This window comes from Microbacterium sp. NPDC058021 (genome assembly GCF_042885955.1).
Lineage (GTDB): Bacteria > Actinomycetota > Actinomycetes > Actinomycetales > Microbacteriaceae > Microbacterium.
Genome location: NZ_JBHVRF010000004.1, coordinates 402,154 through 459,263 on the forward strand (window position 1 = coordinate 402,154; position 57,110 = coordinate 459,263).

The following is a 57,110-nucleotide window of genomic DNA, read 5'->3' on the forward strand; positions in this document are numbered from 1 at the left end:
CTGCAGTGGCTGCCGCAGGCGCAGTTCGCGGGCTACTACGTCGCGCTCGATCAGGGGTACTTCGAGGAGGAGGGCTTCGACGAGGTCGAGATCATCCCCTCCGGCGGCGACATCGTGCCGCAGGATGCCCTCGTCGCCGGCGACGTCGACTTCGCCGTGGCGTGGGTGCCGAAGGTGCTCGGCACGCTCGAGGCCACCGGCGTGGAGCTCACCGACATCGCGCAGGTGTTCCAGAAATCCGGCACGATGCAGGTGTCGTGGGCGGGCGACGGCATCGAATCGGTCGCCGACTTCGAAGGCAAGCGCATCGGCTCATGGGGGTTCGGCAACGAGTGGGAGATCTTCGCAGCCATGGCCGCGGAGGGCCTGGACGCCACGACGGTGTCGGTGACGACGCAGGACTTCAGCATGAACGCGCTGCTGGACCGCGATGTGGATGCCGCCCAGGCGATGACCTACAACGAGTGGGCGCAGATCCTCGAGGTCGTGAACCCCGAGACCGGCGAGCTGTACCAGCCGGAGGACTTCGATGTCATCAGCTACGAGGACACCGAGGGCGCCATGCTGCAGGACGCGCTGTGGGCCGACACGCAGCGTCTCGCCGACGACCCGGCATACGCCGACGCCGCCGTGCGGTTCCTCAAGGCCGTGACGAAGGGCTGGATCTTCGCGCGGGACAACCCCGAGGAGGCGGCGGAGATCACCTACGACGCCGCCATCAACGCCGAAGCCGCCTTCCCGGTCGGACCGGTGCACCAGCTCTGGCAGATGAACGAGGTCAACAAGCTCATCTGGGGCGGCGGCGACTTCGGCGTCGTCGACGAGGCGGCGTGGGACCGCACCGTCGCCGGGGCACTCGCGGCGACCAACCAGGACGGGCTCAACCTCATCACCACCGAACCCGCCGACACGGCCTACTCCAACGACTACATCCAGGACGCCCTGGACCAGCTCGTGGAGGATGGGGTCGTCGTCGGTGGGCAGTACTCCCCGATCGAGGTCACCCTCACCGAGGGCGGCCAGTAGCACCACCTGCTGCCGGCCGGGCGACCGGCCGGCAGCACCCCTGAAGAAAGGCTGACGATGACCGACAGCACAGACGCCCGCGCGCTGGAGCTGGACCGCACGCACGTGTTCCACTCCTGGTCGGCGCAGCGCTCCCTCTCCCCCATCGTCGTGGCCGGGGGCCTCGGCTCGCGGGTGTGGGACCACTCCGGGCAGAGCTACCTCGACTTCTCCAGTCAGATGGTGAACGTCAACATCGGCCACCAGCATCCGGCCGTCGTCGCCGCGATCCAGGAACAGGCCGCGACGCTGGCCACGATCGCCCCCTCCACGGCGAACCTCGCGCGTGGCGAAGCGGCCGCCCGCATCGTGGCGAAGGCACCGGACGGCTTCACCAAGGTGTTCTTCACCAACGGCGGCGCCGACGCCATCGAGAACGCCATCCGCATGGCGCGGCTGCACACCGGCCGCGACAAGGTGCTCTCGCGCTACCGCTCGTACCACGGCAACACGGGAGCGGCGATCGTGGCCACCGGTGACTGGCGGCGCATCCCGAACGAGTTCGCCCGGGGCCACGTGCACTTCTTCGGGCCGTACCTGTACCGGTCGGAGTTCTGGGCGACGACGCCCGAGCAGGAGTCCGAGCGGGCGCTGCGCCACCTCGAGCGGGTCGTGCAGGCCGAGGGCCCCGACGGCATCGCCGCGATCCTGCTGGAATCCCTCCCCGGCACCGCCGGCATCCTCGTGCAGCCTCCCGGCTACCTCGCCGGAGTGCGGGAGATCTGCGACCGCTACGGCATCATGCTCATCCTCGACGAGGTGATGTCCGGGTTCGGCCGCACCGGCAAGTGGTTCGCGTTCGAGGGCCACGACACCCGCCCCGACCTCATCGCCTTCGCGAAGGGCGTCAACTCCGGCTACGTCCCGGTGGGCGGGGTCATCATCTCCGACGAGATCGCCGCGACGTTCGACGACCGGGTGTTCCCGGGCGGGCTCACCTACTCGGGGCATCCGCTGGCGGCGGCCTCGATCGTCGCGGCGCTGGACGCGATGGAGTCCGAGGGGATCGTGGAGAACGCCCGGCGCATCGGCGACGACGTGCTGGGCCCCGCCCTGGCAGGCCTCGCCGAGCGGCACGAGGCCATCGGCGAAGTGCGCGGCGAAGGCGTCTTCTGGGCGCTCGAGCTCGTCGCCGACCGCGACACGCGCGAGCCGCTGCCGGCGGGGACGATCGGGGCGCTGAAGCAGGGACTGATCGCCGCGGGCCTGCTGCCGTTCACGGCGGAGAACCGCATCCACGTCGTCCCGCCCTGCGTCGTCACCGACGCCGAGGTCGCCGAGGCGATCGACATCTACGACACCGTCTTCGGCTCCCTGCTCTGACGGTGACACGACGCGGATGCCGCAGCCGCGGCATCCGCAGGAAAGGACGATCAACGTGAACGACATCCTCGACCACTGGGTCTCGGGACGTCCGTGGGCGGGCGCATCGACGCGCACCGCCCCGGTGTACAACCCCGCGCTGGGCACCGTGCAGAAGGAGGTGCGCCTGGCGACCGAAGCCGACGTGGGCGCGGTCGTCGCCGCGGCATCCGACGCCTGGCAGGACTGGCGCGACGCCTCCATCGCCAAGCGCACCGCGGTGATGTTCGCCTTCCGCGAGCTGCTGCACGCCCGCAAGGACGAACTGGCCCACATCCTCACCTCCGAGCACGGCAAGGTGCTCTCCGACGCCCTCGGCGAGATCGCCCGCGGCATGGAGGTGGTGGAGTTCGCGTGCGGGCTCGGGCACCTCACCAAGGGCGCCTACTCCGAGAACGCCTCCAGCGGGGTGGACGTCTACACGCTCCGCCAGCCCCTCGGGGTCGTCGGCATCATCAGCCCGTTCAACTTCCCGGCGATGGTGCCGCTGTGGTTCTTCTCCATCGCCCTGGCCGCCGGCAACGCCGTGGTGCTCAAGCCGAGTGAGAAGGATCCGACGGCGGCGAACTGGCTCGCCGGGCTGCTGCGCGAGGCGGGCCTGCCCGACGGCGTCTTCAACGTCGTGCACGGCGACAAGGAAGCCGTCGACGCACTGCTGTCGCACCCCGACGTGCGGGCGATCTCGTTCGTGGGATCGACCCCCATCGCCCGCTACGTCTACGAGACGGCGACGGGTCACGGCAAGCGGGTGCAGGCGCTGGGCGGGGCGAAGAACCACATGCTGGTCCTCCCCGACGCCGACCTCGACCTCGCCGCCGACGCGGCCGTCAACGCCGGCTTCGGCTCCGCCGGGGAGCGCTGCATGGCGATCTCGGTGGTGCTGGCCGTCGACGCGGTCGCCGACGTGCTGGTCGACCGCATCCGCGAGCGGATGGCGACGCTGCGCACCGGCGACGGGCTGCGCGGCAGCGACATGGGGCCGCTCATCACCGGCGCCCACCGCGACAAGGTCGCCTCCTACATCGACATCGCCGCGGGCGACGGGGCCGCGGTCATCGTCGACGGGCGCAACGTGGAGCCCGATGGGGCGGCGGACGGCTTCTGGCTGGGACCGACCCTGCTCGACCGGGTGCCGACCGCCTCCGCGGCGTATCGTGACGAGATCTTCGGTCCGGTGCTGTCGGTCGTGCGCGTCGACGGCTACGAGGAGGGCCTGGAGATCATCAACGGCAGCCCGTACGGCAACGGCACCGCCATCTTCACCAACGACGGGGGCGCCGCGCGCCGTTTCCAGCGCGAGGCGCAGGTCGGCATGATCGGCATCAACGTGCCGATCCCGGTGCCGGTGGCCTACCACTCGTTCGGCGGCTGGAAGGCGTCGCTGTTCGGCGATGCGAAGGCGTACGGTCCGCACGGGTTCGACTTCTTCACCGCGGAGAAGGCCGTCACCAGCCGCTGGCTCGACCCGTCGCACGGCGGGCTGAACCTCGGGTTCCCGCAGCACGACTGAGGCACGGGCGGCGGGTCTGGGACTCAGGGCGCGTAGACCCGCAGACCCGCCGGCACCGCCCTCACCTCGAGGGTGAAGCCGGCGGCCGGCGCCTGCTCGAGCTCGCCGTCGTGCACGTAGACGGCGGGACCCTCGCCCGGGTCCACGCGGACCTGCCATTCATCGGTGACCCGCCGCTCGAACTCCGACGCGGGCGGCAGCATCCGCAACGCCCGCAGCACGCGCAGCGTGCGCCGCCCGAACGCCAGCGACGCCATCGCGCGCACCCGGGACCCCCGCGCGTGGTGCAGCCGCACGTCGAGCACGGGATCCTCCAGCGACGCCCGCTGCATCATCGCGTGACGCCGGGGGTCGCCGGCGCCCACCCCCACGAACACCGACCACACCGTCGCGCTGCGGCCCTCGCGGCTGATGCGCACCGGCTGCGCCTGGGCGAGGGCACTGCGGATCGCCCCCACCCCGCCCAGCCACTTGCCCAGACTCGCCCGCTCGGTGCGCTCGGCGAGGAACTGCGGGTAGGTGCCCAGCGACACGGCGTTGAGCACCGTGATCGGCTCGCCGCCGTCGACCGCCACCTCGGCCACCGTGACGTCGCGAAGCATGCCCGAGGCGAACGCCGCCAGCGCGGCATCCACGTCGGGCATGCCGGCGGCGCGGGCGAAGTGGTTGAACGTGCCGCCGGGGGCCACCCACAGCGGCACGTCGTGGTGCCGGGCGAGATGCGCCATGCGCGAGACCGAGCCGTCGCCGCCGAGCACCCCCAGGGCGCGTGGCCGGTCGCCCGCGGCCATCGCGGCATCCACCACCTCGCCGAGGTCCTCCTCGGGGCCCAGCACGACCACGCGCGCCCGCGGCAGGCGCGCGCGGATCTCCGGCAGCGGGTCGGCGCGCACCACCGCCTCACCGGCACGGCTGTTCGCGAGAATCAGCAACCCCTCACCGTCGGGGCGGGCGGGGGCGTTGTCATCGGGCATTCCGCGACGCTATCCCGCGCGGCCCGACGCACGGCATCACTTGACAGCGCCCGGCTAGGCTGGCCCCTACCTGACAGCCGTCGGCGCATCGCTGCGCCGGCCGACCCCGAAGATCGGAGGTTCCCATGTCCATCAAGGCCGCCACCATCCGTGAGCGCAAGGCCGTCGTCGGCGAACCCGAGGTCGTCGAGGACGCCGGCACCGTCGAGTCGTCGGCGCACTGGCTGTCACTGAAGGATGCCGCCACCGCGTTGCAGGGCATGCAGGCCGCCGACGGGTCGGTGCCCGAGGTCGACGACCACGGCGACGCCCGCGCGTGCGTCGAGGCGATCGTGGCGGCCATCCGCGCGCTCGCGCCGGCGTTTCCGCACGATGCCGACTACCTCGCAGCATCCGTCCACGACTTCCACCGCTGGGCCGACGGCGGGTTCGGGGTGCCGGACTTCCTCGATTCGCTCGTGGCGTTCCAGCCGCAGCGGCAGCGCGTGGACGGCATCCGTCACCTCATCGTGTTCCCGATGTACACGCAGAACGGCTCGCGCAGCCGCTTCGTCGAAGCCGTGCTGGTGGAGGTGATCTGGCCGGATTTCATCGCCGAGCTGGAGACCCGCTACACCAATGGCCTGTTCGTGTCGCTCCGCCTGGTGGATTTCACGCCCGGCTACGACACGAACTCGGCGGTGCTCTTCCCCGAGACGGTCGCCATGCGCGAGATCCCGGCGTTCACGTGGGGCGCGATCTTCCAGGACCGCGAGGCGGCGCGCTACCGGCGCGTCGTGCGCGCGGCATCCGAGATCACGAAGCTCGAGCTGCCGGCCGAGGCTGCGCGGCTGCTGGAGGATCAGCAGCTGGCGGAGAAGACGTTCGTGATGTGGGACATCATCCACGACCGCACGCACATGCGCGGCGACCTGCCGTTCGATCCGTTCATGATCAAGCAGCGCATGCCGTATTTCCTCTATTCGCTCGAGGAACTGCGGTGCGACCTGACGGCGTTCCGCGAGTGCGTGCACATCCAGCGCGACCTGCAGGCACGGGTGGATGCCGGTGAGCAGCTGTCGGCGGCGGAGACCGAGATGCTCGAGCACGCGCGCCTGGTGCAGTACGCGGTGATCTTCGACCGGATCTTCCGGTTCGCGATCACCGGCACGCGGGTGCGCAACTACGACGGGCTGGGCGGGCAGCTGCTGTTCGCGTGGCTGCACCAGCGCGGCGTGCTGCACTGGACCGACACGGCGCTCGCGTTCGACTGGGACGACGTTCCGGCGGCGGTGGTGGAGCTGGGCGACGCGATCGACGAGCTGTACTGGCAGTCGATCGACCGGCCGAAGCTCGCGCACTGGCTCGCCGCCTACGGCCTCGTGAGCGACGTGCTCACCCCGCACCCGGCATCGGTGTGGGCCCGGGGCCTGCCGCAGGAGGTGCTCGCGGGTCCCCCGAAGGGGTACACCGACGCGGTGCTGGATGACGAGTTCCCGCTGTCGATGTTCTACGAGGCGCTCGAGAAGAAGATGCGCGACGTGATCGCCTCGACCGCCGGCATCCGCGGCACGGACTGACGCCCGCCGCGCTGCCCGCCGCGCTGCCCGTCGCGCCGCCCGCGTGCGCGGCGCGCGCGTGAGAAACCACTTTCCGGCTGAGACACCACGCAGCGCGGTGTTCCTCAGCCGGAAAGTGGTTTCTCGGCGGGCGGGGCGGCCGCCGAGCCGGGCGCCGGCGCGACCGGCGCGGCGGCGGATGCCGCCGGGTCGGCGGGGTCGGCGGCGGATGCCGGCGCGTCGGCGGATGCCGGTGCGTCCGCGGGGTCGCCTGCGTAGAAGGCCGACAGCCGCCGATAGGAGCGGGTCGTGAGGGCGAGCAGGGCGGCCACCACCATGACGAGGCCCGCGATGAGGAAGACCAGCGCGATGCCGCGCGCCTCGCCTTCGCCCAGGACCCAGCCCCAGGAGTCCGCCCCGGCATCCGATGCCATGTACGGGATGATCCAGAACTGCGCGATCGGCGCGATGAGGAAGGCCGTGACGGGCGCGGCTGCCGACTCCAACGCCTGCGCGAAGCCGAACACGCGGCCCTGCCGGCGGAAGGGCACGACCTTCTGGATGACCGTCTGCTCCGACGCCTCGACGGCGGGGATCAGCGCCATGTAGAGCCAGATGCCGACGGCGTACAGCCACCACCACTCGCGGATGGTGAACGCCGCGCCCAGCAGCCCCATCACGACCACCGCCAGCAGCAGCGTGCGCACCGGGTTGCGCCCGAGGCCCTTCGCGGCGATGACGATGCCGCCGACGATGAAGCCCGTCGAGGCGAGGCCGAAGACGAGGCCCCAGACCTCGACGGAGAAGAGGGTCAGCCCGTACGGATCCATGAGGGCGATGTAGACGCCGCCGATGAGGTTGTTGAACGTGGCGAAGATGATGAGGGCGAACAGCCCGGGCACGGCGGCGATCGCAGCGATGCTGCCGCGGATGTCGACCTTCGCGACGTGACCCTCGAGATGGGCGGGCTCGGTCTCGGGCACACGCAGGAACATCAGGTGCACGAGTGCGGCGGCCGTCAGCACGACGGCGATGAGGATGGTCCACCCCATGCCGAGCAGTCCGAGCGCGAGCCCCGAGAACACGCTCGTGACGATGAACGCCAGCCCCTGCACGGTACCGACGAGGCCATTGGCGTTGGCGTGCCGCTCGGTCGGCACGAGCAGGGTCACGGTCGTGGACAGCGCGATGTTGCGCATGTTCTCCACCACCGCGCCGAGCAGCACGATGGCGGCGAACACCCAGAACCACGGCTGACCGAGGTCGACCAGCGTCGATTCCGGGAACAGCAGATACAGGATGCCGGCCACGAGGAACGCCGCGAGGGTCGCGAGGCTCGACACCACCATGACGCGGTGCTTGCGGTGGCGGTCGACGAGGGTGCCGAACGGGATCGCGAAGAGGGCGACGAACAGCATGTACGCGCCGCCGATGATGCCGGTCGCCAGCACCGACCGGGTCTCGAGGTAAGCCCAGAACGTCAAGGCGAACCAGAGCGAGCTCGTGGTGAGGTTCGCCACGGCGGTGTTGATCAGCACCTGCACGAACACGCGCATGCCACCGGGCGGCGCGAGGTTCTCGGATGCCGTTGTGTCGGGGGACCCCGTGTCGGCTGCGGTGCCGTCGGTCATGCAGGCGAGGGTAATCACCGCCGCCGACACGGGCCACCCCCTCCGCTGCAGGCGGCGGTCGGCCGCGAGCGCGCCACAGCTAGGCTGAGTCACCGTGACGACCCTCCACGACACCGCGGTGCGCGGCTTTGCCAGTGACAACTACTCCGGTGTGCACCCCGAGGTGCTCGCTGCCATCGCGGCCGCAGGCGGCGGGCACCAGATCGCCTACGGCGAGGATGCCTACACGGTGCGGCTGCAGGAGGTGTTCGCGCAGCACTTCGGCGAGGGCGTCGAGGCGTTCCCGGTGTTCAACGGCACGGGCGCGAACGTCACCGGCCTGCAGTCGATGCTCCCCCGCTGGGGCGCGGTGATCGCGGCATCCACCGCCCACATCAACGTCGACGAGGGTGGCGCGCCCGAGCGCGTCGCCGGCATCAAGCTGCTCACCGTCCCGACCGCCGACGGCAAGCTCACCCCGGAACTGGTCGACCGCGAGGCCTGGGGCTGGGGCGATGAGCACCGCGCCCAGCCGCTCGTCGTGTCGATCACGCAGTCCACCGAGCTCGGCACCCTGTACACGCCGGACGAGATCCGGGCGCTCGCCGACCACGCGCACGGCCACGGCATGCGCCTGCACCTCGACGGCGCGCGCATCGCGAACGCCGCCGCTGCCCTCGACCTCCCGGTGCGGGCATTCACCCGCGACGCGGGCGTCGACGTGCTGAGCTTCGGCGGCACCAAGAACGGCGCGATGCTGGGCGAGGCCATCGTGGTGCTCGACCCCGCGGCATCCGAGGGTCTGCGCTACCTCCGCAAACTCAACATGCAGCTCGCCTCGAAGATGCGGTTCGTCTCGGCGCAGCTGATCGCGCTGCTCGAGGGCGACCTGTGGCTGCGCAACGCCCGCCACGCCAACGCGATGGCCCGGCGCCTGCGCGCCGAGGTGGAGGCGGGCATCGCCGCGGGGTCGATCCGCGGAGTGGAGTTCACCCAGCCCACCGAGGTCAACGGCGTCTTCGCGACGCTCCCCGAGGGTGTCGCCGACGCGCTGCGCGAGAGCTTCCGGTTCTACGACTGGGATGCCGCCGCGCGCGAGGTGCGCTGGATGTGCTCGTTCGACACCCAGCCCGAAGACGTCGACGCCTTCGTGGCCGAGCTGTCCCGCCTCACCCGCGGCTGACCCCGGCGCCGGAGCCCCGGCGACGCCGCCCTCGTCAGGCGGGACGGGGGCGGTATCGCACGGCGACCGCCCCCGAGCGGAACTCGCGGCGATCGACGGGCTCGAGCACGATGCGCTCGCGCAGCCCGGACAGCAGCGTCGGCCCGTGTCCGGCGAGGACCGGCTGCACGAGGAACTCGTACTCGTCGATCAGTCCCAGCTCCGCCAACGCGAGCGGGAGCGTCACGCCACCGACCCACAGTCCTTCGCCCGACTCCTGCTTGAGCCGCTGCACCGCCGCCGCCAGGTCGCCTCCCAGCAGCTCGGCGTTCCAGTCGACCTCGCCCAGCGTGCTCGACACGACGTACTTCTTCGCGCTGTCGATGGTCTCGGCGAACGGGACCTCCCACTCCTCCATCCAGTCCGGCCACGTGCCCGTGGCGGGCTTGCGCCACGCGGACTGCATCATCTCGTAGGTGACCCGACCGAAGAGCAGGGCATCGGCCCGCTCCATTTCAGCGCTCCAGTAGCGCATCGACTCCTCATCAGGGGGGAGCCCGGCCTCGTGATGACAGCAGCCGTCGAGCGTGACGTTGATCGAGTAGCGCAGTGGTCTCATCCGTGGCTCCTTCGTGAGATGCGCAGCGTTGCGCAGACCGCGGTCACCACTGTGGCGGCTATCCCCCCGTGGCGCCAGAGCCCGGCGCGCACTCCGGCGTCGCGGGCCGGGTCATCGGGATGTGGGGAATGTCGTCTTCGACGAAGACCTCCCCGGAGCGGGTGAAACCGAAGCCCTCGTACCAGCGCTCGAGCTGCAGCTGGCCGTCCAGGACGATCTGCGCTCCGGCGCACGCGGCGACCGCGCGCCGCATGAGTTCTGCGGCGAGCCCCGCACCACGGGCCGCCGCGGCAGTCGCGACGCGTCCGATGCGCCGTCCATCCGCCTCCCTGAGGACCCGCAGCGTGGCGAGGACGTCACCGTCCTCCTCCGCCCAGTACAGGCGGGCGCCCGCCTCGATGTCCCTGCCGTCGAGCTCCTCGTATGCCGCCCGCTGCTCGACGACGAACACATCGACGCGGAGCTTCAGGATCGAATACAACACCACGGGATCCATCTCCGCAGGGGCTGCGTCATGGAAGCTCACGGGCACGTCGAACACTCCTTCTTCAGCGGGCCCGACAATTATCTCAAGTCCGCCGTGCCCGCCCTCGCGCCGGCCCCTGCGGGCGGAGCGTCAGCGACCGAGGGCCGCGACCACGTCCACGAGGGTCGAGGGCTCGCCGACGTTGCCGGGGACCACGACGTAGAGACGGTCCTCGCCCTCGGCCGAGACGAGGTCCCACACCGAGACGCCGGGCAGCACCTGCCCGCGCACGCGAGCGCGCGTCGCGCCCACGCCGGTGCGGGCGAGCTCCGCCGAGGTGATGCCGCCCTTGGCGACGACGGCGGCCACATCGGGCACGAGCGCGCGCACGGCCACCGTCAGCGCCCGCATCACGAGCTCGCCGTGCTCGAGGGTGTTGTGCTCGGCGCGGCGGTGCCGCTCGGTCGCGAGGATCGCGATTCCGCCCGCGGCCAACTGCGCGCGCGCCTCGCCGGCGGCGGCGAGGCCGGCGGCGACGGGGTCGGCGAAGGCGTCGTCGGTGGCGATGACGACGGCCGCTCCGTGGCGGGCCTCGAGGGCGTCCAGCTGCGCCGTCGCCCCGGCGGTGTGCGATCCGCACGCGACGAGCGTCGGCACCGGCGAGGGCACGAGCGGGTGGGGCAGCAGGCCCTCGCTGACGACGCCCGCGAGCGCCGCCGCGAGCGGCGCGGCGCTGCGCACGACCACCGAGCGGCCGGTGCGGCGCGCCGCGACGATGCCCTCGGCGACGGCGGCGATGTCGGCATCCGTCTCGGCGTCGGGGACGACCACGGCCCCGGCGGGAGCCGTCTCGATGGCGGCGGCGACGCGTCCCGCGCGCACGTCCGCGAGCGGAACGCCCACGTGCGCGCGACCGGACTTCTCGGCGACGTACTCGGACAGCACACCGGAGGCGAAGGGGAACACCGGGTCGTCGGCGTACTCGGTCTCGTGGGCGGGATGCCGTTCGTCGCCGATGCGCACGAGGTGCACGCCGTCGACGGTCGTGCGTCCGCCGGCGGGGAAGGCCGGGCAGAAGACGATGACCGAGTCGTCCTCGACGAACTGGTCGGTCTCGGCGAAGACGTGGCCACGGAGGGTGGAATCGCCCCGCAGCACGAACTGCAGGTCCTCACCGAGATCGGCGGCCGCCGCCTGCGCGGCGTCGCGCACCTCCCGCACGAGCGCCACCGCAGCGGCCTCGTCGATCGCGCGCGAGTTGGTCTGCACGTACACGCTGTCGGCGGCGGCGAGCGCGTCGCGGATGCCGGCGGCATCCACCTGCAGCAGCACATCCACGCCCGATGCGGACTGCGTGCCGGTGGGGTCGTCGTCCAGCACCACGGTCTTCATCGGTCCCCCTCGGAGCCGGCGCCGCGGCGGTAGGTCTCGATCACGCTCGAGTCGTCACGGGCGGTGAGGCCGGCCTCGGCCGCGGCCAGGAACCGGTCGCGGGCCGCCTGCAGCACCGGCAACTCGATGCCCGCGGCCTCGGCGGCATCGGCGACGAGCCCGGTGTCCTTGACGAAGATGCCGACCTGGCTCAGCACCGGGGCGTCCCCGTCGAGCATGCGCGGCCCACGGTCGCCGAGCATGAAGGATGCCGCCGCTCCCCCGCCCACGACGTCGAGCACGAAGGCGGGGTCGAGGTCGAGTCGCTCGGCGAGCGCCAGCGCCTCGGCGGCGGCGGCGATGTGCACGGCGCACAGGTGCTGGTTGACCACCTTCACCGACTGCCCGTCGCCGGGCTGCGCGCCCACGACCCGCGCGGTGCCCATCGCGTCGAGCACGGGGCGGACGGCGGCGATCGCGGCATCCGCACCGGAGACGAAGAGGACGAGGTCGCCGCGGGAGGCGCGGGCGATGCCGCCGCTCACGGGCGCGTCGACCACGGTGCCGCCGGCGGCCTCGATGCGCGCGGCGCTCTCGCGCACGGCGTCGGGGCCGACGGTGGACGAGACGATCCAGGTGCGGGCGGCGACGACGTGGGCGGCGAGGGCCGCGTCGACGACCGCCGACAGCTGGGCGGGGGTGGCCACCATCACCACGACCACTGCGGCCTCGCCGATCCCTGAGACGTCGGAGACGGTGTCGAGTCCGGCCTCGGCGGCCCGCTCGCGACCTGCGGGGGCGGGCTCGACACCGAGGACCGGGATGCCGGCCCCTGCGATGGCGCCGGCCATCGGGAGCCCGATGGCCCCGAGCCCGACGAAGGCGACCTGCGGGGATGTGCTCATCATCGTTCCCTTCCGGAGAAGCACCGCGGGGTGCGCACGAGCGAGCCGTGCGCACCCCGCGGGCCTTGTCAGTGTCCCGGGACGGCAGCCGGAACGTCGTCGTCGAGCAGCTCGTCGCCCTTCGAGCGGAAGAAGCGCGTGCACGCCATCATCACCGCCGCGAGGAAGGCGAACACACCCAGCGAGACGACACCCCAGGCGCCGCTGTCGGTGGGGACGGCCTCGTTGATGCCGGTGCGCATGATGGGTGCGACGAACCCGCCGAGGTTTCCGAGCGAGTTGATGAGGCCGATGCCCGCAGCCGCGGCGGCGCCGGTGAGGAACGCCGTCGGGAACGACCACGTGATGGGGCCGGCGGACAGGAACGACGCCACGGCGACCGTGATCGCGGCGATGCCCAGCAGCGGCTGCCCGTTGGCCCCGGCCCACGCCGAGACGAGGATCGCGACACCGGTGAGGAGGAAGAAGATCGTGCCCCAGTTGCGGCGGCGGCGGATGGTGTTGGCGTGCTTGCCGAAGTGGTAGCAGGCGAACAGCCCCACGGCCCACGGGATGGCGGTGACCAGACCCACCTCCCAGCCGACGGCCTTGCCGATGAGGCCCGACACCTGCTGCGGCAGGTAGAACGTGGTGCCGTAGACGGCGATCTGCAGGCAGAAGTAGATGATGGTGAAGTACCACACCTTCCAGCTGACCATCGCGGCGCCGATGCCCTTGGGTCCGTCCTCGTGTTTGACGGAGTTCTCGTGGTCCATCACCGCCTTGAGCGCGCCCTTCTCGTCGTCGCTCAGGAACTTCGCCTTCTGCGGCGAGTCGACGAGGAAGAACAGGGCGGCGATACCGGCGACGACGGCCATCATGCCCTCGACGAAGAACATGACCTGCCAGCCGGCCCACGGCGTGAACTGCTCACCGAAGCTGATGAGGCCACCCGACAGCGGAGCGCCGAGCATCTGCGAGAAGGGCTGGGCGAGGTAGAACAGCGCGAACATCTGCACGCGGCGCTTGTTGGGGAACCACTGCGCCAGGAACATGATGACGCCGGGGAACAGCCCCGCCTCGGTGACACCGAGCAGGAACCGCAGCACGATGAACATCGTGTCGTTGGTGACGAAGGCGAACGCCGAGGCCACGATGCCCCACGTGATGGCGATGCGGGCCAGCCAGAAGCGGGCGCCGAACTTGTCCAGCAGCAGGTTCGAGGGGATCTCGAAGATCGCGTAGCCGATGAAGAAGATGCCGGCGCCGAGAGCGTAGGCACCGGCGGTGATGCCACGGTCGACCGAGAGGGCTTCTTCGGCGAAGCCCACATTGGTGCGGTCGAGGAACGCGACGAAGTACAGGATGATCAGCATCGGCATGAGGCGATAGGTCGCCTTCTTGATGCCGGACTCCAAGTGTGGATTCGCCAGCAGGGTGCGCGCTGTGGCGGTATGCGTCGGAACGGACACGGAACTCTCCTTCGAGTGGTGGAACTGCCCAGGGGCGGGGACTGCGCTCGACTCAGGCGCCGAGAGCGGGGACGATCAGGATGAAGCCGATCACGACGCACACCACGCCGATGGCGAGGTAGGCGATGCGGCCTTTGGACCAGGTGGAGGGCATGAGCAACCTCAGTGCATGTAGAGACCACCGTCGACGTTCAGGGTCTGGCCCGTCACGAATCCGGCGTCTTCGCTGATGAGATACGCCACCGCGGCTGCGATGTCGCGGGGGGTGCCGATGCGGGGCAGCACGCCGTCGGCGGCCATGGCCTGCTTCCGCTCCTCGGAGAGGGTGCCGCCCATGATGTCGGTGTCGATCGGCCCGGGCGAGATCACGTTGGCCGTGATGCCGAGGGGGCCCAGCTCGCGGGCGATGGAGCGCATGAGACCGATGACCCCGGCCTTGGATGCCGAGTACGGGGTCTTCGAGAACGTGCCGCCGCCGCGCTGGGCGGACACCGAGGAGATGCCGACGATGCGGCCGACACCGGCGTCGACGAGGGATGCCGCGACGCGCTGGGTGACCCAGTGCACGCCTTCGAGGTTGACGCCCAGCACACGGTGCCATTCCTCGGGGGTGACCTCCAGGTAGGGCACGGGTGAGGAGACGCCGGCGAAGTTCACCAGCGCGACGACCTGCGGCAGCTCGGCCTCCAGCAGGTCGACGGCGGCGATCGCCTGTTCGCGGTCGGCGAGGTTCGCCCCGACGCCGACGGCCTTCACGCCGTGGGTGCGGGCGACATCGGCGGCGGTCTCCGCGGCGGCTTCACCGTCGACGTCGATGATGCCGACGTTCCAGCCGAGCTCGGCCAGGTGGTAGGCGGTGACCCGTCCGATGCCGCGGGGGCTCGCGGCGCCGGTGAGGATGACGGTGCGCTCGGTGGGGAATGCGGTGGCCATGGGGTCCCTTCAGCTGTTGTCGGCGGCGGCCGGGTGGATGGGGGCGGGTCCGAGCTCGTCGATGAGCTTCTGCATCGCCACGTACGCCTTGTTGCGGTACGCGATGAGCTCGGGCGTGCGCTCGGCGGGGACGTCGAGGAACCCGGCGCCGGACTTCGTGCCGAGCTTGCCGGCGGCGACGAGGTCCTCGAGGATCGGCGGCGTCGCGAAGCGCTCGGGGAACTCGGTCTGCAGCGACGCATAGCAGAACGCGTAGACGTCGAGGCCCGCCATGTCGGCGATCGCGAAGGGCCCGAAGAACGGCAGGCGGAACCCGAACGTCGTGCGCACGATCGTGTCGATGTCCTCGGGAGTCGCCACGCCCTCCTCCACGAGCTGGGTCGCCTCGTGGAACAGCGCGTACTGCAGGCGGTTGAGCACGAACCCGGTGGCGTCCTTGACGCGAGCGGTCTGCTTGCCGGTCGCGGCGACGATCTGCTCGACGACCGGGAGGATCGTGGCATCCGTCGTGGCGTGCGGGATGAGCTCGACACCCGGGATGAACGGTGCCGGGTTGGAGAAGTGCACGCCGAGGAAGCGCTCGGGGTGCAGGACCGCCTCCGCGAGGCGGCCGATGAGGATCGTCGAGGTGTTGCTGCCGATGATCGCGTCGGGAGCTGCGGCCTCGCTGATGCGGCGGAGCGTGGCGTGCTTGATCTCGATCTTCTCGGGGACGGCCTCCTCGATGAAGCTCGCGCCGGCGACGGCGTCCTCGATCGTGGCGGCGGTGATGCGGGCGGCGATGGTCTCGGCCGCGTCGGCGGGGAAGAGCCCGTCTGCGGCGAACTGCGCGGCCTCGGTGATGAGGCGCTCGCGGTTGCCCTCGGCGATGGCGAGTTCGACGTCGGCGATGCGCACATCGGCACCCGAGAGGGCCAGCACCTGGGCGATGCCGCCGCCCATGTAGCCGCTGCCGATGACGGCGTAGACGGGACGGGTGTTGTCGGTCATGTTCGTCTCCTTCTGGCTCGACGCGTCAGCGCGTCGAATCGGTGGGGTCGCTCAGGCCCCGGCGGGCTCGGGAAGCAGGGACTGCAGGTAGCGGCGGTTGGTGGCGCACACGCCCAGGCTGTCGCCGCCGTACTGCTCCATGAGGAAGGGCCCGGAGAACCCGAGCTCGATCGCACGGGCGACCATGGCGCGGTAGTTGATGAGGCCCAGCTCCATGCTGGTGGGGGTGGAGGTGTACCAGCTGCCGTCGACGGCTTCGTCGCGGGTGTAGTTCTTCACGTGCCAGTAATTGGCGTACGGCAGGGTCTTCTCGTGCATCTCACGCCAGTCCTCGATCGGGCGGTGCAGGCGGACGAGATTGCCGATGTCGGGGTTGAGGCCGACATTGGAAAGGCCGATCTCCTCGATGAGGCGCACGGCACTGTCGGCGGTGCCGAGGTAGGTGTCCTCGTACATCTCCAGCGACATCGGCAGCCCCACGGATGCCGCGTGCTCGCCGAGTTCGCGCAGCCGCTTCACCGCGAGCGCGCGGGTCTCGGCGTCGTCGGGGTCGACCGAGCCGGGCGCGGTCCAGAACCACAGCGCGCGGCGCTGGGCGTCGGTGAACGGCTGGTGCAGACCGGTGGAGAAGACCTGCAGACCCAGCTCCGCGGCGGCGTCGATCGTGCGGTGGGCGTAGGCGAGGTTCTGCTCGCCGCGGCCGGGCTCGATGACGCTCTGCCGCTGGACGTGCACCGAGATGGGGGTGACGCCATGCGCGCGGGCGATGCTCAGCAGCTCCTCGCGGCGGGAGGCGCCCAGATCGGCGGGACGGATGTGACTGTCGGCGAGTTCGATCGCGGTGAAGCCGAGTCGCGCCACCTGCCCGAAGACGTCGTCCCACACCTCGGGAGCGGCGTCGTGCAGGGCCGTGCCGTCGCGGCCGACGGGCGGGAACCCGTGCATGCAGACGGCGATGGGCCAGGTCTGGCTGTCGAGGGGTGCGGCAAGCGACGTGTCTGTCATGACGGCTCCATTGGCGTGTGATGCGTTTCGTCGATCCTACAGGATCCACGATGAGGAGGGAAGACCCGCCCGCACCCGGGAGCCGGACGTCGTCAGTCGGTGCGTTCGATGTCGAGCGACCGCGACCGGACGAGCTCGATGTGGCGGCGCATCGCCTGCTCGGGCGCCCGTGCGTCCTCGCCCGCGAAAGCCGCGACGATGGCCTCGTGTTCGGCCATGGCCTCGCGCACATCGGTGATGCCGTGCAGCGCCGCCTGGCGCATTCGGTGCAGCTGCGCGCCGAGATTCTCCGACATGTCGGTGAGGTAGTGGTTGCCGCAGTGGTCGAAGACGACCCGGTGGAAGGCGGCATCCGCCGCGAAGTACGCCGTCGTGAGCGCGACGTCCGGCGCCCCCTCGGAGAGGGTCGCGATGACGCGCTCGCCGGCGATCCGGTGGTGGTCCTGTGCGGCGCGCAGCTCCCGCAGCAGCGACGGGGTGGCGGGGGTCGCCAGGCGCGCCGCGGTGGATTCGAGCATGAGACGCGCGTCGAACAGCTCGGCCAGCTGCGAGGGACGCAAGGGCGGCGCGACGCGGTAGCCCTTCAGCGCCTCGCGGGTGACGAGCCCGGTGCGCTCCAGCTGCACCATCGCCTCGCGCACCGGGGTGGGTGAGACCTGCAGCTGGCGGGCGATCGTGTCGATCGACAGCCGTGCCCCGGGTGCCACCTCGCCGCTGAGCAGCAGCTGCAGGATGCGGTCGTAGACGTGGTCGCGCAGGCCCCGGCGCTCGATCGATCCCTGCAGGGCGCCGAGGCCCCGGGTGTCGCTGTCCATCGTCATCGTGACTCCTTCTGGCGTGCGGCGAGGATCCCGGCCGCTTCGTCGAGCACGGCGCCGAAGGCGCGCGGGTCGTGGGCGAACCTGCCGAGGAAGATGCCGTCGACGGCGTCGGCGATCTCGGTGAGCAGCCCCGGGCCGGCGCTGCCGCCGTAGATCAGCCTGGCATGCTCCGGCGCCTGCTCCAGGTGCGCGCGGAGTGCCCGGCAGACGGCGTCGATGTACGGGGCGCCGGCGGGTTCGGGCGCACCGATGGCCCAGAGCGGTTCGTAGGCGATGACGATCTCGCCGTGAAGGCCCGCAGCCCGCGCCGCCGACAGTGCCGACTCGATCTGCCGCACGCATTCGACGACTGCCGCATCGGGTTCGCCGCGCTCCGCCTCGCCCACGCACACCAGCGGCACGAGCCCGTTGCGCTGGGCGGCGAACACCTTCGCCGCCACGACGTCGTCACTCTCGCCGTACAGCCGACGCCGCTCGGCGTGCCCGACCTCGACGAAGCGGCATCCGAGTTCGGCCAGCACGGCGCCGCTGACCTCGCCCGTGTAGGGCCCCGCATCGTGGGTCGCGAGGTCCTGGGCGCCGACGGCGAGGCCGGCCGGGGCCCCGATCTCGACGCACGCAGGGATCGAGGGGTACTGCGGGATCACGAACGGGGTGACCCCCGCCGCCGCAGCGGGATGGACCTCCACGATGCGCGCCACCTCCTCCGCCCACGCGACGGTGCGCGCGTGGGTGAAGTACATCTTCAGGCTCGAGCCGATGAGCATCGGGCCCCTTCCGTCTCGGGGTGGCTCAGGATCCTTCGTAGGCGCAGATCTCCTGCACCTTGTCGGCCGAGGCGCTCTCGGGGTCGAACGTGTAGGTCAGCCATTCGCGGGCGAGGCGGCGGGCGAGTTCGAGGCCCACGACCCGCTGCCCCATGCACAGCACCTGGGCGTCGTTGGAGAGCACCGAGCGCTCGACGCTGTAGGAGTCGTGCGCGGTGACGGCGCGGATGCCGCTGACCTTGTTCGCCGCGATGGCGACGCCCAGGCCCGTGCCGCAGATGAGGATCGCCCGGTCGGCGGAGCCTGCGGCCACCCGCTCGGCGGCGGCGATCGCGATCGTCGGGTAGTTCGTGTGCCCGTCGGCATCCACGCCGACATCGACGACGTCGGCGACGAGGTCGTTCGCGAGCAGGTCGGCCTTGATGCGCTCCTTGTATTCGAAGCCCGCTTCGTCAGAGCCGATCACCAGTCGAAGTGCCATGTCAGTCTTCCTCCTTCAGAACGTCCAGAACAGTATGTGCGACCAGGGCGAACGAGACCGCGCCCGGGTCGGGGGTGCCGAGGCTCTTGTCGCCGTGCGACCGGGCGCGGCCCAGTCGCGCGGTGAGCTCGGACGTCGCCTCCGCGGCGGCGGTGGCGACGTCGGCGGCGTGCGACCACGCGTCGATCAGGGTGTCGCCGGCGGCGAGTCGCGCGGTGAGGTCGTCGGAGAACGGCACGATCGCGTCGATCATCGTCTTGTCGCCCGGCTTGGCCTTGCCGAACGACATGACGGCGTCCTTCATGGCTGCGACCCCCGCGCCCACGGCATCCGCGGTCACCGCGTCGTCGTCGCCCACGGCCGCGCCGAGCGCGACGAGCATCTCGCCCCAGATGGCGCCCGAGGTGCCGCCGCCCTTGTCCGCCCAGGCGTCGCCCGCGTGCTGCAGCGTCGTGCGGGCACCGGCGGCCGCCTCGGCGGCACCGGCGGCGGCCTCGGCTGCCGCGCGGCTGCCGCGCTGCATGCCGATGCCGTGGTCGCCGTCGCCGGCGATGCGGTCGATGCGGCCGAGTTCGTCGGCGTGCGCGTCGAGCATGGCGGCGACCGAGGCGAACGCCCGGGAGATCACCGCGGCGGCCGCGCGCGAGGCGTCGGAGGCGGCCCCGATCTCCTGCGCGTCGTCCAGGGCGGTGAGTTCGGCATCCTCGACGGCCCTGCGGCCGGCGACCTCACCGCGGCGGAAGGCCGGGGTGTCGCAGGGAGCGAGCCACAGCCGCTCGAGTTCGTCGTCGAGCCACAGCAGGGTCAGCGAGGCGCCCGCCATGTCGAAGCTCGTGCAGAACTCGCCCACCTCGGGGGAGACGATCTCGACGCCGGCATCGGTGAGGAGGGTGTGGATCGTGCGGTAGACGACGAACAGCTCCTCGTACTTGACGCTGCCGAGGCCGTTGAGGATGGGCACGACCCGCGCGCCGGCCGGGTCCACGCCCTCGGGCAGCTCGCCGAGCAGCTTCGTCACGAACATCTCCGCGAGGCCGGCGGCGGTGGGGACGTCGACCTCGTCGATGCCCGGCTCGCCGTGGATGCCGAGTCCCACGGCCATGCGACCGGCGGGCACGTCGAACAGCGGCTCGTCGGCGCCGGGCAGCGTGCAGCCGCCGAACGCGACGCCGAACGAGCGGGTGCGGGCGTTGGCGAGGCGGGCGAGTCGCTCGACGTCGTCGAGGTCGTGGCCGGCTTCCGCAGCGGCACCGGCGATCTTGAAGACGACGAGGTCGCCGGCGATGCCGCGGCGCCGGTCGAGCTCGTCCTTCGGAGCGCTCCAGACGTCGTCGGTCACCAGCACCGTGCGGCAGTCGATGCCGGCGGCGCGCATGCGCTCCTGCGCCTGACCGAAGTGCAGCACGTCGCCGGCGTAGTTGCCGAAGCTGAGCAGCACGCCGCGCCCCTCGTGCGCGGCGGTGGCCACCGCGTGCACCTGGTGCGCCGAGGGCGAGGCGAAGAGGTTGCCCATCGCGGCGCCGTGGGCCAGGCCCGGCCCCACGAGTCCGCCGAAGGCGGGGTAGTGGCCGCTGCCGCCGCCGATGACGACGGCCACGGTGGGCTCCGCCCCGCGCGTGGAGCGCACGACGCCGCCGGTGACCGGTCGCACCCAGCGGGCCGACGCCGCCGCGAAGCCTTCGATCATCTCCTCGGCGAAATCATCCGGGTCGTTGAACAGCCGCGTCATCGCGTTCTCCTCTGGAGGGAAGGAAGGGGTACCCACACGATCCTATTGGAAATTGGATCTTGTGGGTACCCCTTCCTCCCCGGCCGAGGGTCAGCGCAGGGCGCCGACGGATGCCAGGGCGAGCCGCACGAGCGTGCCGCGGCCCCCCTCCATCTCGGCCGACAGCGCGTCGGTCGCGGCCTCCTCCGGCGTCATCCACGTCACTTCGAGCGCGTCCTGACGCGGCTCGCACGTGCCGGTGACCGGCACCACGAATGCGAGCGACACGGCGTGCTGCCGGTCGTCGTGGAAGGCGCTCACGCCCGGGATCGGGAAGTACTCCGCGACCGTGAACGGCACCGGCTGCGGCGGCAGCAGCGGAAAGGCCATGGGGCCGAGGTCGTTCTCGACGTGGCGGAACAGCGCGTCGCGCACCGTCTCGCCGTAGCGCACCCGGCCCGACACGATCGTGCGGGTCATCTCCCCGAGCGGCGTCGCCCGCAGCAGGATGCCGACTTCGGTCACCGCACCCACGCCGTCGGTGCGCACCGGGAGCGCCTCGACGTACAGCATCGGCAGCCGCCGGCGCGCCTCCGCGAGCTCGATCTCGGTGAGCCAGCCCGGGTTCTGCGACGACCTCGCCGAGGGTGAGCCGAAGCCCAGTGGATCGCGCGGCGTACCGTCGTCGTTGCGGTCTGCGGGGTCGGGATCGGGGGTGCGGACGGCCATGCTCCTATGTATACCAACCCGGTGTCCCCGCGTCCTGCCAGGATGGAGCCATGACCGTCATTCCCGTCCTCGATCCGGTCGTGGTGCGCTGGTCGGCACCCCCGGCCGAACGGGGCGGCCGGCCGCTGCTGGTGCTGCTGCACGGTTACGGGTCGGATGAGAACGACCTCTTCGCCCTCGCGCCGCTGCTGCCGCCCGAGTACGTGGTCGCCGCCGTCCGCGCCCCGCTGTCGCCGCCGTGGCCGACGCCCGGCTACTCCTGGTATCCGATCGAAGGACTCGACGAGCGCCGCCCCGACGACGTCACCGCCGCCGCGGCGCGGCTGGTGCAGTGGGTGGATGCCGCGAGCGATGCGGCATCCGTCGGTCTCCTCGGCTTCTCGCAGGGCGCTGCCGTGGCGCTGCAGGCACTGCGCCTGCGCCCCGACGCGTTCGCGTTCGCGGTGAACCTCAGCGGCTACGCCACTCCTGGCGCCCTGCCCGGCGACGAGCGTCTGGCCGAGCGGCGCCCGCCGGTGTTCTGGGGCCGCGGCACGCACGACGACGTCATCCCCGCCGAGCTCGTCGACCACACGGTGCAGTGGCTGCCCGACCACGTCGACCTCAGTGGCCGGGTCTACACCGGCCTCACCCACAGCGTCTCGCAGCCCGAGCTGGACGACGTCGTGGTGTTCCTGCGCAAGCGGCTCGACGACGCGGCGCCCACCGCGCCGACTCCCTAGTCAGGGCGCAGCGGCGTCGGGTATGGTGGCCTGCGTTGTGTCCCCCAGGTGAGGAATGAAATGACGAAGATCGTCGCGGCCGCGCAGTAAGCGCGCTGACCGTCGATCCTTCGACGTGGAAGCGCATCCCCTGCGCTGACCCGTCGATCCCGTCGCCTCCCGGCCCGGACGTCCTCACGTCGGCCGATGCCGCGACCCTTCGTGTCAGCGCACCCCTGAGCATCTCGGGGCTGACACCGAAGGAATCGCATGCCCACCACCTCCCTCTCCCCCGCCGTCGTGCTCGACCGCGTGTCGTTCGCCTGGCCCGACGGCACGCCCGCTCTCACCGAGGTCACCGGCGCGTTCGGCACCGCCCGCACCGGCCTCGTCGGCCGCAACGGGTCGGGCAAGTCCACCCTGCTGCGCCTCATCGCGGGGCGCCTCGCCCCGGCGTCCGGACACCTCTCGGTCACCGGCGACGTGGCACTGCTGCCGCAGACGCTGACCCTCGGGGTGACCCGGCCCGTCGCCGACCTCCTCGGGGTCGGCGAGACGCTCCGGGCGCTGCGCGCCATCGAATCCGGTGACGTCGACCCCGCCCACTTCGATGCCATCGGCGACGACTGGGACGTCGAGGCGCGGGCCACCGCGGCCCTCGCCGACGCGGGCCTCCCGCCGGACGCCCTCGACCGCCGGGTCGGCGAGCTGTCGGGCGGCGAAGCCGTGCTGGCCGCCGTCGCCGGCATCCGGGCGCGCCGCGCGGAGATCACGTTGCTCGACGAACCCACCAACAACCTCGACCGCGATGCCCGCGCGCGGCTGGGGCACCTCGTGCGCGACTGGCCGGGGGCGCTGATCGTGGTCAGCCATGATGTCTCGCTCCTGGAGCTCATGGACGAGACCGCCGAGCTGTACGGCAGCGCGCTGTCGACGTTCGGCGGACCGTACTCGCAGTGGCGGGAGGCGATGGCGCGCGAGCAGGATGCCGCGCGCCAGGCCGAGCGAGCCGCCGCGCAGGTCGTGCGCCGCGAGAAGCGCGATCGCATCGAGGCGGAGTCCACGCTCGCCGGCCGTGCGGCGATGGGCCGCAAGGCCGAGCATGAGAAACGCGTGCCCGGCATCGTCTCCGGCGCCCGCAAGCGCGCGGCGCAGGTCTCGGCGGGAAAGCTGCGCGGCATGGTCGCCGACCGCGAGGCCGCGGCGCGGGCCGCCTGGGATGCCGCCGAACGCCGCGTGCGCGATGACGCCCGGCTGCACATCGACCTGCCCGACCCGGGTGTGCCGGCGGGACGGCGCATCGCGACGATCGGCGACGGCGAGCGCGCGTGGATCGTGCAGGGCCCCGAGCGGGTCGCGATCACGGGCCCGAACGGTGCGGGCAAGACCACCCTGCTCGAGCGGCTGGTCACGTCGGCCGGCGGTGAACGCACCGAGGCCCACACCGACCGCATCGGCTACCTGCCGCAGCGCATCGACGGCCTCGACGACGCCGCGTCGGTGCTCGACAACGTGCGGGCGGCGGCACCCGGCATCCCACCCGTCGAGCTGCGCAACCGGCTCGCGCGCTTCCTCATCCGCGGCGCGACGGTGGACCGGCCGGTGGCGAGCCTGTCAGGCGGCGAGCGCTTCCGCGTCGCCCTGGCCCGACTGCTGCTGGCGGATCCGCCGCCGCAGCTGCTGATCCTCGACGAGCCGACGAACAGTCTGGACCTGGGCACAGTCGACGAACTGGTCGATGCGATCGCCGCCTACCGCGGCGCCGTGCTCGTGGTCAGCCACGACGATGTCTTCCTCGAGCGTCTCGGGCCGGACCTCGTCCTCGAGCTGTCGGCAACGGGCACGCTGGCCGAGCGCGAGCTCAGCCGAACGGCACCGCCGCGACCACGGTGACCTCGATCGTCGCGCCGCCCGGCGCCTGGTAGGTCACGGTGTCGCCCACGGAGCGACCCGTGATCGCCACGCCCAGCGGCGACGACGGCGAGTAGACGTCAAGTTCGATCTCGCTGCCCGGACGCACGAGCTCGCGGCTGCCGAGCAGGAACGTCTCCTCGGAGCCGTCGCGGGTGAAGCGCACCGTCACGGTCATGCCCGGCTCCACCAGGCCGTCGTCGGGCTTGGTGCCGACCTCGGCCCGCCGGATGAGACTGCGCAGCTCCACCTGGCGCGCCTGGTCGGCGTCGCCCTCGGCGCGGCTGGTCAGCTCATCGAGTTCCGTCTGCAGCGACGCGAGCGCGCCCGCGGTCATCCACACGGTGTCCTGCTGGTTCGACATGATTCCCCCACTTGGCAAAGATCCTCCAGACTAGCCCTCCGGCGCGCAGAAGGCCAGCGTTCCCCCTCGCCCCAATGGCCGCTGGCTGCGGCACGGTCCGGTAACGATCCCGGAGAGCCGGGGGCTTGTGGCCCCAGGATGAACGCATGCCCGCCCGCAGCCGACCCGCCCGGGCGCTCGGCCTGCTCGCTCTGGCCGCCGCGGCACTGGCAGGCTGCAGCGCGCAAAGCCCCGGACTCGGCATCGCCTGCCCCGCCATCGCCTACGGCAGCACCCTGCGCGTGGCGGTCGAGGGTGACGCGGCCCACGTGAACCTCTGCGTCGGCGACGACTGCACGCCGGCGTCGAAAGAAGCACTCGCCATGGTTGACGGCACGTCGGACGGCGACACCTGGACCTTCAGCGGGCAGTTCCCGGAGGAGTTCACCATCCGCGCGCTGGATGCCGACCGCCAGGTGCTCGCCGACATCCCGGTCGAGGTGGAGTGGGTGCGCACCGGCGGCAGCGAGGAGTGCGGCGGGCCGCTCGAGGCATCCATCACGATCCGGCTCTGACACCGCCGGCGCCTCCCGAAACAGGAGGACTCCCCGCAACAGGACACTCTCCGCCGGAACCGTCCTGTTCCGGTGAGATCTCCTGCGCTGGGGAGATCCGCGGCCCGGCGGCGGATGCCGCGACGTCAAGACCCACCCGATTGTCGGCGGCGGGGACGAAGATGAGGGGATGGTCGACGTCCTCGAACGCTTCGGTCCTGCCACGCAGGACTGGTTCCGCGGCGCCTTCCCCGCCCCCACGACCGCGCAGGTCGGCGCCTGGGACGCCATCTCCCACGGCAAGCACGCCCTCGTCGTCGCCCCGACCGGCTCCGGCAAGACGCTCTCGGCGTTCCTGTGGGCCATCGACCGCATCTTCCACGAGAAGCGCCCGGCGGATGCCGTGCCGCCCCCGGCCCGCGGTCGCCGCCGCCGCGAACCGAACCCCGGCACCAGCGTGCTCTACGTGTCACCGCTGAAGGCGCTGGGCGTCGATGTGGAGCGCAACCTCCGCTCGCCGCTGGTCGGCATCGGGCAGTCCGCGCGGCGCCTGGGCCTCACCGTGCCCGATGTCACGGTGGGCGTGCGCTCGGGCGACACTCCCTCAGCCGACCGCCGCAAACTCGTCGCCGACCCTCCCGACATCCTGATCACCACCCCCGAGTCGCTGTACCTCATGCTCACGAGCCAGGCGGGCCTCACCCTGCGCAACGTCCACACCGTCATCGTCGACGAGGTGCACGCGGTCGCGGCGACCAAGCGCGGCGCCCACCTGGCGGTGAGTCTGGAGCGACTCGAGGCGCTGCGGCAGGAGCACGCCGAGGATGCCGCGACGCTCCCGCCCGCGCAGCGCATCGGCCTGTCGGCCACCGTCCGCCCCATCGATGAGGTGGCGCGCTTCCTCGGCGGATCGGCTCCTGTGGAGATCGTCGCGCCGCGGGCGACGAAGGCGTTCGACCTGTCGGTCGTGGTCCCCGTCGACGACATGCTCAACCCACCCCCGCCTCCCGGCACCCCCGACGCGGATCCCGACGAGGCCGACGAGGCCAGCGGCGACGGCGACTGGTTCGCCCCGTCCGGCGGCGGCCGCGGCGGCGGCACCGCCCCCGAGGCCACCGGGTCGGTGTGGCCGCACGTGGAGGAGGCGATCGTCGACCGCATCCTCGCTCACCGCTCCACGATCGTCTTCTCCAACTCCCGGCGCCTCGCCGAGCGTCTCACCGGTCGGCTCAACGAGATCTATGCGGAACGGCTCGGGCTCGACCTGCCCGAACCCGCGATCCCCGCCGCGATGATGGCGCAGGCCGGTGCGACCGCGGGCGCGGAGCCCGTGCTCGCGAAGGCGCACCACGGGTCGGTGTCGAAGGAGCAGCGCGCGCAGGTGGAGGACGAGCTGAAGTCGGGCGCGCTGCGCTGCGTCGTGGCGACCAGCTCGCTCGAACTCGGCATCGACATGGGCGCGGTCGACCTCGTCATCCAGGTCGAGGCGCCGCCGTCGGCGGCCTCCGGCCTGCAGCGCGTGGGACGCGCCGGCCACCAGGTGGGCGAGGTGAGCCGCGCGGCCCTGTTCCCCAAGCACCGCGGCGACGTGCTGCACACCGCGGTCGTGACCGAGCGCATGCTGGCCGGCCAGATCGAGGCGATCGCGGTGCCGCAGAATCCGCTCGACATCCTCGCGCAGCAGACCGTCGCCGCCTGCGCCACGGGGCCCATCGACGTCGAGGGATGGTTCGAGACCCTGCGCCGCAGCGCGCCGTTTCGCACCCTGCCCCGCTCGGCGTACGAGGCGACCCTCGACCTGCTGGCCGGACGCTTCCCCTCCGACGAGTTCGCGGAGCTGCGCCCCCGCATCGTGTGGGATCGCGATCACGGCACCCTCACCGGGCGTCCCGGCGCCCAGCGCATCGCCGTCACGAGCGGCGGCACCATCCCCGACCGCGGCCTGTTCGGCGTCTTCGTGGCGGGCGAGACCCGCAACGCCCGCGTCGGCGAGCTCGACGAGGAGATGGTCTACGAATCGAGGGTGGGCGACGTCTTCACCCTCGGCACCACCAGCTGGCGCATCGTGGAGATCACCCACGACCGCGTCAATGTGCTCCCCGCGTTCGGTCAGCCGGGCAAGCTCCCCTTCTGGCACGGCGACGGTCTCGGGCGCCCGGCCGAGCTCGGCGAGGCACTGGGCAGGTTCTCGCGCGAGATCTCGACGGCGCCGCACGAGAAGGCCGTTGCGCGCCTCGCCGAGTCCGGCCTCGACGACAACGCCATCGGCAATCTGCTGGGCTACCTCGCCGAACAGCGGGAGGCGACGGGGAGCCTTCCCACCGACCGCACCCTCACCGTCGAGCGCGGCCGTGACGAGGTCGGCGACTGGCGCATCATCCTGCATTCCCCTTACGGCATGCACGTGCACGCGCCCTGGGCGCTGGCGGTCAACGCCCGCATCCGGGAGCGCCTCGGTGTCGAGGGCGCGGCCGTCGCGAGCGACGACGGCATCATCGCGCGCGTGCCGGATGCCGCGGCGGAGCCGCCAGGGGCGGACCTGTTCGTCTTCGACCCCGACGAACTCGAGCAGATCGTCACCGACGAGGTCGGCGGGTCGGCGCTGTTCGCCTCCCGCTTCCGCGAATGCGCGGCGCGCGCGCTGCTGCTGCCGCGCCTGAACCCCAACAAACGCGCCCCGCTGTGGCAGCAGCGCCAGCGCTCGGCGCAGCTGCTGGAGGTCGCCCGACGGCATCCGACCTTCCCGATCATCCTCGAGACGCTGCGCGAAGTGCTGCAGGACGTCTACGACCTGCCCGCGCTGCTGCGCATCGCCCGCTCCATCGCCGACCGACGCATCCGCCTCGTCGAGACCGACACCGCCCAGCCGTCGCCGTTCGCACGGGACCTGCTCTTCGGATATGTCGGCGCGTTCATGTACGAGGGCGATTCGCCGCTGGCCGAGCGCCGCGCCGCCGCCCTGTCGGTCGACCCGGCCCTGCTGGCGGAACTGCTCGGCAAGGTCGAGATGCGGGAGCTGCTCGACCCGGACGTCATCGCGCAGTTCGAACGCGAGGTGCAGCGACTGGACCCGGAGCGTCGCGCCCGCGGCATGGAGGGCGTCGCCGACCTGCTGCGCCTGCTCGGTCCGCTCTCGGCCGGAGAGGTGGCCGAGCGCCTGGTGGCCGACACCGACCCGCTCGCCGAGGCGACGGTGCACCTGGACGCCCTCGTCCTCACCCGGCGCGCGATCCGCGTGAGCATCGGCGGGGTGGAAAGGCTGGCGGCGATCGAGGATGCCGCGCGGCTGCGCGACGCCCTCGGCACGGCACTGCCGGTGGGCCTGCCGACGGCCTTCCTCGAGCCCGTCGCCGATCCCCTCGCCGACCTCGTCGCCCGCCACGCCCGCACGCACGGGCCGTTCCGCGCCGCCGACGTCGCCACCCGGCTGGGACTCGGCCTCGCCGTCGCCCGCCAGGCCCTGCAGCGCCTCGAGTCGCAGGGCCGGGTGACGAGCGGGTTCTTCCTGCCCGACCCCGGCTCGCGCGGGGCGACCGGCGGGGAGCCGGGCGTCGTCGACGAGGGCGACTGGTGCGACACCGAGGTGCTGCGCCGACTGCGCATGCGCTCGCTCGCCGCGATCCGCGGCAGCGTGGAGCCGGTCTCCCCCGAGGCGTACGCCCGGTTCCTGCCGATGTGGCAGCACGTGACGCGGCCGCTCGAGGGCATCGACGGTGTGGTCGCCGTCGTCGAACAGCTCGCCGGCGTCCCCATCCCGGCGAGCGCGTGGGAATCGCTCATCCTCCCCTCCCGCGTCCGCGACTACACCTCCGGCATGCTCGATGAGCTGACCGCGACCGGCGAGGTGCTCTGGTCGGGGCACGGGTCGCTCCCCGGTCGGGACGGCTGGATCGCCCTGCACGTCGCCGACGCCGCACCCCTCACCCTCCAGCCGCCCGACGACGACCTCGCCGAGGCACGCGAGACCGATCCCGACAGCGGCGCCGACAGCATCGCCGCCCGGATCATCGCGGCCCTCGCGGGGGGAGGCGCCTACTTCGCGGCGCAGCTGCGTCAACTGACGGATGTCGAGAACGAGCAGTCCGTCATCGACGCGCTGTGGGACCTCACCTGGCAGGGCCGCGTCACCAACGACACGTTCGCGCCCATCCGCACCCTCCTCGGCGGCGGGTCGCAGGCCCACCGCACCACCCGGCGCACACCACGCGCGCGGCTGTACCGCGGCACGGCGCTGCCCCGGCCCGGTGTCGCCCCGCCCCGGCCGCCCGCACTCGGCGGGCGCTGGTCGCTGCTGCCGACGCCCGAACCCGACGCCGCCGCCCGCGCCACCGCGACGGCGAGTCTGCTGCTGGACCGCTACGGCGTCGTCACGCGCGGCAGCGTGCAGGCCGAGGGCGTCCCCGGCGGGTTCGCGCAGACCTACCGCATCCTGGCGGGCTTCGAGGAGGCGGGCCACTGCCGCCGCGGGTACGTCATCGAGAAGCTCGGCGCGGCGCAGTTCGCCGCCGCCGTGACGGTCGACCGGCTGCGGGAGTTCGCGGGCCTGCCCGACCCCGCGCCGCTGCGGGCGGTGACCCTCGCCGCCACCGACCCCGCCAACCCGTACGGCGCGGCGCTGGGCTGGCCGGCCCTCGACGGCGTCTCCCACCGGCCGGGGCGCAAGGCCGGTGGGCTCGTCGTGATCGTCGACGGTGCGCTGACCCTGTACCTCGAACGCGGCGGCCGGTCGGCGCTGGCGTTCACCGACGACGAGCCGCGCCTGGCCGCCGCCGCCGCCGACCTCGCCGCGACCGCCCGCACCCGGCGGCTGGACACCCTCACGATCGAGCAGGTCAACGGGGAGTTCGTCTACGGCACCGCGGTCGGGCGTGCCCTGCGCGCTGCCGGATTCGTCGAGGCCACCCGCGGACTCACGCTGCGCAAGGTCACGGCTGCGGCCGGCTACCGACAGGCGGCGGCGACGGATGCCTGAGGGCGACACCGTCTTCCGCACCGCGGCCAGCCTGCACGACGCCCTCGCCGGCCGCGTCATCACGCGGTTCGACATCCGGGTACCCGGCAGCGCCACCGCCGACCTCCGCGGCGAGACGGTGACCGAGGTCGTCCCCCGTGGCAAGCATCTGCTGCTGCGTGCGGGCGCGGCGACGCTGCACTCCCACCTCAAGATGGAGGGCGAGTGGCACGTGTATCCCGCGGGCGGCCGCTGGCGGCGCCCCGGACACACCGCCCGGGCGATCGTCGGCAACGACCGGTCGGATGCCGTGGGCTTCGACCTCGCGATGGTCGAGGTGCTCCCCACCGCCGACGAGGGCCGCATCGTCGGACACCTCGGCCCTGATCCGCTCGGCCCGGATTGGGACCCGGCGGAGGCCGCCCGGCGGGTGGCGGCCGATGACCGCCCCGTCCACGTCGCGCTGCTGGACCAGCGAAACATCGCGGGGCTCGGCAACGTCTACGCCAACGAGGTGCTGTTCGTCCGCGGCATCCGCCCCGACGCCCTCGCGACCGCCGTGGATGTCGTGGGTCTCGTCGAGACCGCCGCGCGCATGATCCGCACCAATCGCGACCGGCCCCGGCGCGTGTTCACCGGCGATGCCCGCCCGGGACGGGGCATGTGGGTCTACGGCCGGGAGGGCAAGGCGTGCCGGCGCTGCGGCACGCTGGTGCGGGCGGGGGCGTTGGGGGCGAATCCCCTGGCCGAACGCCACGTGTTCTGGTGTCCCGTCTGCCAGCGCTGACGGTGCGACTCAGCGCCCGATGTACCGGCCCGGCCGGTGGTTGAGGGCGAGGACGAGGTTCAGCAGCACGGCGCCGAGCGCGCTCAGCAGGACGTTGGGCAGCGGCACGACCAGCAGTGCCGCCAGCACGACCGCCAGGTCGAAGATCATCAGCGTCCATCCGGCGCGGAAGCCCGTGGCATCCTGCACGATCAGCGCGATCACGTTGAACCCGCCCAGGCTTCCCCCGTGACGGAACACGATGAGCAGGCCGATGCCGGCCATGAGGTTGCCGGCGAGTGCGCCGTAGACGGGGTTGAGCGACGCGATCTGGAACAGGTTCTCGTGCACGACCGAGAACCCCGACACCAGCCCGATGGCGATGATGGTGCGGATAGTGAACTCCCACCCGCGCTTGTACACCGCCAGCACCGCGAACGGCACGTTGATGACGGCGAACAGCGCCCAGAACGGCCACCCCGTGGCAAAGCCCAGCAGCAGCGACAGCCCGGCGGTGCCACCGGTGACGGCCTCGGACGCGTTGAGCAGATACAGCCCGAACGACGCGGCGAACGTGCCCGTCAGCATCCCGAGCACGTCCTCGGCAACGCTGTGCTCGGTGGCCTTCTTGTCGAAGACGAGCGAAGGTCCGGTCTCGGTCACCCCACCATCCTCCCAGGCCCACGCCCCGGGGAATGAATGCCGCGACCTCGACGTTGTCCCTACTTCGGCGCCGCACAGCGTCGCAGGAGGAGATTTTGGGTAAGAACTACGTCGACATCGAGAACGACCGTGGCGAGACGCTGCGTTACCGCAAGCACGTCAACGGGCGCGGACTGATCGCGCACGGGGCCAAGGTGCACTCCAGCGCCCTGGTCGAAGCGGGAGCGTATGTCGAACCCGGGGCGGAAGTTGCCGCGGGTGTGCGCATCCGCCGTGGCGCCTGGATCGAACCCGATGCCGTGATCGGCCCCAACGTCGAGATCGCCGAGCTCGCCCACGTGGGCTCGGGAGCCGCGATCGGCGCCGGAGCCAAGATCGGCATCCGCACCACGGTCGGGGCGAACGCGCGCGTGGCCGGTGGGGCCCTCATCGGCGACAACGAGAGCGTCGCCGACGGCGAACGCGTCGCGACCGACCGCCGCGGGCTGCGCCTGGCGGCGTAGCCGCACGCGCCGCGTTCTCAGGCGAAGAGCAACAGCACGACGCCCACGAGGGGCAGCGTGCCCTGGACGAGCGCGGGCCGGACGTACCGCCGGCCGGAGGTCACCAGCACGAGTGCGGCGGCGAGCATCGAGCCGAGCCCGAAGAGCACGAGGGTGCGCCCGGCGACGTCGGCTGCGGTGCCGGCATCGCCGACCCAGAACAGCACGAGGCCCAGCGCCACCCCGATCGCGAGGAACAGGTTGTAGAAGCCCTGGTTGTACGCCATCGGCTTCGTCGTGTCGGCGGCGGCCTGGTCGGCCACTCCGAATCGGCGCCAGACCCGCGGCTGCGTCCACTGCACGCTCTCCATGACGAAGATGTACACGTGCAGCGCCGCGGCCAGCGCCGCGAACACCGTCGCCAGGGCGGGGATCATGCTGGGACCATACCGCGCGGGTACGCTCGGGGATATGGCGAAAAGCGGCGCACCCCGACCCGGTCCCCGTCGCCAGGGCAAACGGCCCGCCAAGGCGACGGCCCCGAAGAAGCCCCAGCGCCCCGCCCGCGCCGCCGATCCGGCCGCCCCGGCGCCTCCCCCGCCCCCACCGGCGGGACCCTTCCGGCTCGGCGCCATCCCCGGCGCGACGCCCGGCAAGTGGATCGACCTGTGGCAGCAGCGCATGCCGCACACCCCCCTCGAGCTCGTCCCGCTGCAGGTCGCCGAGCAGCGCGCGGCACTGGATGCGGCATCCGTCGACGCCGCACTCGTGCGACGGCCCATCGACGTCGAGGGCCTGCACGTCATCCCGCTCTACGACGAGGTGCCGGTCGTGGTGTGCGCCGCCGAGTCGCACCTCACCGCCGCCGACGAGCTCACCCTCGCCGACCTGGCGGGCGAGATCGTCATCTCCCCCCTCGACGATGTGCTGCACGTCGACGTGCCGGGCGCCGTCGCCCCGGCCTTCGCGCGCCCTGACGACACGGCCCAGGCCATCGAGACGGTCGCGGCGGGAGTGGGCATCGTGATCGTGCCGATGTCCCTCGCACGCCTGCACCAGCGCCGCGACGTCACCCAGCGCCCGCTGCGGGACGGCCCCGTCTCGTCCGTCGCCCTGGCATGGCCGGTGGAGGCCACCACCGAGCTCGTCGAGACGTTCGTCGGCATCGTGCGCGGCCGCACCGCCCGCTCCTCCCGCGGCTGACCCGCACGCGGGCAGCCGGAACCGGCGGAGCCCCCCGGTCCGCCGGTTCCGGGGACCGAACGCCCCCAGGCCAGTCAGTCCCTCGTGAAACGACGGGTCATCGGCGCCCCAGCATCCGCTGACGATCGCGATGACCCGGTGGGATCCCTGATGTTCACCGCTGATGTCGTTCCATTGATGAAGAGCCGCTCCCACCGGTCCTGATACATCGCAGATGAAGGTTCTTTCAGAAACCCGATCCGTGGCATTGGAAGGGCGCCCGGATGCCGGTGCGCTCGGATGCCGCGGCGAGCGCATCCGACGCCGGCAGCCCCGCCGCGAGCCCTTCGTGCATCGCCGAGAGCAGCTCGCCCGCCTCGTCGTCGGCGACGACCACCGGTGCCGCCACGACGCACCGTGCGCCCGCGTGCAGCCACGCCCGGGTCATGCCCACCGCCTCCTCACCCCAGCGCACCGACGAGCGACCCACTTCGCACGCCGACAGCACGACGACGTGCGGCACGCGCGGCATACGGTCGATGTCGTAGCCGAACAGGGCACCGTCGGCGAGTTCGAGGCCGGAGAAGAGCGGGTTGTCCACGGCGTGCCGGCCGTGCGCGGCGACGTGCAGCAGATCGACGCCGCCCGCAAGATCCGCGACGGCGTCGACACTCGCCTCCGGGGCCGGCAGCACCCGCGCGTCCGCCCAGTGCGCCGCGGCCCGACGAACCTCCTCCTCGGCACGCGCGACCCGGGGGCCCACCGCGAACCCGCACACGGCCACCGTCCCCGAGCCGCCGCGTTCACGCACCCAGCGGGATGCCGACGACGCGAGGGTCGAGGAGCGCCCCCGCATGCCGGGCAGCATGCTCCACGGCACCCCGGTGAGCACCCCCGGCACCGTGATGACGACGCGTCGCGCCGCGATGCCCCGCAGCGACGGGTCGACGAGCGCCCGGGAGAGCGCCTCGAGCCGGGTCGCGAGCGAACGCGCGACCACGCCGGCGAGGGGGCCGGTGCGCACCGCGGCCGCCATCTCGAGATCGGCGCGCAGGCCCGGCAGCTCGTCGCGCGCCGCGGCCCACCCCGGCAGCTCGACGATGCGGGCGCTCCCCCGGGTGACGACCAGGCACGCCAACCCGTGCGGTCCGAACACGTACGACAGCAGCGCCGTGTCGGCATCCAGGGCCGCGTGGACGGCCCCGAGGTCGTGGCGTCGCTCGTGTCCGGCGGCTCCGGTCGCGGACCACTGCCGCTGCCGCACGCGCGAGGCCAAGGCTGCCGCCCGGGGATCGGACATCCACTGTCCCGCCGGGAGGTCCAGGCGCAGCAGCCGCAGCTCTGCCAGGTCCGCCGCCTGCTCGGGGTCGGGCGGCGGACGCAGCGGCACGACCTGTTGGCTGAGGTGCCGCGCACGCTCGGACCACTCGAACACGGCGTCGGGGCGGCCCGAGCGCACCGCAGCCCCGATGCCGGCGAGCACCAGCCCGCTGCCGTGCATCGCCGCCGATGCCTGCAGGTCGATGCTGCCGAACGATCCGCGCCACGCGAGGAGCTCGTCCAGTCCCCGCCCCGCGTGGCGTCGCGCCTCGGCCTGCCGCCCCGCCACCGCGGCACGTGCGGCGCGCACCTCGTGGGCCAGCAGACGCACCTCCAGCGGCGCATCCGCCGCCGCCCGCACCCGGTCGGTGGGTGCACCACGGCGCGCCCGCCACAGCTGGTGCGCCAGCCGCACCGCGTCGGCGTCCCCCGTCATGCGGTGGCGACGCAGCGCCGTGGCGGCGGCGGCGACATCGGACGGCGACGGCGCGCGGCCGACCCCGGTGACCGGCAGCCCGTGGCGGTCGATCGTACCCGCGGCCAGGTGAGCGCGCAGACGCACTCCGTCGGCGCGCGCCGCCCAGCTCTCGGCGCCGAGCGCGCGGAAGCGACGGGCGGCGGAGGCCGCGGTGCGCGCGGCGCGGCGCGGGTCGTGCATGAGCTGCGAGCGTGCCAGCTGGAACTCGGCCTCGGCGCGGGGCTGCGGCATGCGATGCGCGCCGAAGACGCGTGCGGCGGCGGCCAGCAGCCGCTCGCCCTGCGTCACCAGGCCCGCCTCACGCAGCACCTCGGCCATGTCGATGTCGCTGACGGCCGCGTTGACCGGTGACGCCGCGGCGATCGGACCGCGGGCGGCGGACATCTCCGCCATCGCCTCGACGAGGTCGCCGCGCAGCAGCGCGACGTAGCCGAGGTTGTGCCGCGCCTGGGCGACGTCCAGGCCCGTGCCGACACGGCGGTATCGCTCGGCCGCATCGCGCAGGTCGTCATCGGCGCCGTCGAGCAGGCCGAGGTACATACGGGCGAGCGCCCGGTTCATCCGCATGTTCGCCAGCGCCGTGTCGTCGAGGGTGTCGCCGATCGCGGCGGTGAGGAGCGCCTCGGCCTCGGCGAAGCGACCGGCGTACATCGCCAGCATGCCGAGCTGGCCGGTGAGCACGGCGGTCGTGGCGACGCTGATGCCGTCGATGCGCAGGGCGGCGCGGCAGGTGCGCTCCGCCTCGACCGGGTCGCCCGCGCGGTCGAGGATGTGCGCGCGGGTCCCCTCGATGCGCGCACGCAGGTCGGGATCGTCGGTGAGGGCCTCGGCGCGCTGCAGCGCGCGGCGGGCTTCGGGGTAGCGCCCGTGGGCGCACAGGTCCACCGCACGCGCGTGCAGCTGTGCCGCCGGGATGCCCATTCCCACATTCTGTCGAGCCGCCCCCGGCGGCGCGACCGCGGGATCAGGCGAGCAGCGTCGCGGTGAGGGTCTCCTGCTGCTGGGCGAGGGCCTTCGCCAGCACACCGGACCTGGCCGCGACGTCGCCGGCGAGACCACCGTCGGCCAACCCCGCCACGAGCGACCGTGCGAGGAGGCCTGCGACGTAGGGCGCCGCGAAGGAGGTGCCGCTCCACAGCGCGAAGCCGCCGCGCAGGTCGTCGGGATCGAGCGACTCGCGTCTGAGACCGAGCCGATCGTCGCGCGTCCCCGCCTGCACGCCGCCCTCGTACGCCGGGGTGCAGCTGAGCACGCTCACCCCCGGCGCATACAGATGCACCCAGGGGCCGATGTTGCTGAACAGCGCGACCGAATGGTGCGACGGGTTGGCCGCGCCCACCGCGACGTGCGGCGCGGCGTCACCGGGGTCGTCCACGGTGAAGTCCGCTCCCGGCCATTGCCACAGCGCCGCGGGGAACGCGGGCCGGTCGGTGGCGTCGTTGCCCGCGGAGCACACCACGGCGCAGCCGTGACGACGGGCGGCCGCCAGATAGACGTTCAGCGTCTGGTCGAAGTACCCGTCCTCCGGGGTCTCGTGGTAATAGCCGAGCGAGAAGTTCAGCACGTCCACGGCGCGCCCTCCCCCGCCGGTCGCGTGCAGCACGATCTCCTCGACCAGTCGGCGCACCGCCTCGAGCATCTCGCTCTCCCAGACGATGCCCGCCCCGTCCGAGACGCGCACCGCGATGACGTCGGCGTCGGGGCAGGTCTGGCGGACGACCCCCGCGATGAAGGTGCCGTGGCCCGCCGCGTCGTCGATGAAGCCGTCGTACGGACCCTCGAGGTCGCCGTGCGCCTCAGGGTCGGTCGCGGGATCGAAGAAGCCGATGTGGCCGGCGGGACACTGCGGCTCACGGTCGACGACATCCGCCGGCAGCCACGGATGCCGCCCGCACCCGGTGTCGAAGATCGCCACCACCGGGCGTCGTCCGCTGTCCGCGGGGTCGGCCCCGCGCACCGGCGCGGGGCCGACGTAGGTCGCCACCTGACGTCCGCCGCTGCCGGGTTCCGCGTAGCCGCCGATGCCGGGCACGTTGGTGCGCCCGAACGGGTTCGTCCGGCCGAACGGATTGGTGCGACCGAACGGGTTGGTGCGACCGAACGGATTGAGGTCGATGTCGTCCACCTCGATGACGTGGTCCAGCCCCACGCCCTCCAGCGACGAGCCGGTGCGCTGGCGGGTGCGGCGCAGCAGCAGCCAGGCGTCCACCTCGGGCACGGGTTCCGCCGCGGCGCTGCGCTCGGCGGGTTCGATGTCGACGCGGTACACCCGCGGCAGCACGAGGTCCTTCGGCAGCGGCGATGCCTCGTCCGCCTTCGGCCGCTGCACCCGCCAGCCGAACTCGGATGCCGCGTCGGCGAGCGCGCCCAGCACCCGCTCCAGCGGTCCGGCGAGCGTCGAGACGAGGAGATGGTCGGGCACGTAGCGCGTCGGGTACGGGCGCACCGGGTCGGCGGTGGACGCCTCGAACTGGAGCGGCACGCCCTGACGGTGCGTGCGGTTCCAGCGGTCGCGCCAGTCCTGCCTGCGCGGCCGCTCGGCCGGGATCTCGTTGCTCATGGCTCTCCTTCGTCAGGCAGGTCGGGCTCGGAACGCGCTAGATCTCGAAGCGGGGGGTCGTGAGCGCGGCCGCGCCGTCGGGCGCCTCGCCCTCGAGCACGACGCGCAGCCGCAGCACTCCTGCGGGCACGTCGTCGAATGCGAAGCGGCCCGACTCCACCGGCACGGCGCGCTCGCCGTCGGCGTCGTCGTCGCGCAGCAGCACGACCTCCGTCGCGGCCGCGTCGACCCAGCCGTCGATGCGGCGCCCCCCGGACTCCGTCTCGGTCGTGTGCACGAGCACGCTGGTCGTGCCGTCGCTGAACTGCAGTGTCAGCATCTCGGCGTCGCCGCGCATCGCAGCCAGCGCCTCCCCCTCGACGAGGGCCAGCAGCGCGTACTCACGCGACAGATCGGCGGCGGCGACGACGGCGACCATGCGATCGACCAGGTCGGCCGGCACCGGGTCGACCTGCTCCCACGTCCGGCGCAGCGCCCGGAACAGGGCGGCATCACGTGCGGACTCGTCAGCGGCCACGGTCGTCTCCCACCCATCCGGATGCCTGCAGCGACGCGCGCAGCTTGCTCAGGCAGCGTCGCCGGGTCGGCCCGATGGAGCCGACCGGCATGTGCAGTTCCCCGGCGAGCCGGGAGTAGTCGGGGCGCTCCTCGAAGGCGACGGTGCGCAGCAGCCGCCGGCAGCGTTCGTCGAGGTCGCCGACGGCCGCCCACAGGACGCGATCGCGCGCGCCGAGTTCGGCCGTGTGCTCCGCCGCGTCCTGCGCCGGCAGGTGCGGTTCGAGGTCGACGGTGTCGGTGGGCGTGGCTCGCCGATGCTCCTTGCCCACCCGCCAGGCCTCCCGGCGGGCGCACGTGATGAGCCAGCCCGAGACGGCGCGCTCGTCGGAGATGGACGGATGGCTGCGCACGAGGGTGAGCCAGGTGGTCTGCACGACGTCCTCCGCCAGCGTCCGCTCGAGGCCGTACGCGCGCACGACGTGCCACAGCACGGGTGTCATCAGTCGCACCAGGTCGTCCATCGCTGCGGTGTCGCCCCGTCGCCACCGGGCGAAGTCGGCAGCGGCCTGCTGCCAGCGGGAGGGTGGCGTGCCGGGCTCGACGCCCGGGTCCTCCGGTCCGTCACGGAGGCCGGGGTCGGGTTCGGTCATGACGCCCATTGTGGTCACACCGGTGAAGAGTCGGCTAGAGCGGATCTGATACCCCCACAGCGCAACATCTCGGCCGTTCGCCTGCCCCGCCCCGTACAATCGCGCCATGCCTCCCCTCGTGTACGTGTGCGTGCGACCGCAGGCGGGTGCCGCCGCCGGCGAGTACGAGTCCTTCCGCGCCGCGATGCGCCGAGACGACCTGGCGCAGCTGGATCTCGTGCGCGAACCGCTCCCCGACGACGTGTTCGACCGCTATGCGGGCTTCGTCGTGGGCGGGAGCCCGTTCAACGTGACCGATCCCGAATCGACCAAGAACGACGTGCAGCGCCGCGTCGAGGCCGACCTCGAACGCATCGCCGCGCGCGCGGCCGCCGGCACGACGGCCGGTATGTTCACCTGTTACGGCATCGGCATCGTCACGCGCATGCTCGGCGGCGAGGTGACGCGGGCCTACCCCGAAGACACCGGCCCCACCACCGTCACCCTCACCGCCGAAGCCGGCTCCGACCCCGTCTTCGGCGGCCTCGCGAACAGCTTCACGGCGCTGACCGCCCACAAGGAGGGCGCCGGCGCGGTACCCGAGGGAGCGACCCTGCTCGCCACGAACGAGGACTGTCCGGTGCAGGCGTACCGCGTGGGCGACCGGCTGTACGCGACGCAGTTCCATCCCGAGCCGACGGGCCGCGCGTTCACGCAGCGCATGGCGATCTACCGCGACGACGGCTACTTCGACGCGCGCGACTACGACCTCATCGCCGGTCGCGTGCTGGCGGCATCCGTCACCGAGCCCGCGCGGCTGCTGCACGCCTTCGCGCGCCACGTCGACCGCTGAGGACGGCCGGCGCCCTCAGGCGCGGTTGCGGGCGAAGCGGGTCGCGGTGACGATGATCGGGACCAGCACGACGACCGCCGCGGCGATCCACGCCGCGGTCGCGATGGGCATGCTCTCCGGCTCGTCGAATGCCCGGCCCACGCCGATCCACACGAGCCCCCACCCCATCGCCAGGCCCGGCGCGACGCGCCCCCCGCTGGCGATGGCGATGCCCACGCCCACGAGGGCGACGACGACGAGCACCGCGATGCCCACGGCATCCGCCGCCTGACCCCACTCCGCAGGCACGATCTGGGTCAGCCACGCCGAGCTGTTGGCCACGGTGGCCAGCGCCACCCAGCCCAGGTGCAGCCCCACCGTGATGTCGGTGAACAGCGCCTGACGCACGCCGCGCGGGGGGTTCTGCACCGCAAGGTGGAACGTCCATCCCAGCGTGACCAGCAGCAGCACGATCACCAGCACCGTCAGCGGCAGCGTCGTGAACTGCGCCGCGACCAGCCACAGCCCGTTGAGCACCGCGGTCGCCGCGATCCACCAGCCCAGCACCCGCTGCCGCGCATCCGCGCGCTGCGAGGGCAGCGCCTGCCACACCGCGTAGGCGACCATGAGCACGTAGATGACGCTCCAGATGGAGAACGCCTGGCTCGCGGGGGCGAGGTAGGACCCGGTGGCCGACAGCGCGTCGTCCTGCACGTCCTGCACGCGCGTGCCGCCGAAGGCCCCGACGCCGATGACGGCGGCGATCAGCATGAAGGTGACGGCGCTGATCACCCCGACCTGGCGCACGATGTCGGCGGATGTGGCGGTCGTGGTCTGGGCGGTCGCGGTGTGGGCGCTCATGCCCTCACCGTAAATGTCCGCTCCCGCAGGGTCACGGGGTTGACAGCGGGGCGAGCTTCAGTGGAGCGGCGGGCCGATGACCATCGCGGTGTCGGGCGCGACGGCCACGACGCCCGCCGCCGCAGGGCGCGTGCCGGCGGCGGTGTCCGTGGACAGCAGCACCGTGTCATCGAGCCCTGCCGAGGCGTGCCATTCGTGCTCGGAGATGTTCACCAGCACCGTCAGCGCACCGCGCCCGAGCCGGAAGCGCCGGCCGCCGTCGACCTCCACGGCGTCGGCGGAGAGCGAGCCGAATGCGGGATCGGTCAGTTCCGGCCGGTCCCGGCGCAGCCGCGCGAGGTCGCGGTACAGCTGCAGCAGACGCCGGTGCGGCGCGGCCGCCCCGGCATCCGCGTCGATCTCGGACCAGTCCAGCTTGGAGCGCTCGAAGGTGGCGGGATCGTTGGGATGGGGGACGAGGGATTCGTCCCAGCCCATGCGCGCGAACTCCTCCGTGCGGCCCTTCGCGGTCGCCTCGGCGAGCCAGTCCTCGGGGTGCGAGGTGAAGAACTGCCAGGGCGTCGTCGCGCCCCACTCCTCGCCCATGAACAGCATCGGGGTACCGGGGGCGGTGAGGGTGAGCACGGCGGCGATGGCGAGGCGCTCGGGTGAGAGGGTCGCCGTGAGCCTGTCACCGGTGGCACGGTTGCCGATCTGGTCGTGGTCCTGCGCGAACGTCACCAGACGCCACGCCGGGACCTCGGCGGGGATCGGATGCCCGTGGTCGCGGCCCCGGAACGACGAGTGGGTGCCGTCGTGGAAGAAGCCGCGCGTCCACACCTTCGGCAGCGCCTCGAGCGCGGCGAAGTCGGCGTAGTACCCGCTCGTCTCCCCCGTGAGGGCGACGTGCACGGCGTGATGCCAGTCGTCGCTCCACTGGGCGGCGAGGCCGTATCCGGCCGCCTCCCGCGGCAGGATGAGCTTCGGGTCGTTGAGGTCGGACTCCGCGATGAGGCTCAGCGGCCGCCCGAGATGCGCCGAGAGTGCGTCGGCGGCTTCGGCGAGTTCGCGGAGGATGTGCACGGGGCCTTCGTCGTGCAGCGCGTGCACGGCATCCAGTCGCAGTCCGTCGACGTGGTAGTCCCGCAGCCACATCAGCGCGTTCTGCACGATGTACTCCCGCACCTCGGGCTGGTCGAGGTCGACGCTGAGTCCCCATGTGTTGCGGCTCGCATCGCGCAGGTACGGCCCGAACTCGGGCAGGTAGTTGCCGCTGGGCCCGAGGTGGTTGTAGACGACGTCCTGGATGACGGCGAGGCCGGCCGCGTGCGCGGCGTCGACGAACCGCTGGTAGCCGGCCGGACCTCCGTACGCCTCGTGCACGGTGTACCAGAGCACGCCGTCGTAACCCCAGTTGTGCACGCCGTTGAAGCCGTTGACCGGCAGCAGCTCGATGTGGGTGACGCCGAGCTGCACGAGATGGTCGAGCCTCGCCGCTGCCGCGTCGAGGGTGCCCTCCGGCGTGAAGGTGCCCACGTGCAGCTCGTAGACGAGGCCGCCCGCCAGCTGCCGGCCGGTCCACGCGGCATCGGTCCAGACGGCGGGGTCGAGCTCGACGTGCGCGGATGCCGCGTGCACGCCGTCGGGCTGGCGCCGCGAGCGCGGGTCGGGGCGCAGCGCCTCGCTGTCGCCCAGGACGAAGCCGTAGCGGTCGCCGTCGGCGAGGTCGACGTCGGCCGTCCACCAGCCCCCGTCACGCACCGCCAGCTCGACGTCGTCGGTGTCGGGGCGGCGCAGCCGCACCCGCTGCGCGCGCGGCGCCCACACTTCCACGCTCATCCCCAGTCCCCTTTCACCCGTCCGCTCGCACGCCGCCGACTCGTCGATCCGCTCTCACGGCGCGACGGGGGTCAGCACGGCGACGGGGTAGGTCGCCAGCAGCGCGCGCAACGGCACGATCCCGCCTTCGACGGTACGCCCCGTCACCACATCCCGCCACGCGCCCTCGGGCACGATCACGGCGGTGTCGCCCCACCCACCCCGCCGCGCGAGGCCGACCGGCAGGCGGGTGGCCACCGTGATCGCCGCGCCGCGGTCGAACGCCACGACGTGGTGCGAGGCTTCGCCGACCGCCTCCACGGGGCGGTAGCGCGTGAAAGCGGCGGCGCGGTCGCGGCGCAGCCGCAGGGCGCGGGAGACGATCAGCAGCTTCGCGGCACCGTCGGCGTCGACCGGCGGCAGCCAGCCGTCGTCGATCCGCCGCAGCAGCTCGCGACGCACAGTGAAATCGACAGGTCGGCGGTTGTCGGGGTCGACGAGCGACGTCTCCCACAGTTCCGACCCCTGGTAGACGTCGGGGACGCCGGGCCCGGTCAGCTGCAGCGCCTTCGCGGCGAGCGCGTTGGACCAGCCGGGCTGGGCGATCTCGGCGACGAACTCCTCCACCAGCGGGCGGGCGGCGCCGAAGGCGGCATCGACCACGGCATGCATGCGCTCTTCGAACGCGGCGTCCGGGTCCCACCAGCCGGTGCGTTCGGCCGCCTCGCGGGCAGCCTTCTCCGCATAGGCGTGAAGGCGTTCGGGTGTCGCCGGCCACGACCCGACGATCGCCTGCCACAGCAGCGCGTCGAAGGGTCCGTGACCGGTGGAGGCCACCCGGCGGAGGTCCTCGAGCACCTCGGCCCAGCGGTCGGGGATCTCGGCGAGCACCGACAGGCGCGCGCGCACGTCCTCGCCGCGCTTGGTGTCGTGCGTCGACAGCGAGGTCATCGCGCGCGGCCACTGGGACTGGCGGCGTGAGAACGCGGTGTGGAAGCCGTCGACGTCCAGGGCGAACACCGACGGGTCGCCGCCGACCTCGGTGAGGGTGCCCAGCCGCGTCGCGCGGTAGAAGGCGGTGTCCTCCACGCCCTTGGCCATGACGGGGCCGGTGGTCTGCATGAACCGTCGCGACAGCTCGGTGCCCGCCTCCGCCACCCGTCGCGCCACCTCACCGGCGGTGCTGGCCAGGTCGGGGCGGCGGCGTTTCGTCTCGGCGAGTGCGTGGGCGAGGTGCTCCGCCCCGGCGGGCAGGTAGGAGCGGTACACCGGATAGTTCGCGAGGAGTTCGGCCAGCGCGTCGGTGAGCGTCGCGGGGTCGGCGGCGAGCTCGGGCGCCTCGGCGGCGAGCACGCGCACGAGGCGGGCGATCTCGGCCCGCTGGATCGTGTCGGCGATCATCCGCTTGGTCCCGTGGACGAGGTCGGCGTATCCGGTCGAGGCGGCGACCCCCGTCTCACGGCGCAGCGCCGCGTCGAGGCGGTCGAGGCCGGCTTCGCCCGCCGGGTCGACCAGCACGCGGTCGATCTCGGCCATCGCGTCGTAGCCGGTCGTCCCCGCGGTGCGCCACCAGCCCGGCAGTGCCTCGGGGTGGGCGGTCGCGGCGTGCTCGAGGATCTTCTCCACCAGCACGTAGACGCCGCCGGTGGCCTCGGCCAGCCGGTCGAGGTAGGCGCCGGGGTCGGCGAGACCGTCGGGGTGGTCGATGCGCAGCCCGTCGACGAGACCCTCCCGCACCCAGCGCAGCACCTCGCCGTGCGCCGCGTCGAACACGTGCGGCACCTCGACCCGCACGCCGGCGAGGGTCGTCACGGCGAAGAAGCGGCGGTAGTTGAGCTCCCCCGCCTCGCGGCGCCAGAACATCACCTCCCAGTTCTGGCGGGAGAGCACGGCCGCCACGTCGGTCGGGTCGATGCCCGTCGTCGACCCGGGCGCGAGCGGCAGCGCGTGCTCGTGGTACCGCACGAGGCCGGCGTCCGCGTCGACGACGATCTCGCCCGCGGCGATGACCTCCTCGGGCTCGGCACCCAGGATCGGCACGCGCACCTTGCCGCCGCCGTACTCCCAGTCGATGTCGAAGGCGTCGGCGTAGACGCTCGAGCGACCGTGGCGCAGCACGTCCCACCACCACGGGTTCTCGTCGGGCCGGGAAATGCCCATGTGGTTGGGCACGATGTCCACCAGCACGCCGAGCCCCGCCGCGCGCGCGGCGGCCCGGAACCTGCTGAGCCCCGCCGCGCCACCGCGGGCGGGGTCGACCTGGGAGGGGTCGACGACGTCGTAGCCGTGGTCGGAGCCGGCGGTGGCCTTCAGCAACGGCGAGAGGTACGCCCAGTCGACCCCGAGGTCGCGCAGGTAGCCGGTGACCTCCGCCGCGGCATCCAGATCGAACGCCGCCCTGATCTGCAGGCGGTAGGTCGAGACCGGATGCCGCGCCGTCATCGTCCCGCCTCGCCCCTCGGCGCGGCGGCGGGCAGCTCGTCGATGACCCCGGGGCTGGCCGCGAGCGACGCCGCCACGGAGTGGTCCGTGTCGGGGTCGGCGGAGGAGTGCTCGCGCAGCACCACCAGCGACTTCGCCTGCACGCTCACCGAGCCGCCGGGTTCGATCGGCGCGCTGTCGGCGAGTTCGCCGTCGGTGTCGACGAGCACGTCCCAGCTGGGGCTGAACTCGACGTCGGGGAGGTGGAAGTCCACCGCCTCGTCGCCGGCGTTGAACAGCACATAGAAGTGCTGGTCGCTGATCTTCTCACCGCGGCGGTCGCGTTCACGGATGCCGTTGCCGTTGAGGAACATGCCGATCGACCGGCCGAAGCCCGAATCCCAGTCCTCCGGCTGCATGCGGCTGCCGTCGGGACGCATCCACACGATGTCGGGGATGGGCTCGCCCTCCTCCTGCCGTACCGGGCGGCCGTTGAAGAAGCGGCTGCGCCGGAAGGCGGGGTGCTCGCGGCGCAGACGCGCGAGGGCGGCGGTGAACTCCACGAGCGGCTGATCGGCGGCATCCCAATGCACCCAGGTGATCTCGTTGTCCTGCGCGTAGCCGTTGTTGTTGCCCTGCTGCGTGCGCCCCAGTTCGTCGCCGTGCAGCAGCATCGGCACGCCCTGGCTCAGCAGCAGCGTCGCGATGAAGTTGCGCTGCTGGCGGGCACGGGCGGTGAGGACCGTGGGGTCGTCGGTGGGCCCTTCGACCCCGAAGTTCGACGAGCGGTTGTGCGATTCGCCGTCGCGGCCGTCTTCGCCGTTGGCGTCGTTGTGCTTGTCGTTGTAGGACACCAGGTCGCGCAGGGTGAAGCCGTCGTGCGCCGTGACGAAGTTGATGGATGCCACCGGGCGTCGGCCGGAGTGCTCGTACAGGTCGGCGGAGCCGGTGACGCGGGAGGCGAACTCGCCGAGCGCCTGCGGCTCACCGCGCCAGAAGTCGCGCACGGTGTCGCGGTACTTGCCGTTCCACTCCGTCCACTGCGGCGGGAAGTTGCCCACCTGGTACCCGCCGGGGCCGATGTCCCAGGGTTCGGCGATGAGCTTGACCTGCGAGACCACCGGATCCTGCTGCACGAGCTCGAAGAACGCCGCGAGCCGGTCGACGTCGTAGAACTCGCGCGCGAGGGTCGCCGCCAGATCGAACCGGAACCCGTCGACGTGCATCTCCAGCACCCAGTACCGCAGCGAGTCCATGATCAGCTGCAGCGTGTGGGGGCTTCCGACGTTGAGACTGTTGCCGGTGCCGGTGTAGTCGGTGTAGTACCGCTTGTCGTCGTCTTCGAGTCGGTAGTACGCCTCGTTGTCGATGCCGCGCATCGACAACGTCGGGCCGAGGTGGTTGCCCTCGGCGGTGTGGTTGTAGACGACGTCGAGGATCACTTCGATGTCGGCGGCGTGCAGGGCCCGCACCATGCCTTTGAACTCCTGCACCTGCTGGCCGCGGTCACCCATGGCGGAGTAGGTGTTCTGCGGCGCGAAGAACGCGATGGTGTTGTAGCCCCAGTAGTTGGACAGGCCCTTGTCCTGCAGCGTGGAGTCGTTGACGAACTGGTGCACCGGCATCAGCTCGATCGCCGTCACCCCGAGCTTCTTGAGGTGCTCGATGATCGCGGGGTGCGCGATGGCGCTGTAGGTGCCGCGGATCTCCTCGGGGATGTCGGGGTGCAGCTGTGTGAGGCCCTTCACGTGCGCCTCGTAGATGAATGACTCGGCGTAGGGGGTCTTCGGCTGCCGGTCGCCCGACCAGTCGAAGAACGGGTTGATCACGACGCCCTTCATCATGTGCGCGGCGGAATCGTCGTCGTTGCGTCCGTCGGGATCGCCGAAGGGATAGCTGAACACCTCCTGCCCCCACTGCACCTGGCCGTCGACGGCCTTGGCGTAGGGATCCAGCAGCAGCTTGTTCGGGTTGAAGCGCTTGCCCGATGCCGGGTCGTACGGCCCGTGCACGCGGTAGCCGTAGCGCTGACCGGGCTGGACGTTGGGGAGATAGGCGTGCCAGACGAACGCGTCGACGTCGACGAGCTCGATGCGCGTCTCCTTGCCGCGGTCGCCGAACAGACACAGCTCGACGCGTTCGGCGCCTTCACTGAACAGCGCGAAGTTCGTCCCATTACCGTCGAACGTCGCGCCCAGGGGATACGCGGAACCAGGCCATGCTTGCACGGGGCAACCCTAGTCGAGCGCATGTTTCCCGCAGGTGACACTTGACAACCGCCGCCGCGGACGGCGTTCTCCGCAGGCCCGGCCGCCCGGCGGGGGTCAGGACGCGCCGCGCGGCGGGTTGCCCAGCAACTCGATGCGCTCGGCGAGATATCCCTCGAGCGCCCGGTAGCCCCCCGCGGCGCTCCACCGCACACTCGGGACGTCGCCCTGCAGGGCGAGCGGCCCCGACGGCTCCCCGCCGGCGACGGCCGCCAGATCCAGCGGTTGCCAGCCGACGTGCACGGGCTCGCCCTCGGCGAAGCCGCCCCGGAAGGCGGCGGCCGCCAGCTCCGCGCGCTCCCGCTGGGACTGCGCCGCATACCCGCGACGCACCTCGAAACGCGCCCGCACGATGTCGCCGGTGGCGAGCACGGCGTCGTCGGTGAGCAGCAGCACACCCAGATGCCAGGCCTCTCCGACCGGCACGATGCGCGGCGCCCGGGCGATGCCGAGGATGCGGCGGGCGGGCACCGACCGGGCCAGTCGTTCACGCGGCAGGCCCGCCAGACGCGTCCGGGCGTCGTCGAACAGGGCGGTGATGCCGTCGGTCATGCGTCCTCCTCCGCCATGCTCGCCCGCGCCCGCTCGCCGCGCATCGACATCGCGATGAGCGGGAACAGCAGCACCGACAGCATGCCGGCCCCCACGAGCACCGACGCGAGCGGGCTGTCGATCAGCCCTTCGTCGACCCCGATCGCGGTGACGGCGACGATGATCGGCAGCCCGGTGGCCCCCAGGAGCATGACCGGCATCCGCTCGCGCCACGACGCACCCGCGGGGGCGACGAGCCCCGAGGGAAACCCGCGCACCACGAACATCGCCACGAGCGCCACGGGAACCAGCAGCAGCAGCACGGGGTCGGCCAGGAGCGACGCGAGGTCGAACGTGATGCCGGTGTAGACGAAGAACACCGGCACCAGGAATCCGAACGCGAGCGCTTCGACCTTGCTGTCCACGGCTTCCCGGTCGGCTTCGGCCGCATCCCGCATGAGCAGGCGCCAGACGACACCGGCCGCGAACGCGCCCAGCAGGATGTCGATGTCGAGCACGAGGCTCACCGCCACGAGGGCCGCGAGGATCAGCAGCACGATCCTGATCGCGAACTGGCCGGAGGTGTGCAGGGTCGTGTTGACGATGCGGTGCAGCGCCCCCTGCGGAGTGCGCAGCGCGAACCAGATCGCGGCGGCCGCGATCAGCAGGAACGCGCCCAGCACGACCGTCGCGATGCCCGGCTGCCGGGCGCCGAGGAGCACAGAGATCGCCACGAGCGGGCCGAACTCTCCCACCGCTCCCAGCGCCCCGACCGCCCGGCCGAACGGCGTGCGCAGCTCGCCGTTGTCGCGGAGGATGGGAAGGAGGGTGCCGAGGGCCGTCGACGACAGCGCGACGCCCACCACCACCGCCCCGAGCCCGGGGGCGAACAGCCACCCGACGGCGGTGCCGGCGACGAGGCTCACCAGCCAGCCCACGATCGCCCCGCGCCCGGTGCGACCACGCAGCACCCCGAACTCGATCTCCATGCCGGCGACGAAGAAGAGCATCGCCAGGCCCACTTCGGAGAGCGTGTCCATGAACGCCGACGGCTGCGCCCACCCGAGGAGGCTGGGCCCGACGAGGATCCCCAGCAGCAGTTCGAACACGAGCACCGGAATGCGCAGCCACGGCCCGAGCGCCCGCGCCGCGAGAGGCGCGAGGACCGCGAGCAGTGGCACCAGCAGCAGCGTCGGTTCGAGGTCGTCCACGACCACACCCTAGCGACGCGCAGATGCCGCCTCGACGGCGCCCCGGGCGCTGTCGGCCCCGCGTCTGGCGTTCTGCGCGTCGGCGAGCGCCTCGGCCCGCTCATGCTCGGCGTCGGACACGGCCGACTCGGCGGCGACGGCATCCCCCTGCACCCGTTCGAGATCCGCCTGCAGCTCGGCGACCCGCTCGGCGAGGTGGTCGGCGCGCTCGCGGGCCTTGGCCAGGGTCGCGTCGGTGCGGGCGAGCCGGCGCTCCGCCTCGGAGGCGAGACGCTCGGCCTCCCGCAGCGCCTTCTCGGCCGCCCGGCGCGCGCGGCGCTCGGCGAGGTCGTCGCGGGGCGGCGGCGCGGCGGCGACGACGCCGGGAAGCGAGCCCCCCACGGCCTCGTCGAGGTCGACCGGCTCGATGCCCGTGGCCGTCAGGGGTCGCACGAGCCGGCCGGTGAGCACGGCCGCCGCCGCGGCGGGGTCGCGCACGGCGGCGTCGATCGTGGATTCGATCTCGGTGGCTGCGGCGGCGCTGACGGCGACGCCGCGATCGCGCGCGAGGTCGGCGGCGTTGCGGGCGAGGGCCGCGACCAGGGCCCGGCGCTGCTTGCCGAGACGGGTGAGCTCGGCGGCATCCAGGTCGTCCTGCGCCTCGCGCAGCGCCGCCGCGAGCTCGAGCGCCTCGCCCAGCTCTCCCGCCTGCACGAGCAGATCGACGGCGTAGGCCGCGACGACGGGCTTGCGCAGCGCCTTGATGCCGCGGGCGAGGTCGCCCGTCGCGGCGGCGGCCCTGGCGTTGCGGGCCGCGGTGAACTCGGCCGGCGTCAGCGCGTAGAGCTGGGCCGCCACGTCGTCGAGGTCATCGTGCGCCACGCGCCCATTCTGCACGGGCGGGGCGGCGCGGTCACACCGGACGGACGACGGGGCGCAGCGGAAGCGTCTCGGAACCGTGGAGCTCCAGGTGCAGCCGCTGCATGCGCTCGTCCAGCGCGGCGGCGGAGTCGGCGGCATCCTTCAGCTCCGCCACGAGCCCGTCGGGCACCTGGCGGTCGTACTTGTAGTAGATCTTGTGCTCGAGGCTCGCCCAGAAGTCCATCGCGATGGTGCGGAACTGGATCTCGACCGGCACCTGCACGGGCCCCGTGGACAGGTACACCGGCACCTGCACGATCGCGTGCAGGCTCTGGTAGCCGTTGGGCTTGGGCTCGGCGATGTAGTCCTTCACGGCCATGACGGTGATGTCGGACTGGGCGGTCAGCAGGTCGAACAGCCGGTACGCGTCGGCGCGGAAGCTGCAGGTGATGCGGACGCCCGCGATGTCGGTGATGTGAGCGCGGAGGGTGTCGAAGTCGGCGGCGATGCCCTTGCGCATGACCTTCTCGACGAGGCTGTCGGGGGACTTCACGCGGCTCGTGACGTGCTCGATGGGGTTGTACGCGTGCATCGTGGCGAACTCGTCACGCAGGATCGAGATCTTCGTCTCGATCTCCTGCAGTCCGAACCGGTACTCCAGCAGGAACCGCTGCAGGTCGTCGCGCAGATCGCGCAGCTCACGAGCGGACAGTGACAGGGGTTCCTCGCCCACGGGGGTCGCCATGCCTCGACCCTACGGCGAGCGTGTAGGCGCCCGCTGTGAGTCCGCCCCGTCCGCGCCGCCGTTCACGGGCCGACCAGGGCGGCGGCCTGGCGCGCGGCGCCGAGCGCGACGTACTCCCCCGGCTCGGGCACCTCCACCGGCATCCCGAACACCAGCGGCGCGACCCTGCGCACCGCGTCCGAGCGGGCACCCCCGCCGATGAGCAGGGCACGCTCCAGCGGCACGCCCAGGCCCCGGAGCGCATCGATCCCGGCCGCGAGCCCCGAGAGCATGCCCTCCACGGCTGCGCGGGCGAGGTTCTCCCGCGTCGTGGATGCCAGGGTCATGCCGGTGAGCGACGCGGTCGCGTCGGGCAGGTTCGGCGTGCGCTCGCCCTCGAAGTACGGCACGAGCGACAGCCCGCCCGCTCCCGGCGCGGCAGCCAGCGCGAGGCGCGACAGCTCCGCGTGGTCCACACCCAGCAGTCGGCCGATGGCATCGAGTACGCGGGCGGCATTGACGGTCGCCACCAGCGGCAGGAACCCGCCGTCGGCGCTCGCGAAGCCGGCGACGGTGCCCGTGGCATCCACCGTGCGTTCGGCGCTGACGGCGAACACGGTACCGCTCGTGCCGATCGAGACGACGACGTCGCCGGTGCGGGCGCCCGCTCCCAGCGCCGCGGCCGCGTTGTCGCCCGCTCCCGCGCCCACGATGCGCCCGTCGGCGTCGCGCACGCTCTCCCCCGGGCCCAGCACGCGCGGCAGCGCCGCGTCGTGCCCGAGCGCGGCGATGAGCAGCTCACGGTCGTAGTCGCCGGTCGCGGGATCCCAGTATCCGGTCCCCGACGCGTCCGAGCGGTCGGTGACCAGCTCGTCGAGCACCGGGCCGCGCGGCGACTCGCCGGTCGGCCCGAACCCGCGCAGGCGCCAGGTGAGCCAGTCGTGCGGCAACGCCACCGCGGCGACCCGGGCGGCGTTGTCGGGCTCATGGTCGCGCAGCCACCGGAGCTTGGTGATGGTGAAGGATGCCACCGGCACGAGGCCCGTGCGCCGGGCGAGGGCATCGGCGCCGAACTCGGCGACGAGCTCGGCCGCCGCGCCCGCCGAGCGCATGTCGTTCCACAGCAGCGCGTCACGCACCACGCGCCCCTCGGCATCCAACGCCACCATGCCGTGCTGCTGGCCGCCCACCGACCACGCCGCGACGCCGTCGGGGCTGCCGGGCTCGCCGAGCCCACCGGCATCGGCGATCGCCGCCTGCAGCGCCTCCCACCACGCGGCCGGGTCGACCGAGGTGCCGTCGGGGTGCGCAGCCCGCCCCTCGCGCACGATGGCGCCCGTGGCGGTGTCGACCACGACGACCTTGCACGACTGCGTCGACGAATCGACACCCATCACCAGCGTCATGCCGGCATCCTCTCCTGTGGTGCCCGACGGCACGGGCGAAAGGGACGGATGCCGCTTCACGCGGCATCCGCCCCCTTTCGGGATCTGTGTCAGCGGGCGCCGAGCAGGTGCTCGGTGGCCAGCTGCTGCAGGCGGACGAAGCCGAAGCCCTTGCCGCCGAAGTACGCCTCGGGGTCGAAGTCCTCGTACGCCGAGCGGTCGGCGATGAGGTCGTCGTACGACTCGCCCTCGCCCAGCGTCGGAACCGACAGCTCGTCGACGCGGGAGGCGGCGAGCGCCTCCTGCACCTCGGGGTCGGCGCGGAAGGCCGCGGCACGCTCCTTGAGCAGCAGGTAGGTGCGCATGTTGGCGGCGGCGGAGTCCCAGACGCCCGTCTCGTCCTCGGTGCGCGAGGGCTTGTAATCGAAGTGGCGGGGCCCCTCGTAGGCGGGGACGCCGCCGGGGCCGCCGTTCTCGAGCAGGTCGACGAGCGCGAACGCGTTGTGCAGGTCGCCGTGACCGAACACCAGGTCCTGGTCGTACTTGATGCCGCGCTGCCCGTTGAGGTCGATGTGGAAGAGCTTGCCGTGGTACAACGCCTGGGCGATGCCGGCGGCGAAGTTGAGGCCCGCCATCTGCTCGTGCCCGACCTCGGGGTTCAGGCCCACCAGTTCCGGGCGTTCGAGCGACTCGATGAACGCGAGGGCGTGGCCGAGGGTCGGCAGGAGGATGTCACCGCGCGGCTCGTTGGGCTTCGGCTCGATGGCGAAGCGGATGTCGTAGCCCTTGTCCACGACGTACTGGCCGAGCATGTTCACGCCTTCGCGGTACCGCTCCAGAGCCGCGCGGATGTCCTTGGCGGAGTCGTACTCCGCGCCCTCGCGGCCACCCCACATGACGAACGTCTTCGCACCGAGCTCGGCACCGAGATCGAGCTGGCGCAGGACCTTGCGCAGGGCGAAGCGGCGCACGTCCCGGTCGTTGGAGGTGAACCCGCCGTCCTTGAAGACCGGGGCGGAGAAGAGATTGGTCGTGACCATCGGCACGATGAGGCCGGTGTCGGCCAGCGCACCCTTGAGGCGGTCGATCTGCCGCTGGCGCTCGGCGTCGGTGGAGCCGAAGGCGAACAGGTCGTCGTCGTGGAACGTCAGGCCGTAGGCGCCGAGCTCGGCGAGCTTCTCGACGGCGTGCACGACGTCCAGCGGCGGGCGGGTCGGGCCACCGAAGGGATCGGCACCGTTGTAGCCGATGGTCCAGAGACCGAACGAGAACTTGTCCTCGCGAGTAGGGGTGGGCATGACGCTCCTTCGTTGGTGGCGCTAATTGTTGCTGACGACAACCTATATCAGAACGGATGCCGCGTCCATCCTCTTCGCGCCACCGGCCTCCGCCCCACCCGGCGTCGACGCGGGAGGGGCGGCGTCACCTACAGTTGTGCCGTGACCGGCACCCATGCTCCCGCCGACGGCGTGCGCCAGCGCAACCTCTCGCGCCTCCTGCGTCTCGTCCATCGCGAGGGGCCGCTCTCGCGTGCCGCGCTGACCGAGCGGACCGGACTCAACCGCTCCACGATCGCCGACCTCGTCGTCGAGCTCGCCCGCCTCGAACTGGTCGCGGAGCAGGCGCCGACCGCCGACGGCCGGGTCGGCCGCCCGTCCCCCGTGGTCGCCGCCTCCCCCGACGTCGTCGCGATCGCCGCCAACCCGGAGGTCGACGCGCTGGAGGTGGCGGCGGTCGGCCTCGACGGCGCCGTGCGGGTGCGTGCCCGGATGGAGCTCGACCACCTGGCCACCCCGGAGGAGATCGCGCGACTGCTGGCCGACCAGGTCGCGGCCTGGCGGGCCGACGCACTCGCCGGCGCCCGCATCGTGGGCGTGGGCCTGGCGGTCCCGGGTCTCGTGCGCGCCTCCGACGGGCTCGTGCGCACGGCGCCGCACCTGGCCTGGACCGATGTCCCGGTGCGCGACCTCGTGTCGCAGGCCACGGGGCTTGCGACCACCGTCGGCAACGACGCGAGCCTCGGCGTCATCGCCGAGCACCTGTTCGGCGCCGCGCGCGGCATCGACGACGTCGTCTACCTCAACGGCGGCGCCAGCGGCATCGGCGGCGGGCTCATCGTGCAGGGCATCCCCGTCGGCGGCGCCGGCGGCTACGCGGGCGAGTTCGGGCAGAACCGGCCCGGCATCGCCACGGTCACCGACCGCCGTGCCGGCGAGGGCGTGCTGGAGGACGAGGTGAGCCGCGCCCGGCTGCTGTCGGTCGCCGGCCTCGCATCTGCCGACGAGCCGACGCTGGCCGCTGCGCTGCACGCGAGCACCGCGCCGTCGGTGACCGAGGAGGTCGCCCGTCAGCGCCGCATCCTCTCCACGGCGCTGGCCAACGCCGTCAACGTGCTCAACCCCTCGGTCGTGGTGCTCGGCGGGTTCCTCGCCACCCTCGCCACGCAGGACATCGCCGGGCTCCGCCAGCTCGTGCGCGCGCAGGCGATGCCGGCGTGCGCAGAGGACGTGGAGATCCGCCCCGCCCTGCTCGCGGAGGACCGCCTGCTGGTCGGGGCCGCCGAGGCCGCCTTCGAGGCGCTGCTGCGCGATCCGTCGCCGGCGACGGCGGGCGGCGAAACCGTACGCGAGGCGGCGCGGGCGGAGTAGGGTCGGCCCCATCACCGTCGAGGGAGCCGTCATGCCGACCAACCGCCGTGCTCGCACCGAGGCAGAACTGCAGGCCCTGGCCCGCGACCACCTGTGGATGCACTTCGCCCGGCAGTCGGTGATGACCGACGGACCGGGTGTACCGATCATCGTCCGCGGCGAGGGCCATCACATCTGGGATGCCGGGGGCAAGCGCTACATCGACGGGCTTTCGGGCTTGTTCGTCGTCAACGCCGGCCACGGGCGCACGCGCCTCGCCGACGCCGGCGCCCGGCAGGCCGAGCAGCTGGCGTTCTTCCCGATCTGGTCGTACGCCCACCCGGCCGCGATCGAGCTGGCGGCGAGACTGGCGCACCTCGCCCCCGGCGACCTCGATCACGTGTTCTTCTCCACGGGGGGCGGCGAGGCGGTCGAGACGGCGTTCAAGCTCGCGAAGCACTACTTCAAGCTCGTCGGCAAGCCTGGCAAGCACAAGGTCATCTCGCGTGCCATCGCCTACCACGGCACGCCACAGGGCGCCCTGGCGATCACGGGCCTGCCGGGCATGAAGCAGATGTTCGAGCCGATCACCCCCGGCGGCTTCCGGGTGCCCAACACCAACAGGTACCGCGCAGCCGAAGCCGGCTTCACGGGCACGACCGACGACGAGTTCGGGGTGTGGGCGGCGGACCGCATCGAGGAGATGATCCTGTTCGAGGGACCCGACACGGTCGCCGCGGTCTTCCTCGAGCCGGTGCAGAACTCCGGCGGCTGCTTCCCGCCGCCGCCGGGATATTTCGCCCGCGTGCGCGAGATCTGCGACCGGCACGATGTGCTGCTGGTCAGCGATGAGGTGATCTGCGCGTTCGGCCGCATCGGCGAGACGTTCGCCTGCACCGCCTACGGCTACCAGCCCGACATGATCACCTTCGCAAAGGCTGCCACGAGCGGGTACGCGCCGCTGGGCGGCACGATCGTGAGCGAGCGCATCTACGAGCCGTTCGCGCACGGCGACGTGTCGTTCCCCCACGGCTACACCTTCGCCGGCCACCCGGTGTCGGCGGCGGTGGCGCTGGAGAACCTCGACATCTTCGAGGAGGAGCGCCTCAACGAGCGCGTGCGCGAGAACTCCCCCGCCTTCCGCGCCACCCTCGCCAAGCTCACCGATCTGCCGATCGTCGGCGACGTGCGCGGCGACGGCTACTTCTTCGGCATCGAGCTGGTCAAGGACAAGGCCACGCGCGAGACGTTCGATGCGGACGAGTCCGAGCGGCTGCTGCGCGGATTCCTCTCGACGGCGCTGTACGACGCGGGGCTGTACTGCCGCGCCGACGACCGCGGAGACCCCGTCGTGCAGCTGGCGCCGCCGCTGACCATCGGACAGACCGAGTTCGACGAGATCGAGCAGATCCTGCGCGGCGTGCTCAGCGAGGCGTGGACGCGGCTGTGATCTGATCGACAGCCCCGCGCTGCCAGTGCCCCGGCTCGTCGAACGCGCCGTACCGCACGTCGACGCCGTCGCGGTCGATGGTCGCCAGGCACAGCAGCAGCGACTGGGTCGGGTAGCCGAACGGGCGGTTGTCCCGCACGATGGCGCGGTCGTCCTGCGGCGGGAGCGCCGCCGACGCGTCGAGCACGTCGAGCCAGGCGTCGAACCAGTCACCGCCGCCTGGCTCCGGTCGCGCCCGGCGGAAGCGGTCGAGCCAGGCCGCGATCCGCGGCGTGGACGGGTCGTCGACCTCGTCGTGCGCGACCATGTGGATGCCGGGGGCGAGGGTCTGCTCGCGGCGGCGCAGACCATCCCACGACACCACGCGCACGATGCCGGGCGTCACCTCGACGAGGTTGAATCCGCGCGTCGTGGGTGCGGCGGCGGGCAGGCGACCGGCGGCGGCCTCCAGCGCGATGCGCCCGCGCGTGGTGACCTCGTCGTCGCCGCGGTCGGAGAGGTCGGCGCGGTTGAGCACCACGGCCAGCCGGTGCGCCGCGAGATCGGCGGCCAGCCACGCGCCGCCCGCGCGGTTGTCGCGCACACCCACGGTGTCGGGATAGGCCTCGTCCCACCAGGGGCCCAGGGGATCCCACGATCGGGCGGGGTCCTCATCGCGTACCGCGATCAGTCGCACCGCGTCGCCTGCCCGCTCGGGCACGCGCACGATCACCGTGCACATCGCGTTCCCCTCTCCCGGCCGGCCGGCCGGTCGCATGCAAGAATCGAGCCGTGTTCGTCGTGGTCGGAGTGACCGGTGGCATCGCCGCCTACAAGTCGGTGCATCTCGTGCGCCTCCTCATCCTCAACGGTCATGACGTGCAGGTGATTCCGACCGACGACGCGCTGCGGTTCGTGGGCCTGCCCACGTGGGAGGCGATCAGCCGCAACCCCGTCACCACATCGGTGCACGACGACGTGGCGCGCGTGCGTCACGTCGCGCTCGGACAGCGCGCCGACCTCGTCATCATCGCACCGGCCACCGCCAACACGCTCGCCAAGATGGCGGCGGGGCTGGCCGACGACCTGCTGGGCACCACCCTGCTCGCCACGCGCGCGCCGGTCATCGTGGCCCCGGCCATGCACACCGAGATGTGGGAGCACCCGGCCACGCAGCACAGCATCGCCGTGCTGCGCGAGCGCGGGGTGCACGTCGTGGGGCCGGCGTCGGGGGCCCTCACCGGCACCGATTCGGGGCCGGGCCGCATGAGCGAGCCCGACGAGATCGCCGCCGCCGCGCTGGCGATCGCCGGCGCGCGCGACGACCTCGCGGGCCTGCGGGTCGTCGTGACCGCCGGCGGCACGCGCGAGCCGCTCGACCCGGTGCGCTTCCTCGGCAACCGCTCCAGCGGACGCCAGGGCGCGCAGCTGGCGGTCGCCGCGGCCGACCGCGGCGCCGCCGTCACCCTGGTGGCGGCGCACATGGATGCCGACGCGCTGGCGGCGGCATCCGCTCATCGCCGCATCGACATCGTCCGGGTCGGCACGGCCCTCGAACTGCAGGAGGCCGTCACCGCGGCCGCCGCCGGCACGCAGGTCGTCGTGATGGCGGCGGCTGTCGCCGACTACCGCCCGGCTCGGGTCTCCGACGCCAAACTCACGAAGGAGGGCGGCGATGCG

The 57,110-nt window shown here is 72.4% G+C and carries 49 protein-coding genes (2 of these 49 only partly in view); 16 read left to right on the forward strand and 33 right to left on the reverse strand.

Features of this window, described 5'->3' with window-relative positions; genetic code table 11:
• The 3 genes in view from ACFVR6_RS10990 to ACFVR6_RS11000 are tightly spaced (at most 57 nt apart) and all read left to right on the forward strand, a layout consistent with a single transcriptional unit that may run on beyond the window.
• On the forward strand, nt 1-1,026 hold the 3' portion of the coding sequence (locus tag ACFVR6_RS10990; protein ID WP_386962643.1) for an ABC transporter substrate-binding protein. 153 nt of this gene lie to the left of the window's left edge; the window shows 1,026 of its 1,179 coding nt (coding positions 154-1,179); its start codon lies off the left edge, out of view; the stop codon is at nt 1,024-1,026.
• A 57-nt stretch (nt 1,027-1,083) separates the two neighbouring features.
• On the forward strand, nt 1,084-2,388 hold the full coding sequence (locus ACFVR6_RS10995; RefSeq protein ID WP_386962646.1) for an aspartate aminotransferase family protein: 1,305 nt from the start codon (nt 1,084-1,086) through the stop codon (nt 2,386-2,388).
• Nucleotides 2,389-2,404: 16 nt separating this feature from the next.
• Complete coding sequence (locus tag ACFVR6_RS11000) at nt 2,405-3,937, forward strand: CoA-acylating methylmalonate-semialdehyde dehydrogenase (protein WP_386962649.1); 1,533 nt, start codon at nt 2,405-2,407, stop codon at nt 3,935-3,937.
• 23 nt (nt 3,938-3,960) lie between these two features.
• Here ACFVR6_RS11000 and ACFVR6_RS11005 read toward each other — a convergent pair whose 3' ends face one another.
• The gene (locus tag ACFVR6_RS11005) at nt 3,961-4,911 is read right to left on the reverse strand and encodes a diacylglycerol/lipid kinase family protein (RefSeq protein WP_386962652.1); all 951 of its coding nucleotides are present in this window, start codon (nt 4,909-4,911) and stop codon (nt 3,961-3,963) included.
• A 125-nt stretch (nt 4,912-5,036) separates the two neighbouring features.
• Between ACFVR6_RS11005 and ACFVR6_RS11010 the strand changes: the two genes are divergently transcribed.
• Nucleotides 5,037-6,470, forward strand: a complete 1,434-nt coding sequence (locus ACFVR6_RS11010) for a DUF6421 family protein (RefSeq protein WP_386962656.1) — start codon at nt 5,037-5,039, stop codon at nt 6,468-6,470.
• Between the two features lie 104 nt (nt 6,471-6,574).
• Here ACFVR6_RS11010 and ACFVR6_RS11015 read toward each other — a convergent pair whose 3' ends face one another.
• Nucleotides 6,575-8,080: an MFS transporter gene (locus tag ACFVR6_RS11015; RefSeq protein ID WP_386962659.1), complete on the reverse strand. Its 1,506-nt coding sequence runs from the start codon at nt 8,078-8,080 to the stop codon at nt 6,575-6,577.
• A 94-nt stretch (nt 8,081-8,174) separates the two neighbouring features.
• Between ACFVR6_RS11015 and ACFVR6_RS11020 the strand changes: the two genes are divergently transcribed.
• Entirely contained in the window at nt 8,175-9,242 is a 1,068-nt protein-coding gene (locus ACFVR6_RS11020) for a threonine aldolase family protein (protein WP_386962662.1), read from the forward strand.
• A 34-nt stretch (nt 9,243-9,276) separates the two neighbouring features.
• Here the strand turns inward: ACFVR6_RS11020 and ACFVR6_RS11025 are convergent, their stop codons facing one another.
• The 13 genes from ACFVR6_RS11025 to ACFVR6_RS11085 form a co-directional block, all read right to left on the reverse strand.
• Nucleotides 9,277-9,840 (reverse strand): dihydrofolate reductase family protein, encoded by a 564-nt coding sequence (locus ACFVR6_RS11025; protein ID WP_386962665.1) that lies wholly within the window; start codon nt 9,838-9,840, stop codon nt 9,277-9,279.
• 58 nt (nt 9,841-9,898) lie between these two features.
• On the reverse strand, nt 9,899-10,372 hold the full coding sequence (locus ACFVR6_RS11030) for a GNAT family N-acetyltransferase (RefSeq protein WP_386962668.1): 474 nt from the start codon (nt 10,370-10,372) through the stop codon (nt 9,899-9,901).
• An 84-nt stretch (nt 10,373-10,456) separates the two neighbouring features.
• Nucleotides 10,457-11,698: a four-carbon acid sugar kinase family protein gene (locus ACFVR6_RS11035; protein ID WP_386962670.1), complete on the reverse strand. Its 1,242-nt coding sequence runs from the start codon at nt 11,696-11,698 to the stop codon at nt 10,457-10,459.
• Nucleotides 11,695-12,582, reverse strand: coding sequence for an NAD(P)-dependent oxidoreductase (locus tag ACFVR6_RS11040; RefSeq protein WP_386962673.1), 888 nt, complete (start codon nt 12,580-12,582; stop codon nt 11,695-11,697). Before ACFVR6_RS11040 ends, ACFVR6_RS11035 begins: the two co-directional genes overlap by 4 nt.
• A gap of 68 nt (nt 12,583-12,650) precedes the next feature.
• The gene (locus tag ACFVR6_RS11045) at nt 12,651-14,033 is read right to left on the reverse strand and encodes an MFS transporter (RefSeq protein ID WP_386962675.1); all 1,383 of its coding nucleotides are present in this window, start codon (nt 14,031-14,033) and stop codon (nt 12,651-12,653) included.
• Nucleotides 14,034-14,195: 162 nt separating this feature from the next.
• Nucleotides 14,196-14,966, reverse strand: a complete 771-nt coding sequence (locus ACFVR6_RS11050; protein ID WP_386962678.1) for an SDR family NAD(P)-dependent oxidoreductase — start codon at nt 14,964-14,966, stop codon at nt 14,196-14,198.
• A 9-nt stretch (nt 14,967-14,975) separates the two neighbouring features.
• Nucleotides 14,976-15,956 carry a 3-hydroxyacyl-CoA dehydrogenase family protein gene (locus tag ACFVR6_RS11055; protein ID WP_386962681.1) on the reverse strand — a complete coding sequence of 327 codons (981 nt, stop codon included), beginning with the start codon at nt 15,954-15,956 and terminating at the stop codon, nt 14,976-14,978.
• A 51-nt stretch (nt 15,957-16,007) separates the two neighbouring features.
• Nucleotides 16,008-16,961 carry a sugar phosphate isomerase/epimerase family protein gene (locus ACFVR6_RS11060; RefSeq protein WP_386962684.1) on the reverse strand — a complete coding sequence of 318 codons (954 nt, stop codon included), beginning with the start codon at nt 16,959-16,961 and terminating at the stop codon, nt 16,008-16,010.
• Between the two features lie 92 nt (nt 16,962-17,053).
• Nucleotides 17,054-17,782: a GntR family transcriptional regulator gene (locus tag ACFVR6_RS11065; RefSeq protein ID WP_386962687.1), complete on the reverse strand. Its 729-nt coding sequence runs from the start codon at nt 17,780-17,782 to the stop codon at nt 17,054-17,056.
• Nucleotides 17,779-18,549, reverse strand: coding sequence for a triose-phosphate isomerase family protein (locus ACFVR6_RS11070; protein WP_386962689.1), 771 nt, complete (start codon nt 18,547-18,549; stop codon nt 17,779-17,781). The genes ACFVR6_RS11065 and ACFVR6_RS11070 overlap by 4 nt, the downstream gene beginning before the upstream one ends.
• A gap of 25 nt (nt 18,550-18,574) precedes the next feature.
• The gene (locus tag ACFVR6_RS11075) at nt 18,575-19,030 is read right to left on the reverse strand and encodes a ribose-5-phosphate isomerase (RefSeq protein WP_386962692.1); all 456 of its coding nucleotides are present in this window, start codon (nt 19,028-19,030) and stop codon (nt 18,575-18,577) included.
• A gap of 1 nt (nt 19,031) precedes the next feature.
• The gene (locus tag ACFVR6_RS11080) at nt 19,032-20,759 is read right to left on the reverse strand and encodes a dihydroxyacetone kinase family protein (RefSeq protein WP_386962695.1); all 1,728 of its coding nucleotides are present in this window, start codon (nt 20,757-20,759) and stop codon (nt 19,032-19,034) included.
• A 90-nt stretch (nt 20,760-20,849) separates the two neighbouring features.
• Entirely contained in the window at nt 20,850-21,467 is a 618-nt protein-coding gene (locus tag ACFVR6_RS11085; protein ID WP_386962698.1) for an NUDIX hydrolase family protein, read from the reverse strand.
• 50 nt (nt 21,468-21,517) lie between these two features.
• Between ACFVR6_RS11085 and ACFVR6_RS11090 the strand changes: the two genes are divergently transcribed.
• Entirely contained in the window at nt 21,518-22,189 is a 672-nt protein-coding gene (locus ACFVR6_RS11090) for an alpha/beta hydrolase (protein WP_386962701.1), read from the forward strand.
• A 249-nt stretch (nt 22,190-22,438) separates the two neighbouring features.
• Nucleotides 22,439-24,061: an ABC-F family ATP-binding cassette domain-containing protein gene (locus ACFVR6_RS11095; protein WP_386962704.1), complete on the forward strand. Its 1,623-nt coding sequence runs from the start codon at nt 22,439-22,441 to the stop codon at nt 24,059-24,061.
• On the opposite strand, the gene ACFVR6_RS11100 is transcribed toward ACFVR6_RS11095, so the two are convergent.
• Nucleotides 24,030-24,443, reverse strand: coding sequence for a GreA/GreB family elongation factor (locus tag ACFVR6_RS11100; protein WP_386962706.1), 414 nt, complete (start codon nt 24,441-24,443; stop codon nt 24,030-24,032). The genes ACFVR6_RS11095 and ACFVR6_RS11100 overlap by 32 nt on opposite strands.
• A 146-nt stretch (nt 24,444-24,589) precedes the next feature.
• Here ACFVR6_RS11100 and ACFVR6_RS11105 point away from each other — a divergent pair, with 146 nt between their 5' ends.
• From ACFVR6_RS11105 to ACFVR6_RS11115, 3 genes are all read left to right on the forward strand, one after another.
• On the forward strand, nt 24,590-24,997 hold the full coding sequence (locus ACFVR6_RS11105; protein ID WP_386962709.1) for a hypothetical protein: 408 nt from the start codon (nt 24,590-24,592) through the stop codon (nt 24,995-24,997).
• Nucleotides 24,998-25,166: 169 nt separating this feature from the next.
• Entirely contained in the window at nt 25,167-29,948 is a 4,782-nt protein-coding gene (locus tag ACFVR6_RS11110; protein WP_386962712.1) for an ATP-dependent helicase, read from the forward strand.
• Nucleotides 29,941-30,714, forward strand: a complete 774-nt coding sequence (locus ACFVR6_RS11115) for a DNA-formamidopyrimidine glycosylase family protein (RefSeq protein ID WP_386962715.1) — start codon at nt 29,941-29,943, stop codon at nt 30,712-30,714. Before ACFVR6_RS11110 ends, ACFVR6_RS11115 begins: the two co-directional genes overlap by 8 nt.
• A gap of 9 nt (nt 30,715-30,723) precedes the next feature.
• Here ACFVR6_RS11115 and ACFVR6_RS11120 read toward each other — a convergent pair whose 3' ends face one another.
• Complete coding sequence (locus tag ACFVR6_RS11120; protein ID WP_386962718.1) at nt 30,724-31,356, reverse strand: YitT family protein; 633 nt, start codon at nt 31,354-31,356, stop codon at nt 30,724-30,726.
• A gap of 95 nt (nt 31,357-31,451) precedes the next feature.
• Here ACFVR6_RS11120 and ACFVR6_RS11125 point away from each other — a divergent pair, with 95 nt between their 5' ends.
• On the forward strand, nt 31,452-31,859 hold the full coding sequence (locus ACFVR6_RS11125; RefSeq protein ID WP_386962721.1) for a transferase: 408 nt from the start codon (nt 31,452-31,454) through the stop codon (nt 31,857-31,859).
• Between the two features lie 17 nt (nt 31,860-31,876).
• On the opposite strand, the gene ACFVR6_RS11130 is transcribed toward ACFVR6_RS11125, so the two are convergent.
• The gene (locus tag ACFVR6_RS11130; RefSeq protein WP_386962724.1) at nt 31,877-32,275 is read right to left on the reverse strand and encodes a DUF1304 domain-containing protein; all 399 of its coding nucleotides are present in this window, start codon (nt 32,273-32,275) and stop codon (nt 31,877-31,879) included.
• Nucleotides 32,276-32,309: 34 nt separating this feature from the next.
• Between ACFVR6_RS11130 and ACFVR6_RS11135 the strand changes: the two genes are divergently transcribed.
• Nucleotides 32,310-33,041: a LysR family substrate-binding domain-containing protein gene (locus ACFVR6_RS11135; protein WP_386962727.1), complete on the forward strand. Its 732-nt coding sequence runs from the start codon at nt 32,310-32,312 to the stop codon at nt 33,039-33,041.
• A 226-nt stretch (nt 33,042-33,267) separates the two neighbouring features.
• Here ACFVR6_RS11135 and ACFVR6_RS11140 read toward each other — a convergent pair whose 3' ends face one another.
• The 4 genes from ACFVR6_RS11140 to ACFVR6_RS11155 are packed head-to-tail and all read right to left on the reverse strand — an operon-like array spanning nt 33,268 to nt 38,526.
• The gene (locus ACFVR6_RS11140) at nt 33,268-35,739 is read right to left on the reverse strand and encodes a CHAT domain-containing protein (RefSeq protein WP_386962730.1); all 2,472 of its coding nucleotides are present in this window, start codon (nt 35,737-35,739) and stop codon (nt 33,268-33,270) included.
• 43 nt (nt 35,740-35,782) lie between these two features.
• Nucleotides 35,783-37,378 carry a S8 family peptidase gene (locus tag ACFVR6_RS11145; protein ID WP_386962733.1) on the reverse strand — a complete coding sequence of 532 codons (1,596 nt, stop codon included), beginning with the start codon at nt 37,376-37,378 and terminating at the stop codon, nt 35,783-35,785.
• Nucleotides 37,379-37,415: 37 nt separating this feature from the next.
• Nucleotides 37,416-37,895 (reverse strand): hypothetical protein, encoded by a 480-nt coding sequence (locus ACFVR6_RS11150; protein ID WP_386962735.1) that lies wholly within the window; start codon nt 37,893-37,895, stop codon nt 37,416-37,418.
• Nucleotides 37,885-38,526 (reverse strand): RNA polymerase sigma factor, encoded by a 642-nt coding sequence (locus ACFVR6_RS11155; protein WP_386962738.1) that lies wholly within the window; start codon nt 38,524-38,526, stop codon nt 37,885-37,887. Before ACFVR6_RS11155 ends, ACFVR6_RS11150 begins: the two co-directional genes overlap by 11 nt.
• A gap of 106 nt (nt 38,527-38,632) precedes the next feature.
• On the opposite strand from ACFVR6_RS11155, the gene ACFVR6_RS11160 reads away from it, so the two are divergent.
• Nucleotides 38,633-39,358: a glutamine amidotransferase-related protein gene (locus ACFVR6_RS11160; protein WP_386962741.1), complete on the forward strand. Its 726-nt coding sequence runs from the start codon at nt 38,633-38,635 to the stop codon at nt 39,356-39,358.
• Nucleotides 39,359-39,373: 15 nt separating this feature from the next.
• Here ACFVR6_RS11160 and ACFVR6_RS11165 read toward each other — a convergent pair whose 3' ends face one another.
• From ACFVR6_RS11165 to xylA, 10 genes are all read right to left on the reverse strand, one after another.
• Nucleotides 39,374-40,198: a tryptophan-rich sensory protein gene (locus tag ACFVR6_RS11165; RefSeq protein ID WP_386962744.1), complete on the reverse strand. Its 825-nt coding sequence runs from the start codon at nt 40,196-40,198 to the stop codon at nt 39,374-39,376.
• 57 nt (nt 40,199-40,255) lie between these two features.
• Nucleotides 40,256-42,016, reverse strand: a complete 1,761-nt coding sequence (treZ, locus tag ACFVR6_RS11170; RefSeq protein WP_386962747.1) for a malto-oligosyltrehalose trehalohydrolase — start codon at nt 42,014-42,016, stop codon at nt 40,256-40,258.
• A gap of 54 nt (nt 42,017-42,070) precedes the next feature.
• Nucleotides 42,071-44,437, reverse strand: a complete 2,367-nt coding sequence (treY, locus tag ACFVR6_RS11175; RefSeq protein ID WP_386962750.1) for a malto-oligosyltrehalose synthase — start codon at nt 44,435-44,437, stop codon at nt 42,071-42,073.
• On the reverse strand, nt 44,434-46,644 hold the full coding sequence (gene glgX, locus ACFVR6_RS11180; RefSeq protein WP_386962752.1) for a glycogen debranching protein GlgX: 2,211 nt from the start codon (nt 46,642-46,644) through the stop codon (nt 44,434-44,436). Before glgX ends, treY begins: the two co-directional genes overlap by 4 nt.
• A gap of 96 nt (nt 46,645-46,740) precedes the next feature.
• The gene (locus tag ACFVR6_RS11185) at nt 46,741-47,235 is read right to left on the reverse strand and encodes a glutaminase (RefSeq protein WP_386962755.1); all 495 of its coding nucleotides are present in this window, start codon (nt 47,233-47,235) and stop codon (nt 46,741-46,743) included.
• A complete protein-coding gene (locus ACFVR6_RS11190) occupies nt 47,232-48,425 on the reverse strand; it encodes a cation:proton antiporter (RefSeq protein WP_386962758.1) in 1,194 nt (397 codons plus the stop codon). Before ACFVR6_RS11190 ends, ACFVR6_RS11185 begins: the two co-directional genes overlap by 4 nt.
• Nucleotides 48,426-48,434: 9 nt before the next feature.
• Entirely contained in the window at nt 48,435-49,286 is an 852-nt protein-coding gene (locus ACFVR6_RS11195; RefSeq protein WP_386962761.1) for a transposase, read from the reverse strand.
• A 31-nt stretch (nt 49,287-49,317) separates the two neighbouring features.
• Complete coding sequence (locus ACFVR6_RS11200) at nt 49,318-50,010, reverse strand: GTP pyrophosphokinase (protein ID WP_386962764.1); 693 nt, start codon at nt 50,008-50,010, stop codon at nt 49,318-49,320.
• A gap of 62 nt (nt 50,011-50,072) precedes the next feature.
• Complete coding sequence (gene xylB / locus ACFVR6_RS11205; RefSeq protein ID WP_386962767.1) at nt 50,073-51,395, reverse strand: xylulokinase; 1,323 nt, start codon at nt 51,393-51,395, stop codon at nt 50,073-50,075.
• Nucleotides 51,396-51,484: 89 nt separating this feature from the next.
• Entirely contained in the window at nt 51,485-52,672 is a 1,188-nt protein-coding gene (gene xylA / locus ACFVR6_RS11210) for a xylose isomerase (RefSeq protein WP_386962769.1), read from the reverse strand.
• A 141-nt stretch (nt 52,673-52,813) separates the two neighbouring features.
• On the opposite strand from xylA, the gene ACFVR6_RS11215 reads away from it, so the two are divergent.
• Both ACFVR6_RS11215 and ACFVR6_RS11220 read left to right on the forward strand, forming a co-directional pair.
• Nucleotides 52,814-54,022: an ROK family protein gene (locus ACFVR6_RS11215; protein WP_386962772.1), complete on the forward strand. Its 1,209-nt coding sequence runs from the start codon at nt 52,814-52,816 to the stop codon at nt 54,020-54,022.
• Between the two features lie 31 nt (nt 54,023-54,053).
• The gene (locus ACFVR6_RS11220) at nt 54,054-55,451 is read left to right on the forward strand and encodes an aspartate aminotransferase family protein (RefSeq protein WP_386962775.1); all 1,398 of its coding nucleotides are present in this window, start codon (nt 54,054-54,056) and stop codon (nt 55,449-55,451) included.
• On the opposite strand, the gene ACFVR6_RS11225 is transcribed toward ACFVR6_RS11220, so the two are convergent.
• Nucleotides 55,426-56,172, reverse strand: a complete 747-nt coding sequence (locus ACFVR6_RS11225) for an NRDE family protein (protein WP_386962778.1) — start codon at nt 56,170-56,172, stop codon at nt 55,426-55,428. The genes ACFVR6_RS11220 and ACFVR6_RS11225 overlap by 26 nt on opposite strands.
• 50 nt (nt 56,173-56,222) lie before the next feature.
• Here ACFVR6_RS11225 and coaBC point away from each other — a divergent pair, with 50 nt between their 5' ends.
• Nucleotides 56,223-57,110 carry the 5' portion of a bifunctional phosphopantothenoylcysteine decarboxylase/phosphopantothenate--cysteine ligase CoaBC gene (gene coaBC / locus ACFVR6_RS11230; RefSeq protein WP_386962781.1) on the forward strand. Its footprint extends 330 nt past the window's final position, so 888 of the gene's 1,218 nt are visible here — the first part of the coding sequence; its start codon is at nt 56,223-56,225; its stop codon lies beyond the right edge, outside the window.

Coding starts and splice junctions, on each gene's coding strand:
- ACFVR6_RS10995 (WP_386962646.1), top strand. CDS start 1,084: ATGACCGACAGCACAGACGCCCGCGCGCTGGAGCTGGACCGCACGCAC.
- ACFVR6_RS11000 (WP_386962649.1), top strand. CDS start 2,405: ATGCCGCAGCCGCGGCATCCGCAGGAAAGGACGATCAACGTGAACGAC.
- ACFVR6_RS11005 (WP_386962652.1), bottom strand. CDS start 4,911: ATGCCCGATGACAACGCCCCCGCCCGCCCCGACGGTGAGGGGTTGCTG.
- ACFVR6_RS11010 (WP_386962656.1), top strand. CDS start 5,037: ATGTCCATCAAGGCCGCCACCATCCGTGAGCGCAAGGCCGTCGTCGGC.
- ACFVR6_RS11015 (WP_386962659.1), bottom strand. CDS start 8,080: ATGACCGACGGCACCGCAGCCGACACGGGGTCCCCCGACACAACGGCA.
- ACFVR6_RS11025 (WP_386962665.1), bottom strand. CDS start 9,840: ATGAGACCACTGCGCTACTCGATCAACGTCACGCTCGACGGCTGCTGT.
- ACFVR6_RS11035 (WP_386962670.1), bottom strand. CDS start 11,698: ATGAAGACCGTGGTGCTGGACGACGACCCCACCGGCACGCAGTCCGCA.
- ACFVR6_RS11040 (WP_386962673.1), bottom strand. CDS start 12,582: ATGAGCACATCCCCGCAGGTCGCCTTCGTCGGGCTCGGGGCCATCGGG.
- ACFVR6_RS11050 (WP_386962678.1), bottom strand. CDS start 14,966: ATGGCCACCGCATTCCCCACCGAGCGCACCGTCATCCTCACCGGCGCC.
- ACFVR6_RS11055 (WP_386962681.1), bottom strand. CDS start 15,956: ATGACCGACAACACCCGTCCCGTCTACGCCGTCATCGGCAGCGGCTAC.
- ACFVR6_RS11060 (WP_386962684.1), bottom strand. CDS start 16,961: ATGACAGACACGTCGCTTGCCGCACCCCTCGACAGCCAGACCTGGCCC.
- ACFVR6_RS11065 (WP_386962687.1), bottom strand. CDS start 17,782: ATGACGATGGACAGCGACACCCGGGGCCTCGGCGCCCTGCAGGGATCG.
- ACFVR6_RS11070 (WP_386962689.1), bottom strand. CDS start 18,549: ATGCTCATCGGCTCGAGCCTGAAGATGTACTTCACCCACGCGCGCACC.
- ACFVR6_RS11075 (WP_386962692.1), bottom strand. CDS start 19,030: ATGGCACTTCGACTGGTGATCGGCTCTGACGAAGCGGGCTTCGAATAC.
- ACFVR6_RS11080 (WP_386962695.1), bottom strand. CDS start 20,759: ATGACGCGGCTGTTCAACGACCCGGATGATTTCGCCGAGGAGATGATC.
- ACFVR6_RS11085 (WP_386962698.1), bottom strand. CDS start 21,467: ATGGCCGTCCGCACCCCCGATCCCGACCCCGCAGACCGCAACGACGAC.
- ACFVR6_RS11090 (WP_386962701.1), top strand. CDS start 21,518: ATGACCGTCATTCCCGTCCTCGATCCGGTCGTGGTGCGCTGGTCGGCA.
- ACFVR6_RS11095 (WP_386962704.1), top strand. CDS start 22,439: ATGCCCACCACCTCCCTCTCCCCCGCCGTCGTGCTCGACCGCGTGTCG.
- ACFVR6_RS11100 (WP_386962706.1), bottom strand. CDS start 24,443: ATGTCGAACCAGCAGGACACCGTGTGGATGACCGCGGGCGCGCTCGCG.
- ACFVR6_RS11105 (WP_386962709.1), top strand. CDS start 24,590: ATGCCCGCCCGCAGCCGACCCGCCCGGGCGCTCGGCCTGCTCGCTCTG.
- ACFVR6_RS11110 (WP_386962712.1), top strand. CDS start 25,167: ATGGTCGACGTCCTCGAACGCTTCGGTCCTGCCACGCAGGACTGGTTC.
- ACFVR6_RS11115 (WP_386962715.1), top strand. CDS start 29,941: ATGCCTGAGGGCGACACCGTCTTCCGCACCGCGGCCAGCCTGCACGAC.
- ACFVR6_RS11130 (WP_386962724.1), bottom strand. CDS start 32,275: ATGATCCCCGCCCTGGCGACGGTGTTCGCGGCGCTGGCCGCGGCGCTG.
- ACFVR6_RS11135 (WP_386962727.1), top strand. CDS start 32,310: ATGGCGAAAAGCGGCGCACCCCGACCCGGTCCCCGTCGCCAGGGCAAA.
- ACFVR6_RS11140 (WP_386962730.1), bottom strand. CDS start 35,739: ATGGGCATCCCGGCGGCACAGCTGCACGCGCGTGCGGTGGACCTGTGC.
- ACFVR6_RS11145 (WP_386962733.1), bottom strand. CDS start 37,378: ATGAGCAACGAGATCCCGGCCGAGCGGCCGCGCAGGCAGGACTGGCGC.
- ACFVR6_RS11155 (WP_386962738.1), bottom strand. CDS start 38,526: ATGACCGAACCCGACCCCGGCCTCCGTGACGGACCGGAGGACCCGGGC.
- ACFVR6_RS11160 (WP_386962741.1), top strand. CDS start 38,633: ATGCCTCCCCTCGTGTACGTGTGCGTGCGACCGCAGGCGGGTGCCGCC.
- ACFVR6_RS11165 (WP_386962744.1), bottom strand. CDS start 40,198: ATGAGCGCCCACACCGCGACCGCCCAGACCACGACCGCCACATCCGCC.
- treZ (WP_386962747.1), bottom strand. CDS start 42,016: ATGAGCGTGGAAGTGTGGGCGCCGCGCGCGCAGCGGGTGCGGCTGCGC.
- treY (WP_386962750.1), bottom strand. CDS start 44,437: ATGACGGCGCGGCATCCGGTCTCGACCTACCGCCTGCAGATCAGGGCG.
- ACFVR6_RS11185 (WP_386962755.1), bottom strand. CDS start 47,235: ATGACCGACGGCATCACCGCCCTGTTCGACGACGCCCGGACGCGTCTG.
- ACFVR6_RS11200 (WP_386962764.1), bottom strand. CDS start 50,010: ATGGCGACCCCCGTGGGCGAGGAACCCCTGTCACTGTCCGCTCGTGAG.
- xylB (WP_386962767.1), bottom strand. CDS start 51,395: ATGACGCTGGTGATGGGTGTCGATTCGTCGACGCAGTCGTGCAAGGTC.
- xylA (WP_386962769.1), bottom strand. CDS start 52,672: ATGCCCACCCCTACTCGCGAGGACAAGTTCTCGTTCGGTCTCTGGACC.
- ACFVR6_RS11220 (WP_386962775.1), top strand. CDS start 54,054: ATGCCGACCAACCGCCGTGCTCGCACCGAGGCAGAACTGCAGGCCCTG.
- ACFVR6_RS11225 (WP_386962778.1), bottom strand. CDS start 56,172: ATGTGCACGGTGATCGTGCGCGTGCCCGAGCGGGCAGGCGACGCGGTG.